Genomic DNA, 55622 nt, shown 5'->3' with positions numbered 1-55622 from the left:
GCACCTATTATTGGTATAGCTTTCATTGCTTTGTTCGCAATCGTTGGTGTGATGGTTGGTCCTGATTATGACGGTATGAATGCCCCTGCATTAGATACCTCAAAAAAGTCGGATAAAAACTGATTGCTATTTTAATTGCTTTCAATAATCAAAAAATTTTTTCAGTTAATAGGTTAATTTTATCTATTAACTGATTTTTTTTAGTTAAAAAATTCCTGGAATTATCTGACCAGTAGTTGCGTAAGCCCCTATACCCGCGACTATGCCCAACATAGCCATCAATCCATTAAAACGTTCTGCGCCTGAGTTCATGAGACTTACTTAAAAAGTAACCTTAACCAAAGCAACAAGCTAATTGAGAGCGGAATACCGAACGGACGTACCTGTAAAAAGCATTAAAAGGTCTAAAGGAAATTTAATTTGACAAAGTTGTAGAGGCAATTCCTGAAGTAATTAAAAGTACACTTTGTAAAATCAAAAGAATAGATAAAATTTCCAAGAAGAGTGATTCGTCGACAATACAACTGTACTACAAAAGAAAAGTATAGCAAGTCTCAACGGTTAGATAGCAAAAGATAAAAAAATTTTAAATTCAGGATCAAGCATCTCTTTGATTCAAATAAAAGTTGTGCAAAATCAATCTATTGATAAATTTTGAATTTGCAGCACAACTCACAGAATACTTACGAAAAAATTCATCCATTTTAATTTGACTTTATTTGAATGCCTCCGAAAAATTGACATAAAAATGAAAATTAGAAATATTCAGAAGTAAATACCTATATTACAGATACCATAAATAACTACAAGGAACAACAAGTCATGTCGCAGAGAAATGTTTTAGGTACTGAACTCAAATCTTGTAGTTGCAGTCCTATGACAGGATGGTATCGAGATGGGACATGTAGAACAGATTTATCTGATAGAGGAATGCATACGGTCTGTGCTGTGATGACTGAACGATTTCTTACATATAGCAAAGCTCAGGGAAATGATCTTTCTTCGCCTCAAGTAGGATTTCCAGGTTTAAAAGAAGGCGATCGCTGGTGTCTTTGTGCTCCTCGATGGAAGGAAGCATTTGACGATGGGATGGCTCCTTTGGTTGATCTTGAAGCAACAGAAGAAAGTACACTACAAATAATCAAAATAGAAACCTTAAAACAATTTTCATATAATTGACTGGCAAAAACATTTTCAAAGAGATTTTTGCCTAATTAATTAACCTAAAAAAATTATTCTTCAATATCTTCAAAAATAGTAGGTAGAGCCTAAAAACTTTAAATATTAGTTTTAGATCAAAAAAAGATACTAAGGCTCAATAGAAATACAAATTAATTATAAATTTGAACCAACCCAACTTGCACTATATATATTTCAAGCTAAAAAGAACAAAATAGATAATGTATCATGTTAAGCACATCTTCTCGTCTTCGCATACAAGAAATTTTAAATAGACTTGCTACGGGCGATCAAGTCACTCTTAAAGAAAGAATTTATATCAATAAATATGCGGCAAAGAATCAAAATGTATCTAATTGGCTTAAAAAAGCCTCACTTATCCAACGAAACAAACATCTATCTAATCCAATAGATAAATTACTTAATGGACTAGATCTATGTTCAGAAGAACCTCATTCAACATACGATCCAAGACATGATGATCTAGGAGAATGGTTCTCGGGAGCACCTTCATGGGTTAGAAGAAGCTGAGGCTATCATTCAAATAAAAAGACCAACTTGGATCGATGCTTAAATCTTTAGGTGAAGAGATCAAGCAACTTCTTCTTCTTTTACATTCTTTTCGAGCTTTAATAAATCTATAACATTAGAACTGATCGGTTTAAAGTCCTCCTCCTTAGCAGAAGAAATAGAATCCTTCATCAAAAGTTTTACAAGTGCAGTCATTGAAGACGTGAGCAACTTTAAGCTCTCAAAAATATTTCCCAACTCTTGCGTAATCTCCTCTTGATGCTTTCCTTTACTCATTAATGTTGAGAAAGTCCAACCAGCAAGACCTAGAAAAAGCAGAAAAACGACCGTAATCATAGTAAAAATCAAGACAAATCATATATATCTACTACTCATAAATAAAGCAAGTCAGAAATCATATATTTCAAGAAAATATGATTATTTTAAAAATCATGAGGAATAATTTCGAAATTATCGAATCATGAATAAAAAGGCTTTAAAGAAAACAGATTCAGTTAATCAATTTAGCCAATCTGATTGCACTCTTCATTGCTGTCTCTAATCCTGAAGAACTATTCAAATCAAACCAATCCCCACAAAAACCAATTTTACTTATTTGGGACCATTGTAACTGCTTAGGAAGTAGGGGATTAAGAGGTTGAGAAGCTCTCCAATCCATTTTATCAATAAGTCTTGCCTGTAAAAATAAATCTAAAAATTTTGGATGATTCTCAAAAACTGATCTCAATAAATTAAAAACACTCTCAGTATTAATATCTATTAGTCTATTAATATAGAAGCAGTGCAAAGCAAAAATCATAGAACCATCAGATTGCCTTTGAAAAATAATTCTTTCAAAATTTAAATTATCCATAATCACTTTTGAAAAGCTTAAATGTAAATATTGATTATTAAAGTTTTGAACTACTGCACAATTGGAAATATGGAAAATATAAATCTTTCGACTTATATAATTTTGTTTTCTTATTTCTCGTAATACAGAATCAACGACCTCGTCTTCACCTGGGATAAAAGCATCCCTCAGTGGTACAGAATTAATCTGTAAAATATCTAAGCACCTGGGATGTGCAATTAAAGAACTTGATAGAATAAGAGTTTTAGATTTGATAAACATTTCTTTATCAACTTCTATCTCCCATAAATTATTAATGCGTTTAATTGATTTAGTAAGTGTTTGAAATAAAAAATTTATTTTTTTAGGGCTAATAGATTGATTTAGTATTTCCTGAGAAAAATTTATCATAAAAGGTAAACTCCTATAGTATCGATAATTATTAGATTCATTCCTTATCTCACCAAATTCATTGATCATTAAAATATCATTTGATATGTCTACCAATTTTCTTGAAGTTATTAATGGTGCAATTAATTTAAGTATATCTCGTGGAATTTGTTTGCTAAAAATAATAGATGGTAACCCATGGTCAAATTCAAGAATTTGGTTTCTTCTAGATTTTCTTGTTGTAGCTCTCCCACCAATTCTCCTGCCATGTTCAATTAATAATATTGAAGCATCAGAAAATCTGTTATTTAAAAATGAAGCAAACGTACAAGCAGAAATACCTGCGCCTATAACTATAAAATCATAAACTTTATTCATGAATTTGGCAGGTATAAGTCACGATTACTGGCAATCTCTCCTTCTTCTTGAAAGAAATCTCTTAAATTAGTTTCTTCACTCTCACTTAAATAATTTCCACAATCTTTTCGAATTCTCTCTACGGTAAATTCCCATAGATCTTCAATAAATTTATCATCATCAGGAAAAGCTACAAATTTTAAGTAAGTATTATTTAATGCAAACTCACTTGAAGATTCTGCAGAAAAGCCCTTTTCCTTTGCTTCGCAAAACTTACTAGCAAATCTCTTACCTACAGAATTTTGAGCTGCTGTCAAATCAAACTCTATCGCTTGTAGAGATGATACTTGTAAGAAGTTAATGCAAAAAAATCCAATAGTTATTAATATAAATAATTTTTTTTTAGTTATATTCATAAATTGCTTCTATAAAGCCAGAAAAAGCTTAAAAAAATTCAATAGGTAATGTTATTTTCAAATCAATAACATTTCAGTTAGATTATATAGAAAAAAACAACAATGTGTCGGAAATTGTTTTAAATCAATAAACAATTAGTTTCCCTGAGTAATCATATAAATCTCTTCCACAAGCAGCTAGAAATACAGTTGATACTTTTTGTCATGAATCGAACGAAGGAGTAGCTTAGGGTAGTTATTAATACATAGATTAACTATATTAAATTAATGTTTCTACTGATACTTCTCTCAGCTTACCGGAATCATAAGTTATCTAAGAAAATTTTTTTACTCTCCCAGATCATTCGATAGTATACAAACCAATTTTTTACAAATATTCTCAAAAAGTAGAGGTACGAAAAGCATTTAATTAAATTAACTCCATCGCAAATATTATTTGTTTAAAGTTGAAGAGATTAGTGCAAATGATTAAAGCATTACTACTTTTTTTAGTCTTATATCCTCTTCTAAAAAGTCGATTACTATGATGTTAGAGATATCACAGGCGTAAACAAAGGTACTGGAACAATATTAAGGCTGTCAGACTCCTATTTTAAACGTCTACCTATTAAGAGAAATTGCTCTAATTAATTTTTTCAATTCTACCCTAACAAAGATAATGAGAGAGCTTTGACTTCATCACTCTTAATCTAGACTAAATCTAAAGAATGTTGTGGAGATTAATATCCCAGATTCAACCCATGTCGACAGAGTCTATAAATGTTCTAAGCAGAGATGCAGTCACCAATCACTTGAACTATTAGTTAGGGTCACTGCATATAAAAGGAGGAAGTCTATATTATAATTTGCTAGATTTCTCTGAATCTACTGAGAAAAATAAACTCTTTATTAAAATAACAGCTTTTGTGTAAATCAATAAATAGATCCTTTCTCAATCTTAAATGACCCAATCGTTTTACACTATAAGCTTGTTGCATTAGATTGATGATCCATTGCTGAGGAAAGTAAAAGTTCTAAAAATGAATATCAATTCCATTTTCCTTATTCTTATATTAATAGCTGTTTATTTAAATCTATATTTAACTTTAAATACAAAAAGGCAAAAGAAAAAAACAAAACTACCCATATCCTCGAAAGAGTGGAGAGAAAAAGTAGAGGATGAAAATTTTAAATCTTGGCTTTCCAATCGAGAGAGATTAAGAGATAAAAGAAAAGGAAATAGTAATCACTGATTTTATTAATTCTGAACAGTTCATTAAAACAAAATTTCCAAAGCGAACATAGTCCATTTTCTTCTCTTATGGTAATCTTAAAAAGAATAATCTTTACGCATTTATATTAATCAAGTAATTAAATGAAAGTTAACTAATTACATCAAGGAGTTATAAATTATTATTCAATTGTAACTATGTTAATTTAATCCTCACGTTAACTAGATGTTCCTGTAAAACAAAACCCATTCTTAATACAAAAATCATAGGCAAATAATTTTAACGATTCAGGCATCTCCTGCCATTGCATTTCCTCAAGTTTGTTTAATTGATCTAAACTTACACTCTCTTTAACTGCATATTCCTCCATCATATTGCCCCAGCTGGAAGAGAAGTTATCTAGATAAAACGCTTTCTGGTTCTGGTTAAAAAAATCAATTATGTCTTCTTTGGTAACTACTTCTCTGGATAGTTTCTTGTAATATTCAAACTCTGAGGACCAATCTGGCGTTAAGTTTTCAGACATCAGTTAAACTACTTATTACATCATTATAATTTATTGCGTTCATAATATTAATTGGAATGACCAAATGAACATAATGATTTAAGTGCAAAATATTTGATAGCTCGTTCTGTGATCTCCAATTCATGTTCTCCAAGAATTAGCCATAAAGACTTTGCTAGTGTTTTTGCGATTCATTTTAACGAGTAAGTCTCAAATGCAAACAGATTTCATAATTGTTGGAATGCTATTAACTGGCCAGAGTAGATGTTTTTATCTTAATTGAATAAATTTATATCTATTACAATACTAAAACCTATTGTTGATTACTCTATGCAAATGAAGAGCTTAGATGGATGCCGATTGACAATTGGCTCTTACCCACCATTTCTCTATAATGCTTATGGTGGTGGAGGTAAAGCGACATTATTTCCTAGCAAAAAAAATAATCTTCTTAATGTAAACTTCTCATCTAAAACATTTTTAATCCCTCCTCTTACTTCAAGAACAACAAAATTTCTATCTCTCCCATTACCACCAGGTTTAAAGATCGAAATGTCTATGGATCATCTAGCAGGAACTATTGATAAGAACTCTGGAGAAGTATTATTAAAATTTGAATCCCAATTTCTTTTTAGCATTGGAGCTATCATTGAATTTCCTGGGTTAATAGTTAACACCTTACTAAAAACAGGAAAAGTAAAAAGTCAATTACATGAAGGAGAAGGTCAAGTTCTTCAAAACAATGGCAAAACAAAGCTAGTAGGTATTTGCATAATCCCTAAAACTGGACATAAAATCTTAGATACCTTCCTAGGTCTTCCTAATGAAGCACTAGCAGAACTACAATGCGAAATAAAATAATACATACAACAAGCTAATAATCAAAAAGAGAATTATAAGTTTAATATCAAAACAAATGTAGCTATAAAAAAGTCAGTAAAGCAATCAATTCTATGGTTAATCTATCCTGGAACATTTACAATCTTGATTGAATTTGTTAAAAATTATCTAGTTAAACTAGAATCAATGTGTCATTATCAATCGGCGTATCACCAATTTCACGATGGTCCAAAAATTTTAGGCTATCTCAATCTAATAGCAGAATACTTATAAAGTAAAGCTGCTTTGAAGATCATATATTGCTACACCAAATGAAACCAATTAGTACATCCTCTAATCCAATACACATACGATTTAATAACGAATGACTCCTGATCTGCTAATCATTCCTTCTTCAAAATCAAAAAAGAAAAAGTTAACAGAGAATAAAGTTCCTAAATGGACTATCTTTTCTCTGTGTTTTATAACAACTCTAGTAGTCGTTAGCCTAATCAAAGCGTATCTTCCATTGCTTGTTTCTGCGCTTGCAATGCTTTTTGTCTGGAGTCAAATGACCAAACCAGTAGCAGAGATAAAAACTAAAGCTACAAATGATGACAGCAACCAATTAAACCTCTTCCATAGGCAATATAAAATTGGCAGAAAATATTCTAAGGTGAAAAAAGTATTACATGAAAAAGAAGATCCAAAAGTTGCATAATTTTAATTGCTTTAAATAAAAAATTAAAACATTTGAGATAAGTAAGCTGAAAGCAATACTATCTATAAATCAGAGCTACAATGGGATACTCACAAGAGTTGTTGTTGATTGTTTTAGACTTGACTAGATATATAGACATGTGAGAATCGATTCATATATTCAAATGTGTCAGACTCCATGGTTACTATTTTCTGTTTACTATGCCTGCAAATCATCATCATGACAGCTACTAGGATTTAACTAAATGAAAAATCTTGTAAAAGCAAGTATTGAACTAACAGAATCACAACTACTTGCCATAAAAGATCGAATTAAAACCTGGAACACAAAAGAAAAAATAATAGAAATAATGAGATATAGATATGGTCGTATAGAAGATCAAACTGCATGAAAAGCTCCTTAATCAACTTAGTACTCACTATAGGTATCTTGTTTCAGGAAAATCGATATCAATCGAGTGACCACAAAATAATTAAATCTTTTAGACCTACATAACATATAAGGAAAACAGCAAATTAGTCGTAGCCCACTTGCAATCATTGACTAATTGAGTAAAGCTTTATTTGTCTTTATCAATACTAATGTCTTTTGAGTTATACATCTTAGTTATTCCATTCTGCGTTATTCCAGTATTTCTAGTTTCACTCGATTACTTTAACAAAAGTGCTAAGCTCAAGCGTAGAAATTTGAATGTAATTGACTTTGATAAATTCGTAAAGCGTAAAGAAGAGGGAGATGCTGTAGATCATGATATTGCGAAACTATTAGATATTGATACATATGCTGCATAAATTTTGATTATAGTTTGATTCTTACTAGCTTCAAAACATACAAAATTTTTAAACACTCATTCAACTTCACTCTAAAATCTTCACTAATACCTAATTAATTGTATCCATCAAGTCTTTAAGCTCGGATTATTCAAACGGTCATAGAATTATCTATTAGTTCTTCAATATTTTATACGTACAACTTTTGTTCTTTAAATTATTTAGAGAAGTTTAACCTATGTTGTAAAAATAAATTCATTTACAAGTTGAGATGAAAACACTAATGAGAAAAATCAAGAAGAGCCTTTCCAAAAAATCCTTTATTGAAAAGTTTAGCAATTCGTAGATGTTTTAGATTTTCATAGTGGATTATAATTTTCACTTAACCAAAATATTTAGCTTAATTGAAGTTTGTTCAAATAAGTTAAAAGTGAAAAACCAAGCGAGTATCAACTGTTGCACGACAGTTTTCGGCATTGCCATCTTCGCAATTAATTATACCTTGATTAGATCCTTTAAAATCCCTAAGCATGAACGTTGCAGTTAGTGGAGTTTTGAAAGGACTCAAACTAATTCCCACCCCAGCATATTGTCCAGCATATTCGGTAAAAAAAGAGACTTTTTTATTTAAAGCTATTCCAAAAGAAAATATTGGTTCATACTTACCTAAATTTACCCAATTTGTTTCAATTTCCTCCGCTGATTTATATCTTCCATTACCAAATCCTGCATTTAGGTTCAGTAACGAAGAGGATTCACTATTTAAATGCTTACCTAAATCCCACGCTTTAGAGTATAAAAATAAGTAAGATCTACCTAGATCTGCCTGTACAATTTCTCCCACTTCAGGGTGCTTATTGTTCGGCCCACCTTTTCCGTAGGGATTGTAGAGATTATTTCCAATTATCGATAATCCCTGCGAAGAAGTTAAATTGGTTTTTAGTTGGAATCCAATAGCTTGACCAGCATCACTCCAAGTCCCATCAGAACGATTTCCTAAAAAACTTTCCTGCTGAGAGTAGTTAAGACCCAATGAGAAATATTTTGTGTTAATCGGTGTAGCTTCAAAGAAAAATTGACTGTCGGCACAAGATTTCCAAAATTCGTCCCAGGTACAATCATCCTTTGCGACTCTATTAGTTGGATTGCCCAGCAACTGGCCAGTTACTGTATAAGTAAATGTTTTTGAATGTTTAAAGGATGAAGGTATCCAAAAACTCATTTCAGGATACAAGTTTCCTTTATAGATTAAATTACGTGATACAGATCTAAATTTATTTTCTAAAGTAATATCTTTCAAATTTTCACTATTCTCTAATAGCTGATTACTTTCTTTATTAAAAATATAGTCTTCACCTTTAAAATCATTTTTCGTTTCAATCTTATCCCATATTATTATGTGTTCATATTTCCCTTCATTTGTTTCTATTTTTTGCCATTGAGGGGAATCTGCTATATCTAAATTTTCTAAAAATATATTATTTTGTCTCTTTTCTTCCCATTCTTCTGAGTTCAACTTTTGTATTGGTAAAAATTGAATAAATATAAATATAATAAATTTAATATCAAAAGTTAAATTTATTATTGTTTTTAAATACTGGTTTTGCATTTCATCCAGACTTTACAATCGTAATCTAATAGATATTTTATATTTTTCAAGATAATAGAGGTACTTTGATAAAGAATTCAAATATAATATATTTTTGCTTTGATTGATTAATTATTTCTTCAAATAATCAACTATCAACTACACACCTATAGTTATTCAAAATCAATAATTTTAAATATATAAGAAATCTAGAAAATCAACTGATCGAGTGCTATTTGATATTAATTAATTTAAAAATTAGAAAATATTAGTTACTATAGCTATTTCACACTCGAAGAAATTGAATTTGGTTAAGCCACTTTAGTGTTTTCTAAAATTTCTTAGCTCTTTTCAGTCATTCAGAAACAACTTATTGTAAAATAAGCCTCCTTTTCTGAGATATAAATGAAAATAAAACTCTCTTTACTGGAATAATTGAGCTAGTTAACAAAACATATCCTATAACATCTAAACAATGACTAAGTATCACTTATAGTCTAAGCCTTAGAAATAATATAAAAAAAAATGATAAGTTTTTTTTTAATCCGTACTTGTAGGCATATATCCTATCCTTTTCATTAAAAAAGAAGTATATATGTATTGATTGATTCTAGTCATCAAATCCAATCCCTCGTTTAACAAGTAGGAAAGAAGTCAGAACACAAAATTAGCGCACAAGAAGCTAAAAGTTTCTTATCAGAGATAAAGCGGCTCACCAAAAAAGACAAGACAAATATGTCTCCATTGATTGTAATAATAATGTCTTATATCAACAAGCTTATAAGAAGTTGAATGGACTTGAATTAATCATCTCGAACTTTCTTCAACCAATAGGGAATAAAAGTCTTTTCCTTTTTCGCTGAATCATATAAATAATCAGACGTACTCTCTAATAAAGCTGCAAGGGTTATTCGAACACTTGGAAAAGTAAGACCACAAAGAATAGCAATCAAAAAGATTATCTTCATTGCATGAGTCCCTATGCGCTTGGTTGTTTCATTACCAGAATCACCGCTTACCAGCCCAGCTATATAGTAACCAAACTATAAACCCAACCATAAAAACAGGCATAAAGCTATCAATAAAAATATAGGCTGAATAAACGATTACGGGAAATAAGATGACACGCTTAATATTGAGACGTCTACCTCTTGATGTTCTTCTCCATAATCTTAAAAGAGGCATATATACTATTCCTTTTTAGGAGATAATTTATTGATTTTAGCTTGTTGAATTTTTAGTTTTTCTCTTTCTGTCTTAGCAGCTCCATAAGTAGTTCTGACGCTATAAAATATAAAAATTGCGTTAATAGCTCCAACTAAAATAATTCCAACAATAATTGTATTAATGCCCTCAGGTGAACTCAAATATTCCAAAAGAGCATCTTGATTAAACATCTAGTGAACAATCAATCTTTCTAGGAGTAGAGCTAAAAATACTCCTTTAAAAAAGACAAGCCAAAGTAATCCATAATCCGTCAAACCAAGCTTCTTTTGATACCAAACAATTAGCTGCTTGTGCATATCTATAAGTTTCATTCTTCTACCTCAATAATTTCATAATAGGGACGGTCCCCATAATCCGCATCAGAACAACAAACATCGGAATATATTTCTTCTAATAAATCGTAAGCCTCATCATAACTGCTAAATGATCGGTCAGTAATATCATCAGATTCTTTGTCATGCCTAACGATTTTATAAATCATGACGAGGTTGATTAGCTTGATATAAGAGTCCCGAATAAACCTGCAAAAGCAGAAAGAGTAAAGAACGAAACAATTCCTATTACAATAACTTTAGATATGTGTTTCATCTGATTTGCAAGTCCTTACCTAGTTTAATCAATAAATCGATAATGCTTACGGACCGCTTTATATACATCCCATCTAAAGTCCATCCCTGCGGGGAAGACAACTGAATCACTTTCACCAAAACTTCACAGATTCTCCTCCCTCAGGCGTTACCGTTACTTCACCCTCAACCAATAAACAAGTCTCTTCTTCGTCATTTATCCAATACAAAGAGCACTCTAAACACGACTAAAGTTGACATTAACTATGCTTAATACATCATCAAAAATCATCAATCGCTGGCTTACACAATAGAAAAGAAATATAGATAAAGCTAACAAAAGGGAGACTTAAATTTATGGAGAGATATTAATCCTCAGATCCTAAGAAAAACAACTACTGACTACTCAAACAAGAATCAAAGTCAATTTCTAGTTGAGTCCAATGGCTTTGTTCTGAACTTATCCCCCACAATTCGCCTCTTTCAGAGGCTTCTAAAATAGACTCATAAAATTCTGGAATATGCTTTGACATTCTTTTAGTTAATTGTAGAAGCAGAAATTGTCTCTTCACAATCGGTATCTCCTGGTTCACAGACAACTTCAGCTTTATCAGAGTGTGAGCTGCAACCCATTGCCATAACTGGTGAAACATTGAGTACTGTGTGTAGAGTAGTTGCCGAAAAAAGAAGATAAGGAATGAATTTTTTCATGGCCAGCTTTAGGATTTCATTTATGATCTATCAGCTGATTACCAACTGTGAGGTTTCAATGTTCGGTTAACTTCTTAAATCTAATAGGAATAGAAACTATTTATAAATAAACAATTCCTAATAAAAGGAACTTATAAAATATGAGTTACTGGTTTTAGCATAACTCTCATCTGTTGATAGACATAGAAATCAATGAACATGAGTCAATTCCAATTCACTGATGAACAATTTTTAGCGATCAGAGAAATCTGGAGAGATATCAATTATCAATGCAAACTGCTGCAAGATCAAACTGTTTGTCCTGATAGCGAGATAGTCAAAATGATTGACTCTGCGAACAGTTATTGGGAAAACAAGAGTTAAAAAACTAATTATGCACTCAATTTTTTCCAGATCACTTCAGATTCTTTGATTAAGTCAATAGCCTCTTCTCTTCCAAGTATCTTTTGTGCATCGTTCATTAGCTGTATGTATCTAAGCCTTAGTTCTTGTTTATTCATGAGCTGCATTTGTATTTCATGCAGAGATTTCTCACTCAATGCAACATTATGTCTATTAGGTGCATGCGAAAAATTTAAAGAGGCGTTGTGGTGACTCATTAGAATAAACCTGATTAATTCTTGGCGAGGGAGGGAAATTGCTATGCAGAACAATTTCCCTAGCTCTAGTTGGGTTTCAAAAAGCGCTTTGCAAAACCTTTTAAAAACACTTGCAGGTGATTGACTGACCTACGCAACTTATTCAATATTTTGGCTAGGCAACTTAGCTATTGAGCTGGTTAACCATTACGGTTTTCCTTATTAAAGGTTGGTACTTTAAATAATGCAGCTTTCAGTGCTTCAGGGTAAACGTTTAATGATGATGTCCACTCACAAAATTCCTGGCTGACTGCATAACTATCTTCATACCTCTGTGAATTATCGAGGTAATTTACTCTCTGCGAAGCCCATACAATGATGAGTCGTTGACTAATATCCATTGGTTAACCTTATCCAAGCCAATAAAGCACCGTGGTTATTACTTGTTAAAACAATATGAAAAGAACACTCAAAGGAAAGCTTTTTATTCATTATTACTCACGACTAAATCACCTTTTAGGTAAAGTTGAACGTAAGCTTTAGTTCACTGTTTTATTTATAAATATATTGTGGATACGATAAATATAGTTTGGTTTAAAAAGGATCTAAGGATATACGATAATGAAGCACTAAATGAAGCTCTTAAAACTGGGAATGTAATACCAATCTTTGTTATTGAGCCAGATCTCTGGAAGCTTCCTGATCACTCTTCAAGACAATGGGAATTTGTACGGGAATGTTTAATTGATTTGAACAACTCATTAAATGAAATTGGTTTGAGATTAACTATAAGAGTTGGGAACATTCAAAATGTAATTAAAGAGTTTACGAAAAGGTTTCATGTTAAAGGTATTTATAGTCATGAAGAAACCGGCAATGAATGGACATTTAGACGTGATCAAGATCTAAGACTGTTTACAAAAAACGAAAACATAAATTGGTATGAATACAGACAATTTGGTGTTTTTAGAGGTCTCAAAACACGTAAAAATTGGTCCCAAAAATGGGAACAACATATATCACAGGAACTCATCAATAAACCCAGAAAAGTAAATTACTTTATTGATATTCCAAGTCATAATTTACCCTCATCTAAAAGTTTAAAGTTAAAATTAGATAAATGTTGTTATCGAATTCAAGGAGGAAGAAAGCAAGGGCTTAATAAACTGCATGAGTTTCTGAAATACAAAATAGATAATTATCAATATTCTCTTTCAAGTCCTTTAAAAGCATTCGATGGATGTTCTCGCTTATCGCCTTACTTAACTTGGGGTTGTCTATCAATTAGAGAGGTAGTCCAGACAATTAGAAAAACCAAGAAAAGAGGATCCAAAGCAATTGACTCAAGATTACATTGGCATTGCCATTTTATTCAAAAGCTTGAATCAGAGCCTGAATTAGAAAATCGTGAGTACCACCCAGACATGAGAGGGATCAGAAAGTCAAATCAAATTTTTTTAAGAGCATGGAGTCAAGGCCTAACTGGGATACCTTTCATAGATGCATGCATGAGATCCCTAAATAGTCATGGGTGGATTAATTTCAGAATGAGAGCAATGCTTATGTCATTTGCTAGCTACCAACTATGGCTTCCATGGCAGGAGAGTGGCCTATGCCTAGCACGCAAATTTATTGACTACGAGCCAGGAATTCACTGGACACAATGCCAGATGCAATCGGGTACGACATCGATTAATACCATTAGAATCTATAACCCAATTAAACAAGGATATGATCATGACCCAGAGGGAATGTTTATTCGAACTTGGGTAAAAGAATTACAATACCTTCCAAGCAAATTCATCCATGAACCATGGAAAATTGATCTATTTCGTCAAAATGATTCATCATCCGTTCTTGGAAAAAATTATCCATTACCTATTGTAGATCCAATTATTAGTACAAAGAAAGCACGAGCAAAGCTAAAAGAGATAAGGAATAAACCAGGCTTTTTTGACATCGCAAATAACATCCTTCAGAAACATGGTTCCAGAAAAAGAAGAAAGTCAAAATTAAAAAAGAACCAAAATAATCCCGTTCTACACAATCAATTAACCCTCAAGCTTTAAAAAACGCAGGTTTGATGAGTCTAGTGATATCACTAGGAACGGTATAAAGATCAGCCAGAAGCAATAATGTCTCTACTTATTTAGAACAAGCTAAGTTCACACTTAAAAGATGATTCTTCTAGAGTTAAGTGGTTAAGTTTTAATCAGTTGATTTAGTTCCTGAAATAACATGTCCAATTATTATTATGAGCAATCTTCATCATCAACTTCTAATCAATCAGTAAGTAGTATTTCCAATATAGAAACTAAGCTTGTAACGGTACAAGCTAAAAGCTCATCTCACCCATATTTTGGTCAAGGATCATCCAAAGGATATTTTATTGATGGTAAAGAATCCCCTTCATTAATTCTTAGACAAGAGGTTACTTATAGATTCGATCAATCTGACAGCAGTAATACCAATCATCGAATCTTATTCTTTACTGATGCATATAAAATAAATTCTTATCTAACAAACATTTCTGAAGTTGGTACTGCTGGTTCAACGGGTGCATATACCGAAATCACTTTAAACAGCGCGACACCATTAGAAATTTTCTACCAATGTCAAAATCATCCTTTAATGGGTAGCAATATAAAATCGTCAACTTCAGGTAATGACTCACTTACTAGTAGTTCAAATAATGAACTATTTGATGGAGGAGCAGGGACCGATACCGTCATATTTAACGGAAAATTTTCTAATTATACTTTCACACGTACGTCAACATCTTTAGACACAAATGATCAAAGAACAAGTATTAATGATGGAACAGATACTCTCAAAAATATCGAATACATTCAGTTCTCTGATCAAACAGTAGAAGAATCAAAAGTAGACGTAGTTAAAAATTATAGCGGTAATTTTAGTGACTATAAGTTCTATAATAAAGGTAATGGTGTCTATCAAATTAAAACTGATTCTGGTTATGAGGACGTCACCGGAGTTCCTTCATTAAATTTTACAGAGGAAGCGTCAACAAGTTCATTTAGAAACATTAGTGCCATTGTTGATATCAAAGGAACTTTTGATCAAGTAACTGGTTTAGAAACTGATGATGCAAAAATGTTCCGTCTATATAACGCTGCATTTAAACGTCTTCCTGACGCTGATGGATTAAAATATTGGATTGGTAAATACACTTCTGGAGAAAACGATGATCGAGCAGTTGCACAATCATTTCTTGTCTCTGCTGAATTTAAAGAACGCTATGGCGATAATATCTCAAATGCTAAATACGTGGAGACTCTCTATTTAAATGTCCTAGGCAGAGACTATGACCAAGAGGGGTATAACTATTGGCTAGGAAATTTAAATAACGGAATAGAAACAAGATATGAACTCCTTTTAGGCTTTGCAGAATCAGCTGAGAACAAAACTCTCTTTACTGAAATGACCGGTTTTGCATAACCAATGAAAAAACTCTTACTACTAGTTTTAAGATTAACTCCTCTTCCATACACCATTGGAACCGCACACCAATCACTTTGGTGCAGGAGAAGTTTTCCAATTATATCTTAACGATAGCGAGAGACCGTTAACACCTAAGAAATAGAGAGATCAAACGCATATTGAAGAACAGTTAATAAGAAAGAGAAATCACTCTTGATTGAATAAATCAAGCCACTTCTCCCCACTCTAACTAGGCAAAGGTATTCCAGTCATTAGTACAGTATGTATTAGGCATATCGTCACAATATGGTCGCAATTTGTTAGACGTTTATAGTCTTCTTTTGACTCTAATTTCCAAAAGTACACACCTGATCGATAACACCCAAAATCAATTTATCTCCATTGGGATCTTTCCACTCTGAATCTTGATTCTTGAACTCATTAAATTTCTTTGCTCCTAATGCAACATCTCTAAAAGAATTTTCAGAACAGTTGACATCCATCGTATACAAAATGTCTTGAGTAATGTCAGTAGTGCTTTTAGGAATAAATTTGCTGAATACTCGTATGGATCCATCTTGATTTTTTTGAACACTGTTCTTATCCCATAATTGCTCTCCATACTGACTCTTTGGAACTGCAACCCAGTCAGGCGATAGAGCATCTATTTTTGACGGATAGAAAATAAGTAGAAGTGCAAAACAACTAAGACAAATACTTTTAAGAGTTTTGAAGGTCATTGAATAAGAAACATTATTGTTATCGTTGATGGGAACTTCACATCAGTACGTCAATTTTATGAACAGACTGTTCTCTAGTGAGAGATCTAAATGGATCTTTGTAATTGGACTTGTTGCGATAGGTGCAGGATTTACAGCAAAGAATGTGATCTCATATCCAACTGAATGCACTACTCCAGATATGGTCACCTTGAGATGAAATACAACTGGAAAGACCTTTTGGTAGATGCTGCGATCGTGGCGGTTGTTCTTGGAGCAGTAGCGCTTATTGTTGGATCGTTTCCAGCAACCTTTAGCAAGTTGCTTCCATTTTTGAAATAAGGTTTGAAAAATGTATAAAACCAAATAAGAAATCGAAGATTGAATAAAAAATTCAATCCAGAACAAGTTGAAGGGTGAGAACAAGTAATTATTTGGATAACATAAACGATGACGATTTAGATGGAAATGAAAGGTTTAGAGGTGGTGGAAATTGGTCAGTAGAACTTGTTGTTCCACTAGCATTACTTGATTTACTACCAGAATGGGAAAGTAAAAATTGGTGGGAAGCAAATGTTGGTATTGATGCTGAAGGCGAAGGGTTTTTGATTCAAAGGAAGAAGCATTAGATGAATATAGGGTTATAAATAAGGTATAGAGACAATATCTCTAACTTCAAATACGTGAAAAACTGTATGTCAACTTTCTCGTTCGGGACTATGACCAAGAAGGCTAAAACTATTGGCTCAAAATTTTAATGCTGGCATTGAAAAGAAATATGAATTGCTTATTGGTTTTGCAGAAGCTGTGAGGGAAACAAAGCTCCCTTTAATGAAATGACTGGATTGTCTTGATCAGCTATATTATTCACACAGTAGGACCGGTAGTGTTCTGAAGTAAGCGTGAAGCAGTTTTAATGATTATGGATTCTACTCCAACCTATTCTATTTCTACTTCAACCAGTTCTATTAACGAGGGCGATACTGTGACAACAACTGTCACTACAACAAATGTAGCGACAGGAACAACTCTTTTCTGGAGTACATATAGCAGTTCAATGGTTACAGGCGACTTTGATGCAAGTTCATCTTTAAGTGGGTCTGGCACAATTACTAGTGATGGTACATTTAGTGTTTCTCAAACTTTAAAAAATGATTTATTAACAGAAGGCAATGAATCATTCTTTCTTAAATTCTTCTTGGACTCCGAAAAAACAATAGAAGTAGGCAATAATGTTGCTATTACCGTTCTCGATACATCAACAGATCCTCCAACCTATTCTATTTCTACTTCAACCAGTTCTATTAACGAGGGCGATACTGTGACAACAACTGTCACTACAACAAATGTAGCGACAGGAACAACTCTTTTCTGGAGTACATATAGCAGTTCAATGGTTACAGGCGACTTTGATGCAAGTTCATCTTTAAGTGGGTCTGGCACAATTACTAGTGATGGTACATTTAGTGTTTCTCAAACTTTAAAAAATGATTTATTAACAGAAGGCAATGAATCATTCTTTCTTAAATTCTTCTTGGACTCCGAAAAAACAATAGAAGTAGGCAATAATGTTGCTATTACCGTTCTCGATACATCAACAGATCCTCCAACCTATTCTATTTCTACTTCAACCAGTTCTATTAACGAGGGCGATACTGTGACAACAACTGTCACTACAACAAATGTAGCGACAGGAACAACTCTTTTCTGGAGTACATATAGCAGTTCAATGGTTACAGGCGACTTTGATGCAAGTTCATCTTTAAGTGGATCTGGCACAATTACTAGTGATGGTACATTTAGTGTTTCTCAAACTTTAAAAAATGATTTATTAACAGAAGGCAATGAATCATTCTTTCTTAAATTCTTCTTGGACTCCGAAAAAACAATAGAAGTAGGCAATAATGTTGCTATTACCGTTCTCGATACATCAACAGATACTGCCTCCGACACAATTACAACGGAGTCAGGCGAGTACTTATTAATTAAAGAAGCTAAGTCTTTTGCAGATGCAATAACAGCGAGTAAAACATATGATGGTCATCTAGCCCAGTTTGAGACAAAAAAAGAAGCAACTAATGTTTGGACTGAAATTAATAAATTAATTTCTTCCTTAACCAGCTCCTTTGATTCAACTGTTGCCAGTGACGGTGGAGGAGCCTCTTATGTATGGCTAGGTGGAACAGATGGCGATACAACATCGACTCAAAGCTCATCAACATGGAATTGGAAATGGAGTGAATCTTCTATTGAAATTGCAAAAACCAGAACAGAGTGGGGAACAGGTTACGGAGGCACAGAGCCTGACAACAGCCGTGGAACTCAGCACAGATTAGCACTGGGCTTAGAAGACTGGTCACGAGGCAATCCTGGTAAATATGGATATGCCGGTGAATGGAACGATGTTAACGCAAGCAACGAATTATGGTTTTTAGTTGAGAAACATAAAACTGCTTTCAATGTCACTAATACATCGGTTATTAATAAAATTACGTCGACCATCAGTACTGATACAAAAACTTATTCTGGCAAATCAAATGATTATAAATTTTACAACCTTGGGAAAGATCGCTATGCCATTAAATCTGGTGAAAATTATGATGAGATAACAGGAGTTTCAACTTTAGATTTTACTGATAAGGATTTAGATCTAGGAATCGATATTAAAGGAACCTTTGATCAAGTAACAGGATTAAATACAGATTCAGGAAAAATGTTCCGTTTATATAATGCAGCTTTTGCACGTTTTCCTGATGCTGATGGACTCAAGTATTGGATAGGAAATTTTAGCTCTGGTATTGATGATGAACGAGCTGTTTCATCTTCTTTTCTTGCATCTGCAGAGTTTAAAGAGCTTTATGGAGAGAACATTACACATGAGACGTATGTACAAAATTTATACTTAAACGTTTTAAATCGTGAATTAGATCAAGATGGATACGACTACTGGGTCGGTAATTTAAATAATGGAATCGAAGAACGACATGAAGTACTTTTAGGCTTCTCAGAGTCAGCAGAGAACAAAACTCTATTCACTGAAATGACAGGATTTGTATAACCAATAAAAGCTTCTTACTACTAGCTCTAACCGCCACACCTCTCTTCCCTACCCCATCACAATCAGACACCAATCACTTTGGTACAGGAGGAGTCTTCGAATTAGATCTAGGCGATAGCGAGATACCACAGTTGCAGCCAACACAGATACGAGCATAAAATATATCCAAGAGCATTACTTCCATTACGGAGCTGAAGAGTCTACTGAGATCCTTGATAAAGGTAGAAAGATCAAGCCAGAAGAGGAAAGTTTGAGGTGGATTGGTTCAAGCTAGGTTCACAATCATCAAACAATGAAAGTATCAACCCATAAGAACATCTGAAGATTTGCAAGAAGACAATTAGAGCTGGATCTCTTTAAATCAAGTCAAAGCAACAAATCCTAAACAAAAAAGAACTGATGATTAATCGCTGAGTCTATTGAAAAACAATTAATTAATACTTGACAACACCTCCTTATCATTGCTAGTACTGATGTACTGCTACAGACGCGTGGTTCTAACGTCCTCACCCTATGCCGTTTTTCGTGCATCTGATTGGAATTCAGTTGTAGCAGAACCTACTGGATTAAGCCAATGTCTTCGTATCGCACCCAAAAAGTACTACCCAAAAAACGTTACAACCCATCAGAGGAGTGAGACTATCTCGAAGAAGACACTCTTAAACACACACGTTCAACTAGCGTTTGCATGACATGTCAACATTTCAATTATTACTGCGAAAGGCATTGCAGAACAATTCTTACTTGTCATCTCCATCAACATCTTATTCCTCATGGAGATCATCTGACTTCAAAATGTCAGTGTTGGATGGAGCAACTCGAGAGAAAGATTGGATGGTGTCTAGAGGCTGCTTGATCAAATGACAAAAGAACAGCTTGCTCTAAAGATTGCTAGAGAAATCTACAAAGGGGAAGGAAGGCTAGAAAGCTTTCACTCCTTTCAATGTATTCATAGTTATTTCTTTGATCTTTCGATGAATGACCTAGAGGGCATTGCTGTACAGTATGGAATCAATATTTAGGCATCAATACATTTCTCTCTGAAGGATAGGAATCAACAACTTCTTTCGATACTTTTCTAATTATTAATACTAATTGCCTAAGAATCATGTCCATAAGAACAACTAAAAAATCGAATATTGGTTCAGATATAGTTTTCTCACTAGAAGAATACAGAGGTATTGCTGACGATGAGTCAACTTCTAATGAGAAATATTCGAAAGTTGGACATTTATATCCAGAAAAAAACACTCCTCAATTTCAATGGTTTAAAGGTAGTAGAGATAGAGGATTAAATAGAGATATGGCTGCTTGAAAAGGTTTAGATAATCCCAGAAACAATTAGCATCTGCCTTATCAGCACACCTAAAACACAAAAGAGTAGTAATCGACTAAAGAGATACAAAGGGAAGTTTTTCATTTAATTTTTAACTTCAAGAGATCTGAAAAATGGAGAGTCTAGTCAGACAAAGCAGTTGAGGTTAAGACTAGGCTACCTTTTGAGATATTCAGAGTTAATTATGGTTAGGCAACAAAAGACCGCCCCGTTATGAACAAGGCGGTTTTTGGAGCTCAACAGAAACAAGATTTTAGTCAAATCATGGAAAGAGAAGATCCTGGATTTTGTAATCTATATGACGTTAGGAGAACCAGTTCTCTCCACATAAGCCTCTTCACCATGCTCAGAAATATCTAAGCCAGCATCTTCTTCAGTTTTATCAACTCTGTAATTAAAGCCTAGTGATTTCAATAATAAAGCGATTAAAAAAGTTCCAAATGCGGCAATTCCATATGCAATTAAAACTGCTTGAAATTGTCCTAAAACCAACCCAATACGACCTTGCTCTGCAAGAACTAATCCAGCAGGATGAGATGAAATTAAATCTGCTTTAGCAAAAAACCCCGTAAGGATAGCCCCCACAGTTCCACCTACACCGTGGACAGCGAAGGTATCTAATGAGTCGTCAAAAGATAATTTAATTTTAACCTTAACTGAGATGTAGCATAAAGAAGATGTAATAGCACCAATCAACATTCCACTAGCTGGGCTTACGAAGCCAGCTGCTGGCGTGATACCTACCAAGCCCGCAACAGCTCCAGTAGCCATTCCTACCGCAGTTGCTTTCCCATCTCTTAATGTTTCAATCAACGCCCAAGCTACCAATCCAGCTGCTGCTGAAACATGAGTAGTAGTAAAGGGAAGTTCTGCACCGCCAACAGCTAGTTGACTTCCTCCATTAAACCCAAACCAGCCAAACCATAGTAAACCTGTCCCTATGAGAATCTGAGTAATGTCGTGGGGAGGCTTGATACCTCTAGGCCAATTACTACGCGAACCTACTAATCCTGCTAGTACTAAAGCCGATACTCCTGAGCTGATGTGAACAACCGTTCCTCCAGCAAAATCCAAATCTTTGCCAAGTAACCCACCACCCCAAACCATGTGAGCAAGTGGTGCGTAAACAAATAAAATCCATATGGGCGTAAATAAACACCAAAAACGAAAACTAATTCTTTCCACTAATGCTCCTGAAATCAAAGCCGGAGTAATTATTGCAAACATACCTTGGAAAAGTGCAAAACTCAGTCCTGGTATTTGAAGACCCTCCCAATTGCTTGGAAGATTTTCAAAAAATGCATACGTTAATGGATTACCTATAAAAGCATTAGAGGCTCCTCCATAGGAGAAAGCCAGACTAAAACCTACTGTTGTCCACACAAGAGTAGCTATTCCCATCATGACAAAGCTCATTGCCATTGTGTTGAGCACATTTTTAGCTTGAGTAAAGCCTCCATAAAAAAAAGCTAAGCCTGGTGTCATCAACAGAACCAACGCCGATGATGTCAAAATCAAAGTATTGTCTGCAGCTGAGAAATTAGATTCAGTTGCATGTGCAGGAAAAAATGCAGCACTTATGAGCTGAATAGCAGGAACAGCAAGTAGTGCTATTCCTAACCTTCCAATACGAGTTCGCAGCAAAATAAAAAAATGTACATTGTGATACATAATTGCTACTAATTTGAAGCAAGAAAAGTTCACTATGAACATTTTCAGCATATGTGTATAAACCAATACTTTTTGATATCGATCACTTTTTAATCACCAAAACGATAATGTTTGCGGACTGCTTTATGAATATCCCATCGACAGCCCATTCCAGCTGGAAAAACAACTAGGTAAGCTGCTCCAAGCTTCACAGGTTCTCCTCCATCAGGAGTAACTGTGACTTCACCCTCAAGCAATAAGCAAGTCTCCTAATCGTCATATATCCAATCAAAAGAGCTTGCTTCACGCGTCCAGATTGGCAAGTTTTTAATTCCTAGTTCATCACTGCTGACAAAGTCAATGTGGTCAAAACATTCAGCGGTAATTTTTGAGAAAACAAGTTCCATAACAAAGGTGATGGCAGTTATGAAATCAAAAGTTCTACTGGAACAACTGATGACATCACAAGTATGCCAAAGCTCACCTTTGATAATAAAACTGCGGATGAAAGCGTGATTGCGATTGCTGATATCAAAGGAGTCTTTGATTAAGTCACAGGCAAAGAGACTCCGAGTGGTGAGATGTACCGTCTTTACAACGCTGCTTTTGCAAGGTTACCGGACGCTTCTGGACTCGGATATTGGATCGATAAATTCAGCTCTGGAGTCGACGATGAAAGAACTGTTGCATCTTCTTGTATTGAATTAACTGAATTTGCTGAACGCTATGGAAACAACGTCTCTAACGCTAAATATGTAGAGACTCTCTATGTCAATGTTCTCGGTCGAGATTATGACCAAGATGTTACAACTATTGGCAAGGGAATTTAAATGCAGGCATTGAAACGAGATATGAACTCCTTTTAGGTTTTGCAGAGGCAGATGAAAACAAAGCTCTCTTTACTGAAATGACTGGTCTAGGCTGATCAAATGAACAAACTCTACCTCCTTCCACTTCTCACACTCATCTCCCTAACATCAATCACCCCATCACAATCAGAAACCAATCACTTTGGTGCAGGAGGAGTCTTTGAATTAGATCTAGGCGATAGCGAGACACCTTTGACACCTAAGCAAGAGAGAGAACAAAAGCTGTTAGAAGAACAACCAAAGAAGCCGATGGATAAAATATTGATCGATTAAACCTCTTCAAATCAATGACAAGCAGACACGAAATATTAGAAGAGATCATGTTCTACATTCTTGAACGAGCTAAATGCGAAGAAGACACCGACAAGTACCTTGAGCATGTTCTCGACTACTGCAAAAAGGATTACCAACAGGCGTATAAGAAAATAAACTGATCAGCACTTAACCTATGGAGATATTCAAGCCATACCGAAATACCAATCTTTTCATTCCTTACTGTGATGTTCATAGGTCTACCTAGAGTGCAAGTTTTCAAACAATTCGGATTCATTCTTCTTTTAACTCTTCCCATACCAATCATTGCGCAAGTCAATCCCGCAGCACCAGAAAGTATTGATGAGAAAAAGATCAAAGTATCAACTGCGAATGGTCAATCTGTCGTGGTCACAGCCAATCCATTAGCAAGTGATGCAGCTCTTGAAACTTTGAAGAAAGGTGGAACTGCAATGGATGCTGTGGTGGCGGCTCAAACAGTGCTTGCAGTTGTTGAACCACAAAGCTCTGGTTTAGGTGGGGGTTCCTTTCTTATGTATTGGGATGAATCGACAAGATCACTAACTGCACTTGATGGTCGAGAAACTGCCTCAGCTCAAGTCAAAGAAGATATGTGGATTGAAACTGATGGAAAAGCTGTGCCATGGCTAAAGGCAACAAAAAGTCCATCTGCAATTGGAGTCCCAGGTACAACAGCATTACTTTGGAAGGGACACCGACAATTTGGGCGTTTACCTTGGAAGGATAATTTTCAAAAAAGTATTGAGCTTGCAAAGAAAGGATTCATCCCAAGTCCTCGCTTTCTAAGATCCATCTCATTGGCAAAGAGATTAGGAATAAACCATAGTGAATCTTTTAAATCCCTATATCTCCCTAATGGCTCTCTCCCAAATAAAAAGATTCCATTTCGCAACCAAAAATTAGCATCAACACTGAGTCGTATTTCCAAAGGAGGTGTTAATGAGTTTTATCGTGGAAATATAGCGAACGAACTTATAGATGATCTAAAACTTATCAGCAATGGGAAAAATGAAATCAAATCAATAACGAATGAAGATTTAGCTAATTACAAAGTCATCAAGCGTAAGCCCCTATGTAGAAAATATAAATCATGGAACGTTTGTGCTTTCCCTCCTCCAAGTGGTGGTGGAGTTGCACTATTGCAAACTCTTGGCACCTATGAATTTCTATCAAAAAACAATGTTTCCGAAAGCTCGATCAAACATTGGCATCTTCTAGCCGAATCCTTAAGATTTGCAGATGCTGATCGCTCTCACTGGATCGGTGATCCTCTTGATTTTCCTGTCCCTATTAAGGGTTTATTAGATGACAACTATATTGAAAAAAGAGCCAGCACTATAAAAACTAACAAGGCAACATTTAGTCCTTTACCAGGCAAACCAAAAGGAAGCGAACTTTTAGATCTAGCTAGTCAACCTCGAACAGCAGACGGAGGTACAACTCATTTAGTAGTAGTGGATAAATATGGGAATGTCGCTTCATATACAAGTTCAGTAGAAACTGTCTTCGGGACAAGGAATTTATCTGGAGGCATGATCTTGAATAATCAACTAACTGACTTCTCATTTGTGTCAAACGTCAAAGGTAAGCCAATAGCTAATCGAATCAGACCCAATAAACGTCCATTGAGTTCCATGGCTCCAGTTATCGTATTTAAAGACAATCGTCCAGTATTAGCACTTGGTTCACCTGGTGGCTGGCTTATCCCTCATTACATAGCAAATGCATTAATTGGAACACTTGATTTCCAGCTATCACCAAAAGAAGTCGTAAGTCAACAATTACTGTCTGTTCAACCAAATTACACAGTGCTTGAAAAGAGTGGAGAGTGGTCATCAGAGGATAACAATATCTATCAATCACTTTCTAATCAAGGTCATCAACTTAAATACAGTGCGTTTAGCAGTGGGTTAGCTGTTATCAAATGGCATCAGGGCAGTTGGCATGGCGCGGCTGATCCAAGAAGAGAAGGAAAAGCTTTAAGTCTGCAAGGGAAGAAAAAACCCCAGGTCAAAATAAGGATGAGGGTACTCCAGTGATTTCCTATAGGCCTAAAATCCAATCAATCACTAGCAAAACATAACTTGCCATTATTATAGAGAAAGAAGCATTTAGATTATCTCGCACTCGATTGGCATCGAGAATAAAGAAATGAGTCACTGCGAATATCGAAAGAAGTAGCTCGTGATTTGGTTGGTTGAAGTCTCGAAACTGAAGACGTAAGACATCTCAGGTAATACATATAATTTTAACCCTGTTAGTTAGACGCAATTAGAACGGCGGATACACAAACCTCTCCAAAGTGAAAGATAACTTAAGAAGATAAAACACAGGATGTATAAGGCCGCGCCAACCGTCTCCTACGGTGGTGGATGAGCGATTGGAGAAACTTCCTTTTTACATCCAAGTGAATACCTATATAAACAGTGGATAAACAGGCTCTCTTCCCATTAATCCTTTACATCTACAAACAAAACACGATCAAAACATCACTCAAACCAAAGACAAATACACTCAAACTGAAGATCTCAAAGAGTAACCCCTCAATGAGGACAAGGAATCACGATTTGAGCATCTTTAACAGAGTAGTGAAAAGAACATTGAAGATTAGATGATTACTGAAGAGAAAAAGAGAAGAGAAGCATTTAAGTTCAATGCTGACTTGTCAGATAAAGACATAAGATCCATCAGAGCATCAGCTCAAGGTATGACCACAGTTCAATATGAATTGTTTCTTAGAGATATAGGCATTAGGTTTCAGTAATCCCTAGACCAATGAGGTGATTGTCTTTAAAAGCATCACATTCATTTTAAAGAAGAGAGCTTTCATGATTACTTGTAGAGGGATAGAAGCTAATAGTTTTCAATCTCCTTTGTCGTGTATATCACCTGAATAAGATTGAGTTCCTATCTCTGGTGGTGGATTATTTCCGAAGTCGTCAACTAAAGCATCTGCCTCACTAATAAAAAGTTTGGTGAACCATTACTTAATTGCAATAATTGCTGTCTAGATCTTGTCTCTTTTTCTGGTCATAGATATGCCACCAAAGTAATAAAGAGGCGAGATTTTGGTCGCCCCCTTTGAGTCCATCACTCCAGACCTAAGGAAGTGCGTTGACTCCTGAGACTGATTTATTACTACTGAATATAAATTACTATGGGTAAGAGCACCAAAGTATTTCTAGATGTGGGTTGTCATCATAGAGATTTCTAATAGATAAGAGTAGACATAAATTAAGAGCCAAAGCACTCTTCACGATCTAAGAAATAAATAAGTGCTATTGACTCTATAAACAGAGAATCACATCTTTCGTGCGGTCTCTACATTGTCGGAACACCCTAGACCCTGATTAAACCCCAGGGTCCCACTATTGAGGAGGAGCCATCATGTCTTGCGGAAATCCTTTTGTCCACATGCTTAAGAGCGCACGCGATTCATTATTTGATTTACCCAAGTATCAACACGAATACATCGATAATATTGAGATTGAGTGTTTGCAATTTGGGTTCTGCTCTAAACCTGAGACTTCTACGCGCTCTTTAAAAGAAATTCCCTATTTTCATTTCTAAGAGGACTAAGTCAATGGCATATCAATGTCCCGATTGTCGTTATGTATACAACGAAGAAGCTGGTGATCCTGATAACGGAATCGCACCAGGCACCAAGTTTGAAGATTTGCCAGCCAGCTGGGTTTATCCTATCTGTGGAGCAGAGTAAACAGGTTTCGAACAACAAGAACGACCTAAGCCTACAAGGTTAGATCACAAGCTCACTACAAATTATTTACTTTAAGGTCTGAAATAGAGATTGCTTTTGTCTCTCTCTGAGACCTTAAAAAATTACCAGAAATGTCTGAGAGGTGATTACGTATAGAGCGAGGACTCGCTTCCCCCCATGGGGTGCCATAAGGTAGAGAGATAGGCTTAGATATGTCGTTTAGCATGATCACCAATCTTTTTTTGCCCCTATAAATTATTACTATTACTAGCTTTTTAGTCTAAATTGTGTAATCAAGAGCATTACTTCCGTTACAGAGCTGATGAGTCTACTGAGATCCTTGGTAAAGGACGAAAGATCAAGCCAGCAGAGGAGAGTTTGATGTGGATTGGATCTAATTAGGTTCACAATCGTCAACTATCTAAGTGCCATATTAGACATTCCTAGGAATCCAAATACCTGAATTATATTTTCTATACTTTCTAGTGGCCGTCTACTAATTTTGTGTAGTGGTAAAAAATTGTTTCTTAAGTTATTTATGTAGTATTCGCTAATAAACGATTATGGATTTAACAAGATTTTATTCTTTGAACTTTCTTGGGCGATTGTTGCTAAGTGCAATTTTTATAAATGCAATACCAGGCAAAATAACAAACTTTGCTGCTCAAGCTGAATACATAACAAACAGAGGATTTCCCGAGCCAGTTTCAATGATAATGATGGTAGGTGCAATAGCTTTACTTGTTGGTGGTACTGTCCTTTTGATCTTCACAGAACGGATCAAACTCGCTTGTTCACTCCTGTTGATTTTCTTGGTGCCAGCCACAATAATTTTTCATTTGATACCATTTCAACTTGCAGCAGTCGCACGAAACCTTTCTTTAATTGGAGGATTATTAGTTGCCATAGAAAAATCCAAATAACTAATATCGATTAACTATTCAAAATCTTATGGGCTGACTTGAGTCAGTCCTTTTTTTAATGAAAAAACTCCACTTAATTATTGTATGTTTTTGGTTCTTTCAGCCCATCATCACTAAAGCTAAGCCTGTAAAAGGGATTAGCGACTTTGATGGAAGCTTCAAAGGTGTTGAGAGAATCACTTTTGAATGTCCCGTCAACAATGAGAGAAATATACAAAGAACTAATGACGAATTTGACGATCAACAACCAAAAGGAAAATGTTGGGTTGATTTTTACCCAACTTATTTGAATGTTATGAACAAACAGGTGATAAATAAAAAAGATGTCATTAGTTTTTGGCAATCCCCTCCTCAATCAGGCAAGTGTTGTGCAAGTTGGAATTTAATTTATAGGGATGATGAAGGAAAGAATAAAATCTTATCTATGAGAAAAAAAGAATTTCCTTTCCCACTCACAAAGAGAAAATTAAAAATACTTGGTACACCATCAAATATCATCAATCGCTGGCTTACACAATAGAAAAGAAATATAGATAAAGCTAACAAAAGGGAGACTTAAATTTATGGAGAGATATTAATCCTCAGATCCTAAGAAAAACAACTACTGACTACTCAAACAAGAATCAAAGTCAATTTCTAGTTGAGTCCAATGGCTTTGTTCTGAACTTATCCCCCACAATTCGCCTCTTTCAGAGGCTTCTAAAATAGACTCATAAAATTCTGGAATATGCTTTGACATTCTTTTAGTTAATTGTAGAAGCAGAAATTGTCTCTTCACAATCGGTATCTCCTGGTTCACAGACAACTTCAGCTTTATCAGAGTGTGAGCTGCAACCCATTGCCATAACTGGTGAAACATTGAGTACTGTGTGTAGAGTAGTTGCCGAAAAAAGAAGATAAGGAATGAATTTTTTCATGGCCAGCTTTAGGATTTCATTTATGATCTATCAGCTGATTACCAACTGTGAGGTTTCAATGTTCGGTTAACTTCTTAAATCTAAGAAGTTACTGCTACAGACAAGAGCTCAAAAACATAGTGAACTTCTTTTTTAGCTTCTAATAGAAACAGTTGTCTAATAGCCACTCAAATTCTTGATGCCATAGCAACGAAACATAAAAAATGATAAGTTTTTTTAATCTATACTTGTTGACCTATAACTCATTCGTTTTATTGGCATAGAACAATACATTAGTTAATGGATTCAGCTAATCAAATCCAAGCCCTCGTTGAAGAAGTAGAAAAGAACCCAGAATACAAAATTAACGAACAAGAAGCTAAGGGTTTCTTGTCAGAGATGAATCGAATCGCAAAAGAAGATAAAACAAATATGCCACCTTTGGTTGTGATAATTATGGCTTATATCAACATGCTTTTTCCAGAACTAGATGAAGTGAAGATCTGAGGAAAAAATATAAAAAATAAAATAAATTTCTCTTCATTGTTAACGTACAACCAGAATCCTATTTACCCCTTATACCCAATAGTAAGTCAGTACACAGAACCACAGGATATGTCTTTTACTACTGTTACCTTAGTGTTACCCTTCTGCTCTGAAACCTCGAGATCCATTGCTATAGATGCCTTAATACACTAAGTTATATAATCGATATGGATATGCATCTTCTGAATTCAGACTATTAATTTTTCTATAATCTCCCATTAACATTTAAATCTTTTAAAAAGATTTGGGTTACAAGTTAATCGCAACTTGTTTTTTTAGTCGCGGTTTTTAAATTAGGTCTTAAACTCGCTTCCCAAACTCACCAAGTAAAGGGATTTCAGTCATTAGTACAGTATGTATTAGGCATATCGTCACAATATGGTCGCAATTTGTTAGACGTTTATAGTCTTCTTTTGACTCTAATTTCCAAAAGTACACACCTGATCGATAACACCCAAAATCAATTTATCTCCATTGGGATCTTTCCACTCTGAATCTTGATTCTTGAACTCATTAAATTTCTTTGCTCCTAATGCAACATCTCTAAAAGAATTTTCAGAACAGTTGACATCCATCGTATACAAAATGTCTTGAGTAATGTCAGTAGTGCTTTTAGGAATAAATTTGCTGAATACTCGTATGGATCCATCTTGATTTTTTTGAACACTGTTCTTATCCCATAATTGCTCTCCATACTGACTCTTTGGAACTGCAACCCAGTCAGGCGATAGAGCATCTATTTTTGACGGATAGAAAATAAGTAGAAGTGCAAAACAACTAAGACAAATACTTTTAAGAGTTTTGAAGGTCATTGAATAAGAAACATTATTGTTATCGTTGATGGGAACTTCACATCAGTACGTCAATTTTATGAACAGACTGTTCTCTAGTGAGAGATCTAAATGGATCTTTGTAATTGGACTTGTTGCGATAGGTGCAGGATTTACAGCAAAGAATGTGATCTCATATCCAACTGAATGCACTACTCCAGATATGGTCACCTTGAGATGATCTATGGAGAAATTTTAAAGTGGCAAACCCATCTTTATCAGGAGTAACGAGCGTTCTGATCAGTCAGATTCTTTTCGACAGACTTCCAAAGGAACAGAAAGTAACGTTTGAAAAATACAAGGATGTCTACAAAAAAGATTATTTGGGATTTGATGATGACGACGGGAGATATTTTGAAGATTTAGCAAAAGATTTAAATGGAAAACATGTCAGTTTTGAGTTATTAGATCTTGAAGAATACGGTATTCTCTATTAGTGGAAAAAGGATTGAGGATTTAATTAATTGATTGGACGATCGATAACCCAAATGTCTTCCTCTCTGGTGTCTCCATGAATCCATTCTTTAAACTCTTGATAAATTGCAATTTGATCTCTCTTATCAAGGGTCATTGATCTTTTTAAAATCTTTGTCAGAGAAGAACTAATTAAATCTTCAACATGCTCTTTCTTTCTCATTAAATTGAAGTCACTTACTTTTAATGAATTGACAAGAAAAGGGACAGCATTTGCCGACTGTCCCTAACTCTGGAATAAAGGACAATCCGCATTGCCCGATTTTCGTATGGAAATTTTAAAAACAAGTTCTCTAAAATGAGGGTCAGTTGAGGTAGTGCTTTCCTGCAAATTCTCATGAAGAAGGGGGCGAGATTTTGGTCGCCCCCTTTGTGTCCATCACTCCAGACCTATTGAAGTGGGTTGACTCCTGAATCTTTTTACCCATTAAAATGATAAAAACTAGGCGTTAAAGCACCAAGTATTATTACTAAATAATGGATATAAATTATCACTTAGTTATAGATATTATTCTCGTTTCAGGAGCAGTATCTTTTGTCTTAATCGCAAGGAAAATGAAAAACAAAAACCCCTGAAATGAATCAGGGGTTGGGTGTTCCGACCATTGCAGAGACCGCACGAAAGGTGTTCTCTGTCCACTAAGGAGGGGTGAGATGCCTCCTTGGAGTCAATGCACATTTCCCTTTTTTAATAACTTCGAGAGTGCTATGACTCTTGATTTAGTTCTACTCCTACTACATGAAAATATCTATGGTATTTACCACACTTAAGCAGCATCATTAATTTGATGTTCCATTAGTTCCCAACCTTGAGTTAAGAGTTCATGCCAAGTTTCAATAGCAGATTCGAGATCAATTCTTCTTGTATTTCTTAATTTGGTTGGAGTGCCATCTTCAAGGCAATACCAGAGTTGTGTATACACTCTAGGGAATGCCATTTCGGATTTTGGATCACGAATAAAGAACATACAGAATTCTCTAGTAGGTGATACCAACCATCCTGCTGGAGTTGGGATTGCTTCTCTGATTGGTTGATTCATATAACCGATGTCTGATGATAGGTTCATCTATAAGAAGAGACAAAAAGCACCTGCTCACTGGTGCATCCTCTGCGGTTTGCTATGGGGATTAAAATAATACAAATATACTACTTTTGTCTATATGGTCAACAAATAATTTTCCATTAAAGAAGGGGGCGAGTTTTGATCGTCCCCTTTAAGTTCAGCACTTGTTTGTCTCTACTGAACAATCCACACCTTGAACTAACAACTTTTGACCTAAAGAAACGAAGTGCTAGAACTCCAATCCATTTCTAATCAAACCTCATTATCAGAACATGAAAAAAACTCCTGATTAAGGATAAGAAATAAAAGTTTCACAGTAATATTTAAAAAATTCTTATTGGTTAAGAAGAACAATGTTTAAGTCAATTACTGCTTCTTCAGCAAGATTTAATTTGCGTTCTTCAATGGAAAGATTAAGAGCAAAAATGGGATCAAAAACTTTTCTTGAAATTGGGCAACGATAAGTGCAGTATTTCTGAGTTCCATCTAGCAGATCCAATTCGACTAATTGTAGAGAGAAGTTTTATAAGTTCAACTAATCAATTGCTACTTGCATAAGGAAAGGACACTGCTGCTTCAGCGTCCTTGTGTCCTTTCCTCTGTTGCACAGAACTAATTTTTGTTGCGAGAGTTCTGCTTTTTCTTTTCTAATCAAATCCACTAAGGGGAAGCATCAGAAATTATTCCTAATCAAAGATCGTCTTAACTATTACCGAACGGGTTATACCTGATGTCAAAGACCAAAGTCACGGCAATGCTTGTAAGCAACAGTCCAAAAACAACTTGTGGAGGCGGAAATATCATTAGTCCACTCTAGAAAAGGCACAAAAAAACCGCCCTGTTCTGTTGGGGCGGATTATTGCAGAGACCTGATACAAGTGTTTCCTTGTTTCCACTGCGGAGGGTCTCTAACTCCTCACAACTGGAATTTATCGGAGCAGGTTTAGTAATAAACCCTTGGCAGGTGGGTTTATCGACTGGCACAGGCACTAAAAAAGCACCCAAATGGATGCTCTTTCGGCACAGAACTATGTGTGAGGAGTTGTTCTGTATTTCTATTTTGATATACCCAAGACCAAGATGGCAAGAACAAAAACAATCTCTTCAATATTGGGAAATATAGGAAAATATTGGTGTTCCAAAAAGGGGGCTATAATCAAACGCTAGGGTGGTGCAAATTAAAATATTAAAAATTCCATTCAACTTGGATTTTATTGTTCCAATAACACTGTTTTGTTGGTAAAATAATGACATAAAAAATTCAATAAGAAACACCATAGTTTCTGGAACAGATGAAAATAGAGACCAAGTTCACCAGAGAAAAACCACTTTTCAGAGATAGACCTGAATACAAGTGCATTGGATATGCTCGCCAAAGTACGAATAAGCAGATCTCTATTAGTGCTCAAATTGAAGAGTTGAAGAAAGCAGGTTGTGTTGTTGTTTTCCAAGAAACGGTTTCAAGTGCAGACAAAGCAAGACCACAATTCGATGCAGCATTAGGAACACTTGAAGAAGGTGATGAAATTGTTTTTACCAAGTTGGATAGAGGTTTTAGAAATCGGAGGCAATGCATCAATACTCTTCATGACCTCCAAGAGCGTGGAATCCATGTTCGTACTACCGATGGCATGATCAATACTCGTGCTCTTGGTAAGTTTGCTCCAATCGTTATTGGTCTTTTATCTGGACTAGGAGAAGTAGAGCGTCAGATGGTTATAGAAAGAACTCAAGAGAGCATTAACCACAGAAGAGAAACAGGAGGAAATCTTGGTGGGAGACCAAAAACCAATAACGAAAAAGAGGCATTGGTTTTGCGTTTAAGAGAGGAAGGATGTTCTTACAGATCAATCAGGAAACAAACTGGACTTGCCTTATCAACCATTAGAAGAATTATTGTTGAGCAAGATGTGGTGTTAGAAGTATGAGCAAGGAGAAAGAAATAATTAGGGCAATGGATGAGTGTGGGGTAAATGCTTGCGAGCAAATGAAATCCCTCAACTCTGAAGAGAGGTTTCACCTTTTGTGTGAAATGGGCGAGTGGATATATAACCTTTTTTCAGAAGAGATCGAAGACGTATTGATGGTTCCTAATTTTGGAGAGAAGGAAACAGCATGACTGACAAAAATATAGAAGGACTATCTGATTACATTTTCTTGAAGAAAGAGAAAGAAGTTTTTTTTTATTTGCATAATCCTTGTCCAGATTGCTTGGAAATTCCAGCAATAATGAAGCAAAGATTCCCTGATGACTACAAATCAATAGTTACCAGTTCATTAGATGAGTTAAAGAAATACAGAGGTCAAGTGTGATGAGTCTCCCTCCGCACTTCATTGATGAAAAGAAGAAAGAGGTTGTCTTTCATCTCAAAGGCACTTTTCCTGTTCAGTTGGCAATTTCGACTTGGATGAAATCTTTCCCAGAAGGTTTCAAGGGGGTTACTTGTCGATGTGAAGAAACTTTCTACAAGTTGAGGGCAAAGATCAATGACTGAAGACATCAACTGGAAGGAAGAACTACTTGATTCAGCACTCTTCAACAAGAAGCAAGCGAACCTATTAAGGAACGGACCAAAATCATTACCTGAGAGTTGGTTAACGGGTGTCCTCTATACCAGATGGAAAAAACTGAAAGGAATTAGACCAGACCCAGAACCACCTGATTGCAGTTCTTCCTTTAAGGAATGGAATAAGAAAGTTGAGGAGGGAAAAAATAGGTGAGGCACGAAACCCCAGCATCAAATTCATTAGTTCTAACCATCGTAGATGGCTTAGGGACTATATCAATGATGATAAAAAGCAAATCCATAAGCTCAAACGTAATGCCTTCTTGAACTACGAAACATGGAGAAAGGAAAGAGCAATTGAATTTAAAAAAGAGATTCCACAACAAACGACTATCAATCAAGAGATGTCGTGTCTGATAAGAGTCTTTTCAGAGGTTGCTGTGACTCACGGATTCATCAGTTAAGATACTGTCCCAGATATACCATCCATACGATTACCTAAAGATCACTAAAAACAACAGTTCGATTTGGACCTTTCGAATTATCACAATCATATCTCTTCCTGTCATTAAATTTCTACCCTGTCGCTGAGAGATGACTAGACTTGGTTAACATCAGAAAGCGGTCATATCAATAATTTTTTATCTATTCAACTAAGTACTTATTGTGATAGCAAAGCGTGAGGCTTTAGCAGCAAAATCTAATATTATCTAATCCCTTTAGAACTCAGATTATTTTATACGGTCATTTTTTGTGCCAATTCGGAATAAATTAAGTCTTAATTTTAATTTAACTCTACATTTGTTTATTACGTCTATAAATAAATTATTTATAATTAATGAATCTAAAGATTTTTAGTTTAACAGTATTAATTCCTCTTATTAGTATCTCAAGTAATAATTTTGCCAAAGCGGCACAACGTCTAAGTGGTGCTGGTGCTTCACTTCCTGCAATGTTATATTCAAGACTTTTCTCTGATCTACGAAATCATGGTGGACCCAAAATCAACTATCAAGCTGTTGGATCAGGCTTTGCATTAAAAGCACTTATTGATGAAACTGTAGATTTCGCAGCATCTGATTATCCAATAAATATAACTAATAAGAGTCAAATAAAAAGAGGTGTTGTTCAAATTCCTATTGTTGCAGGAAATATTGCTATTGGGTATAACAAACCTCATTGCAATTTGACGCTTTCTCAAGAGCAATTAGTAAAAATTGCTATGGGTCTTATCAAAGATTGGAGTGAAATTAATTGTTCTCAAGGAAAAATTACATGGGTACATCGATCAGATGCCTCAGGTTCAACTTTAGCTTTTTCAAATTCCATGAATTCTTTTTCTAATAAATGGACGTTAGGAAGTGCAAAAATAGTGCAATGGCCGACTGGTATTGGGGCTAAAGGAACATCAGGAGTAGCAGGTAGGATCAAAAATACCCCTGGCTCAATTGGTTATCTTAGTAGTGCCTATGTCAATGAGAGTATTCAAACTGCAGCTATAGAAAATTTATCTGGCGAATTTCTGCTGCCTACTGTTAAAAGCGGAAGTATAGCTTTGAAAAATTTAGGCATTCAAAAACAATTGCCAATAATAAACCCAAACCCAAAAGAAAGAGGCGCGTACCCAATTTCCACTTTGACATGGATATGGGTCTATAAAAATGGCTATGGTGAAAAACTGGACGAAATCAAAACAACATTAAATTTTTTAGTATCTCAAGAAGCAAAGAACAAAGCACTTAAAATGGGATTTATACCTCTCAATGAAAAATTGCAAGATCACGCAATTAAATCAATCAAAGATATTGGAATTTAGAAGCCCAATATTTAAAAATTAACCATTTAAAATCCTTTCGAAAAATGAAAAGCACTTTTCAAGAAAATGATTCCTCAACAACTAAAGTAGTCAAAGACTATTACGGAAAAACCTTAAAATCTTCGTCAGACTTAAAAACATCAGCTTGCTGTGACTCTGATGATATTCCAGAGCAATTTAAAGAGCCATTAAGCAACATTCATCAAGACGTATTGTCTAGATATTACGGTTGCGGGCTAGTTGCACCAATGTTGCTCGATGGACTTCGTATCCTAGATATTGGTTGTGGTAGCGGACGAGATGTTTATTTGTTGTCCCAATTAGTTGGAGAGTCTGGAGAGGTAATTGGAATTGATATGACTTTAGAACAATTAGACATAGCTAAAAGTTATTCAGAATATCATGCGACAAAATTTGGCTTTAGAAATTTTAATTTTTACCAAGGTTATATTGAAAAATTAGAGATATTAAATTTTGAGCCAAGAAGCTTTGATTTAATTGTGTCTAATTGTGTGCTGAATCTATGTTCCGATAAACAATCTGTTTTGTTAGGTATCAAAAAACTTCTAAAGCCAGGAGGTGAGTTTTACTTCTCAGATATATATTCTGATCGTCGAATTCCTAATGATCTTAAAAATGATCCAATCCTTTATGGCGAATGTCTCAGTGGATCGCTCTATTGGAATGATTTCCTAAGAATATCAAAGGACGTTGGCTTTAAAGACCCACGACTTGTTAGTGATCGTCCATTGACCATTGGCGACAAAAATCTTTTAAAACGTCTCGGATCAATCAATTTTCATTCGGCTACTTATCGCTTATTCAATATTGATGAATTAGAAGATGCATGTGAGGATTATGGTCAAGCTGTTATATATAAAGGAACAATTGCAAACAATCAGAATAGATTTTTATTAGATAAACATCATACGATTGAATCTAAAAAAGTTTTTCCCGTATGTGGAAACACTTATCGCATGTTAAGTCAATCGAGATTTTCTTCACATTTTGATTATTTAGGTGAGTTTGATAAACATTTTGGTATTTTTGAAAATTGTGGAGTAAATATTCCATTTGAAAAATCAAATGAAAAAGCCATTAAAAATGACAGCTGTTGTTGATGTTTTAAAATTTGTTTACTTGAAAAAAATATCACAAGGCAAGAAAGAATTAATAGCTTCATAGTGCCAGCCCTTATAGCCACACTCCTCTTACCTACCCCATCACAATCGGACACCAATTACTTTGGTGCAGAAGGAGTTTTTCAATTAGATCTAGGCAATAGTGAGATACCTTGAACACCGAAACATGGAGAAAAAAAGAGCTATTGAATTTAAAAAAGAGATTCCACAACAAACGACTATCAATCAAGAGATGTCTTGCTTGAGAAGAGTCTTTTCAGAGGTGGCTGTAACTCATGGATTTATTAGTAAAGATACTGTTCCTGATATACCATCCATCCGATTACCAAAAGATCAGAAGCACAGAAGAGATGATCTCACAGCTAAAGAATGGGAAGAACTTGAAAGAGTTGCCAGGCTGTATTGGATCAAAGGATTAACAAGAATCCTCGATGAGAATTACACAATCACCAAAGATAAGAATGGAAAGTATCAGACAAGATCAAACCAAGCCTTTGGAGGAAAGAGAGGTAAGAAGCAATTAGTCCATCGAGAGCTTGCTTACTTAGCCATGAGAGTGGCTATGGATACTGGGATAAGACCAGGTAGCTTACGGAAATTGAAATGGAGAGATATCGGTGAGAACACCGCAATACCAAAAGAAGAAAGAAAGATCTGGGTCAACATTGATGTGCCAGCTGAGAAGACCAAGACAGGTAGGTCTTACAGAGTTGCAGCTCCAATTGCCAAGTTCTTAGAACGCATAAGAGTGATCACTAAATACAAAAAGATGGATGACTATATCTTCACTAATCAGGATTCAGGGAAACAAATCAGTGAGAGAATTTGGCAAGATTCAATTGCTGATCTGTTAGTCGAAGCAAGACTTGCTGACTGGAGAGAAGATGCAAATAGTCAAGTCAAGAAGGTAGTCATTCACTCAGGGAAGAACATCACTTGGTATGGCTTCAGGCATACATACATCACCATGCGTTTATCAGCTGGCGTACCTCTTCCAACAGTTGCTGCCAACACAGATACCTCAATGAAATATATCCAAGAGCATTACTTCCATTACAGAGCTGATGAGTCCACTGAGATCCTTGGTAAAGGTCGAAAGATCAAGCCAGCAGAGGAAAGTCTCAGGTGGATTGGGTCGAGCTAGGTTCATAATCAATCCTTATCTAGGCAAAAACGTTCTATTCAACAAAAATCAATCTAAAGATATAAATATAGAGCTATATATACAAAAACTGAGCATAGAAAAACTATACGATATAGCTATTATATGATATTGTTAGTTAATGGCTGCATAATATTCAAGAGAAACCTTAATGGCAAAAATATCTTTCAAAAGCGAAAGTCCAAATAATAAAAAAAATAATTCATTTGCATCACTAGAAAAAGGTGCTATTTTCAGCCCTAATAACTATTTCATCAGTAACACAATAGAAAATATTCAGGATAATTTAGATGTTTTTTACAATCATTATAAAGATGGAAAATTTTATAGCTATGAATTAACTGAATCTACAAATTCCAACTCGATATCTTTTCGTACTAATTACAATAATTCAGATGATCTTGAATTTTCTTTAGAAATAGGCGAAGAATATTTTGAAATTATTGGCAATTCACTTCAATTAAATTATTCAACAAGTCTTAAATTAAGTGGTTATGAGGAGATAATTAATGGAGAGAAATGGGATGAAATCAAAACTGGAATCATTAGCTTTAGTCAAATAGATTTTGAGTTCAAATCTCTTAATGAAATATATACTGTAGAAATAGTAGGTGACTTCTCAGCGAACAAATTATACAATATTGATAATAGTCCAATAGAGATTATATGGAAAACATCTAAAATCACAATAAATCATGACAAATATGATATTGATGATTTTTCTGAATTCAAGTATGAAGGATATCTTGAATTCAACTCCATCACAACTCAAGGGGATTCATTCGATAAAGATTATTTTGCATACATAACAAATAATATAGATGAATTAATAGGTACTAAACATGATGATTATTTAAATAGTGGAAGTGGAAATGATTTAATTAATGGCTATGGGGGTTCAGATACTCTTGAGGGGGGTCTTGGTTCAGATACAGCAATTTACTCAGGCAATTTTAACAATTATTCGTTCGTTCGTGATCAGAAAAATTTAATAATATCGGATCAAAGAACAGGTACTAATGATGGAACAGATACTCTCTCAAATATTGAATACATTCAATTCACAGATCAAACAGTAGAAGAATCAAAAGTAGACGTTGTTAAAACATATAGCGGTAAATTTAGTGATTATAAATTTTACAATAAAGGCAATGGTGTCTATCAGATCAAAACAGATTCTGGCTATGACGATATTACTGGCTTTCCCTTATTAACCTTTACAGGAGAAGCTACGACAAGTTCTTTTAGAGACATTAGTGCCATTGCTGATATCAAAGGCACCTTTGATCAAGTCACTGGTTTGAATACAGATTCAGGGCGTATGTTCCGTTTATACAACGCATCATTTAAACGATTACCTGATTCAGATGGACTTGCTTATTGGATTGATAATTTCAGCTCAGGACGCAATACTATTAGAGTCGTTGCATCATCATTTTTAAGTTCAGCTGAATTTGCTGAACGTTATGGAGACAATGTTTCTGATTCAACCTATGTGAATACTCTCTATAAAAATGTTCTTGGACGTGATGCTGATGCTGGAGGCTTGAACTACTGGTTGGGTCAATTAAATAGTGGGGCTGAAACACGATACGAAGTTCTTCTAGGATTCTCTGAATCAGCTGAGAACAAAGCTCTCTTTACGGAAATGACTGGGTTGGAGTAAGCAACCAATCTTTTATGAACAATTTTATTATTAAATTAAACCGATCAATCATTTTTCTTCTATCGTCCTTATTAATAATAAATAGCTATAATGTAGGGGCTGAGCCAAGACTAAAAATAAAAGGAATTAATATTGGCGTATATGAGAAAGGTCCTTATTTTGGAATATTTACAGATCTAGGGGGAAAAGACCAATTAGAACTTGGTTTGAATTACTTAGATATACCAATAGGAAAATATGACGCAGGTTTCTCCAATGATATACAAACCAATCTTTCATTCACTGGTTTAAAGTTTATTTTCCGAAGGTATTTAAAAAATACTGAAAAGGATGGGTTCTATACTCAATTTGGATTAGAAGCTAATTATATGGCAGCCACCTCCAAAATAGAACTATCTGAGATGTCATATAAAACAAAAAATATCTCTATTTTTTGTCCATCTTGTGATTCAATGGATTTATCAATAAAGCCTAAAATATTTCCTTTTATACCAAGCCTCTCATTGGGTTGGCAATCAAAGATTTCATCTAGAGCTAAATTCCAAACAAGTTTAGGAGTGCAATATAAGAAAATCGGCAATGCTAGTTGGGAATATAATTCAGACAGAAATTTACCTTTTTTTGTTAGAAACGAAATTAATAATTCTATGAATGAAGTTAATAATTATCTAAACAATTTACCAACTATTTTTCCTACTCTAACAATTTCAATATCTTACTTGATTTGATAGTTTTTAAATAAGATCTGACTAAATACAAAAAGATGGAGGATTACATCTTTTTTAATCAAGACTCAGGCAAACAAATTAGTGAACGGATATGGCAAAACAATCTTTGTGAATTATTAGTTGAAGCAAGACTTGCAGACTTGAAAAAGGATGCGAATAGTCAAGTGAAAAAGATAGTTATCCACTAAGGTAAAAACATCACCTGATATAGCTTCAGGTATACATACGTCACAATGCGTCTTTCAGCAGGCGTTCCTCTTCCAACAGTTGCAACCAACACCGATACGAGCATGAAATATATCCAAGAGCATTTCTTCCATTACAGAGCTGATGAGTCCACGGAGATCCTTGATAAAGGTAGAAAAATCAAGCCAGCAGAGGAAAGTTTGAGGTGGATAGGGTCAAGTTAGCTTACCTCATTCACTTCTTATATGAGACAAATCACACATTCAACTGACAACAGATACTTTACAAACTAGATAAAATAGTAAGATTAAAAAAACCATGAATCATAACTTTTTCATGAGAAACTATTATCACCAAATCATTTGTTAAAAAATAAAAGTACCGTTCTTTTCTTAACTCATAAATTAACAACTTCTCCTTCTAGGATAAATGGCTAACTCAACTTATTCATTAACAACCTCTGCTTCTAGTTTTAATGAAGGTGATACTCTAACAACTACCGTAAACACAACTAACGTTGCCGCAGGAACAACGCTTTACTGGGCAACCTATAGCTCAGAGATAACCGCTAATGACATTGATATTAATTCGCCTCTCAATGGCTCAGGGACAGTAGGTAATAATGGTACTTTCAGCTTCTCTCAAACACTCTCCAACGATCAATCAACAGAAGGTTCAGAAAAATACTATCTGAGGCTTTTTTCTGATTCAGCAAGAACAAACCAATTAGGTGATGATCTTGCCATTACCATCATTGATACTTCCAGGGCTCCACAAGAGACAATTACAACGGAGTCAGGCGAGTACTTATTAATTAAAGAAGCTAAGTCTTTTGCGGATGCAATAACAGCGAGTAAAACATATGATGGTGGACATCTAGCCCAGTTTGAGACAAAAAAAGAAGCAACTAATGTTTGGACTGAAATTAATAAATTAATTTCTTCCTTAACCAGCTCCTTTGATTCAACTGTTGCCAGTGACGGTGGAGGAGCCTCTTATGTATGGCTAGGTGGAACAGATGGCGATACAACATCGACTCAAAGCTCATCAACATGGAATTGGAAATGGAGTGAATCTTCTATTGAAATTGCAAAAACCAGAACAGAGTGGGGAACAGGTTACGGAGGCACAGAGCCTGACAACAGCCGTGGAACTCAGCACAGATTAGCACTGGGCTTAGAAGACTGGTCACGAGGCAATCCTGGTAAATATGGATATGCCGGTGAATGGAACGATGTTAACGCAAGCAACGAATTATGGTTTTTAGTTGAGAAACATAAAACTGCTTTCAATGTCACTAATACATCGGTTATTAATAAAATTACGTCGACCATCAGTACTGATACAAAAACTTATTCTGGCAAATCAAATGATTATAAATTTTACAACCTTGGGAAAGATCGCTATGCCATTAAATCTGGTGAAAATTATGATGAGATAACAGGAGTTTCAACTTTAGATTTTACTGATAAGGATTTAGATCTAGGAATCGATATTAAAGGAACCTTTGATCAAGTAACAGGATTAAATACAGATTCAGGAAAAATGTTCCGTTTATATAATGCAGCTTTTGCACGTTTTCCTGATGCTGATGGACTCAAGTATTGGATAGGAAATTTTAGCTCTGGTATTGATGATGAACGAGCTGTTTCATCTTCTTTTCTTGCATCTGCAGAGTTTAAAGAGCTTTATGGAGAGAACATTACACATGAGACGTATGTACAAAATTTATACTTAAACGTTTTAAATCGTGAATTAGATCAAGATGGATACGACTACTGGGTCGGTAATTTAAATAATGGAATCGAAGAACGACATGAAGTACTTTTAGGCTTCTCAGAGTCAGCAGAGAACAAAACTCTATTCACTGAAATGACTGGGTTGAGTTAAGCGTTACAGTCCCTGTGATTACAGCCAACACAGATACCTCGATGAAATATATCCAAGACCATTACTTCCATTACAGAGCTGATGAGGCTACTGAAATCCTTGGTAAAGGTAGAAAGATCAAGCCTGCAGAAGAAAGTCTGAGATGGATTGGGTCGAGCTAGGTTCACAAACGACCATAAGTCTTTGACACAATTGTTCTCCAGTAAAAATCTTTGCCTCTTAAGAATCTAGCTAAAGTAGTTCAAGTAGTACAATCAAGTCTAGCTACTAAATAATTTGCCTTTTCATAATGAAGGGAATCCTAAAACATTAGTGAGTATCTGCAACTAAAATTATGACCGGAAGAGTTATTACAGTTACACAAAGTCAATATAATATGGTTAGAGGAAATACATCTAACCCTCTAGATATTGAAATCAGACCTGGGGAACAAACTGTTGAAGGTGATATCTACATAATTCCTTTTATTTCCGAAAATCAATACTTGCTAGGAGACGTTAGTTGGATATTTACGATGGATGAACTAGACTATGAAGATATCATTTTAATTGATTATCCAATAGGAAGTTTTAATAGTGATGAATTAGAGACCTTACTTGATGGAGATATAAACAATGATCAATTATGGGACGTTAATAAAATCTTCGAAGCTGCGAATTGTATATGGTTTGATCCTTATTACATAGGTCGCCCTCTTTCAAGTAATGGATATAATTATAGTCATTTATTTTCAGACGGAAACACCAGTTTTGGAGGTCACCCTAAGTCTATAGAACTTACCCAAATATTTGGAGGCTCAATCAATACGATCAATCCTTTACAATTTGGTTTAATTGATCTCTCAGAACTCAATCTAGATGAGATTAATAATATGTCGGCTAGTGACTTCAGAAGTAGCTATGAACATTTAATAACTACTAGAGCGACGGTAGTGTCGCAACCACAAATCACTGGTCCATCAGGTAGTGCAAGTGATGGGACAAGTAATATATCAATCAATGAAAATAGCACTGCTATTCATAGCTTTACAGCGAATGAACCTGTTGTATGGTCTTTAACTGATGGCCCTGATGTTTCTAAATTCTCAATCAATAGTTCAACAGGAGCTCTAAGTTTTATTGCCGCTCCAGACTATGAATCTCCTGAAGATATCGATTCTAGTAATGATTATACCGGCGTGGTTCGAGCAACTGATTCAGCAAGAAATACTTCTGATCAAACAATTACGATTTACATTACTGATCTCAATGAAATTCAAACATCATCAAATAACGATAATTTATCAAGCACTTGGAGTAATGACTTCATCGATGGTGGTGCAGGCAATGATACCGTTCTCTTCAGTGGGACATTCTCTGATTACTCATTTATAAGAACAACAAGTTCACTAACCGTTTCTGATCAACGAACAGGGACAAACGATGGAACAGATACTCTCTCCAATATTGAATACATCCAATTTACAGATCAAACCGTAGAAGAATCTAAAGTAGACGTTTCTAAAACTTACGCGGGTAATTTTAGAGATTATAAGTTTTATAATAATGGGAATGGTGTCTATCAGATTAAAACAGATTCTGGATATGACGACATCACTGGACTTCCTTTATTGACCTTTACAGGAGAAGCAATAACAAGTTCATTTAGAGAAGTCAGTGCAATCGCTGATATAAAAGGTGTCTTTGATCAAGTCACTGGACTCAATACAGATTCTGGTGAAATGTTTAGACTTTATAATGCTGCATTTGCTCGTTTCCCTGATGCTGATGGACTCGAGTACTGGATTGAAGAGTTTAGTTCTGGACGCAACACAAGACGTGTCGTTGCAGAATCATTTCTATTATCCGAGGAATTTGGTGAACGATATGGAACCAATGTTTCTAATGCTCAATATGTAGAAACTCTTTATATCAATATTCTTGGTCGCGAGTATGACCAAGAGGGGTATAACTATTGGCTCGGAAACTTAAATAGTGGTTTAGAAACGAGATATGAATTGCTTTTAGGTTTTGCTGAAAATGATGAAAACTTAAATCTCTTTACTGAAATGACTGGGCTTAGCTAAAGGTTCCTGTTCCTGAGATTGCAGCCAACACCGACACAAGCATGAAATATATCCAAGAGCATTACTTCCATTACAGAGCTGATGAGTCCACTCAGATCCTTGGTAAAGGTAGAAAGATCAAGCCAGCAGAGGAGAGTCTGAGGTGGATTGGATCAAGTTAGGTTCACAATCAATCCTTATTTAGGCACAAACGTTTTGTTCAACAAAAAATCAATCTAAAGATATAAGATATAGAGCATCTATACGAAAACTGAAGGCTTTTCTGAAGCTTCAATATGAGTAATCCTGCAGCAACAATTTCTCCTAGTCAAACTACTTTCAACGAAGGTGAAACTCTTTCTGCATCAATTTCAACTACTGATTTAGGAGGCTGGGCTAATTACTACTACTCAATTACAGGCGATGGATTAACTAATTCTGATTTCAATTCTGGGCTAACTGGACAGGTCTATATCAACGGTGCAGGAGAAGGATCTATTTCCAATGGCATTAGTAATGATGCTCTTACAGAAGGAGATGAATCTTTGACAATTCATTTTTTTACTGATTCAGCACGCACAAATCAAATAGGGCAATCTTCTTCAATTCTCATCAAAGATACATCGAATAATCCTGCAGCAACAATTTCTCCTAGTCAAACTACTTTCAACGAAGGTGAAACTCTTTCTGCATCAATTTCAACTACTGATTTAGGAGGCTGGGCTAATTACTACTACTCAATTACAGGCGATGGATTAACTAATTCTGATTTCAATTCTGGGCTAACTGGACAGGTCTATATCAACGGTGCAGGAGAAGGATCTATTTCCAATGGCATTAGTAATGATGCTCTTACAGAAGGAGATGAATCTTTGACAATTCATTTTTTTACTGATTCAGCACGCACAAATCAAATAGGGCAATCTTCTTCAATTCTCATCAAAGATACATCGAATAATCCTGCAGCAACAATTTCTCCTAGTCAAACTACTTTCAACGAAGGTGAAACTCTTTCTGCATCAATTTCAACTACTGATTTAGGAGGCTGGGCTAATTACTACTACTCAATTACAGGCGATGGATTAACTAATTCTGATTTCAATTCTGGGCTAACTGGACAGGTCTATATCAACGGTGCAGGAGAAGGATCTATTTCCAATGGCATTAGTAATGATGCTCTTACAGAAGGAGATGAATCTTTGACAATTCATTTTTTTACTGATTCAGCACGCACAAATCAAATAGGGCAATCTTCTTCAATTCTCATCAAAGATACATCGAATACACCTGATTTCACAGATCCTTCTCTCAGCAGTTCCTCACCAACAGATAACGCAACAGCCGTTGCAGTTAGTAGCAACATCGTCCTCACCTTCTCAGAAGCGGTGGATGTTGAAACTGGCAACATCCTCATTAAAAAATCATCTGATAATTCAACCGTTGAATCCATTGATGTCACCAGTAATCAAGTCACAGGTTCTGGTACAACGCAAATCACAATCAACCCTAGTAGTGATCTTGCCTCTGCAACCCAGTACTACATTCAAATTCCTGCTACAGCCTTTGACGACTCATCGAGCAACTCTTATGCAGGAATCACAGATACAACATCTCTTTCCTTCACGACAGCTGATGTTATTTCTCCATCATTAAGCAGTGCATCACCTGCTGATAATGCAACAGCTGTTGGCATTAGTAGCAACATCGTCCTCACTTTCTCAGAAGCAGTTGATATTGAAACTGGCAACATCCTCATTAAAAAATCATCTGATAATTCAACTGTTGAATCCATTGATGTCACAAGTAATCAAGTCACAGGCTCTGGCACCACGCAAATCACCATTAATCCTAGTTCCAATCTCGACTCTGCCACCCAGTACTACATTCAAATTCCTGCTACTGCTTTTGACGACTCATCGAGTAATTCATATGCCGGCATCACAGATACAACATCCCTTTCTTTTACGACAGCTGATGTTATTTCTCCATCATTAAGCAGTGCATCACCTGCTGATAATGCAACTTCTGTTGGCATGAGTAGCAACATCATCCTCACTTTCTCAGAAGCCGTTGATGTTGAAACTGGCAACATCCTTATTAAAAGATCATCTGATAATTCAACCGTCGAATCCATTGATGTCACTGGTAATCAAGTCACAGGTTCTGGTACAACCCAAATCACAATCAACCCTAGTAGTGATCTAGCCTCGTCTACCCAGTACTACGTTCAAATCCCAACTACAGCTTTTGACGATTCATCGAGTAATTCATATGCCGGTATCACAGATACAACATCGCTTTCATTCACTACTGCTGATGAAGGGGTACCAACCTTAGCCAATACGACCCCTTCCTATGGTGCGACAAATACTACTCTTGATAGCAACATCGTCCTCACCTTCTCAGAAGCTGTAGATGTTAAAAGTGGAAATATCCTCATTAAAAAATCATCTGATAATTCAACCGTTGAATCAATCGATGTAACTAGTAATCAAGTAACTGGCTCTGGTACCACACAAATCACAATTAACCCTAGTTCCAATTTTGCCTCTGCAACCCAGTACTACGTTCAAATTCCAGGCACTGTCTTTGATGATGCGGCTGGAAACTCTTATGCCGGCATCACGGATACAACATCTCTTGTTTTTACAACAGCTGATAGAAACGATCCGATTATCACTGGTCCTTCTGGAGAAACATCGAGTTCTAGCAGCGTCTCAATCACAGAAAATACAACCTCAGTTCATATCTTTAGCGCTAATGAAACCGTCACTTGGTCCATTAGAAGCGGTGCTGATCGATCTTTATTTAGCATTGATCCAACAACTGGAGCTCTAGTCTTTCTGGCAGCACCAGACTTTGACAACCCCACTGATACTGACCAAAACAATTCCTATGAAGTGACCGTCTCGGCAAAAGACAGTTCTAATAATATTGTCGACCAAACCGTCACGATTGCAGTTCTTGAGGCTTCCGCAGCAATAGATCTTACAGGAACTAATACAAGCGACACATTAACCAGCACAGCAGCCAATGAAAATATCGATGGTGGTGCAGGTAATGATACCGTCGTCTTCACGGGGACATTCTCTGATTACTCCTTTACCAGAAGAACGAGCTCTATCACAATCGTAGACCAAAGAACAGGGACAAATGATGGAACAGATACTCTCTCCAATATTGAATACATCCAGTTCTCAGATCAAACTGTAGATGAAGCGAAGGTAGACGTAGTTAAAACTTATAGCGGAAATTTTAGAGATTATAAGTTCTACAACAAAGGAAATGGCAGTTATGAGATTAAGAAAAGTTCTACAGGAACCACTGATGACATCACAGGATATCCATCCTTACAATTCACAGAAGAAGCAACAACAAGTTCTTTTAGAGATGTCAGTGGCATAGCTGATATCAAAGGTGTCTTTGATCAAGTCACTGGACTCAATACAGATTCTGGTGAAATGTTCCGCTTATATAACGCTGCTTTTGCTCGTTTCCCTGATGCTGATGGACTCGAGTACTGGATTGAAGAGTTTAGTTCTGGACGCAACACAAGACGTGTCGTTGCAGAATCATTTCTATTATCCGAAGAATTTGGTGAACGCTATGGAACGAATGTCTCTAATGCTAAATTTGTAGAAACTCTCTATATCAATATTCTCGGTCGAGAGTATGACCAAGAGGGGTATAATTATTGGCTAGGTAATTTAAATAGTGGTTTAGAGACTCGATATGAACTGCTTTTAGGCTTTGCAGAAAATGATGAGAACTTAAATCTCTTTACTGAAATGACTGGGCTTAGCTAAAGGTTCCTGTTCCTGAGATTGCAGCCAACACCGACACGAGCATGAAATATATCCAGGAGCATTACTTCCACTACAGAGCTGATGAGTCCACTGAGATTCTTGGTAAAGGGAGGAAGATTAAGCCAGCAGAAGAAAATTTGAGGTGGATTGGATCAAGTTAGGTTGAAAAAAGATTTTTAATAGGAATCTAGATAAAGTAGATTAGGGGACTACATACCTTTATTCATTTGACAACTGCTCTAAATACGAGTTGGTCTAAATTAATTGGAACCTCTTTAGATGAGAGATCCAATGCAATTGCTATTAGTGGTGATGGCTCTATCTATGTAGGTGGGTACACATACGGGAATCTTGACGGTGTAAATAATAATGGGAATCAGGATGCTTTCTTTAGCAAATATGACTCAAATGGAGATTTAATATGGACAAAATTATTTGGCAATTCTTCCGATAGTAGGCTGTATTCAATAGACACTTCAAGTGATGGATCAGTCTACATAACAGGTAAAATTTCAGGAGATATCAATGGTCAAACAAATAATGGTTCATCTGATATTTTCTTAGCAAAGTATGATTCTAATGGTAATATTCAGTGGACTAATCTTATAGGGACACAAGCAAGTGACCAAGGTAGAGATGTAGTAATAGGTAATGATGGTTCTATCTATATTACTGGTTTTACTGGAGGTAATCTTAATAGCGAAACCAACAGTGGAGGCGTTGATGTCTTTCTTAGTAAGTACAACTCAGATGGAGCACAACAATGGACTCAACTTTTAGGTGAAAGTTGGTCTGAAATTTCAAACTGTATAGATATCGATACTGATGGGAATATATACATAGCCGGTGAAACATTCCTGGCGAAATACAATTCAAATGGTATAAAACAATTCGCAACTAATATCCCAATTTCGAATACTGGTTATGCAAATGATGTTTTAGTAAGTAGTGATGGAAAAATATATATTGTAGGAAGAGCGAACGGAACAATAGATGATCAAACAAGTTCAAATAACGATGCATATATTGCTCAATACGACTCTAATGGGACAAGGAATTGGACAAGGTTTATAGGATCAAGTGCAAACGATACAGCATTTAGTCTCGCCCAAGGTCCTAATAATACTGTTTATATCACTGCTCAAGCATTAGGTGAAATAGATGGTCACTCAGCATCTGGCTACGGAGAAGTGCTAATTGCCAGTTACTCATCCGATGGCACCAAGAATTGGTCTGACTTTTATGGTGGATCTGGAGATGAAAATCCCCGTGGTATAGAAACAGATTCTTCAGGAAATATATTTTTAACCGGGTTTACTAATGGAGATCTATCAGGACAAACAAATAATGGAAAACTCGATGCATTTATTTCTAAATTATCAATTGCTACAGATACTGGAGATGCAAGTTTTGCTATATCAGGTACTGGACTTGCTGGAGAAACTCTAAGCATCTCTGAAACGTCTACTGATCCTGAAGGAAGAGGAGCTCTAACTTATATATGGCAATCATCATCAGACAATACAAACTGGAGTCAAGTTAGTACAAGTGCAAGTTATACACTTACATCCTCTGATGAAAACAAAAAAATAAGAGCCATTATCTCTTATACAGATAATCAAGGATTTTCAGAATCAGTTACAACAACAGCTCTTCAAGTTAATCAAAAGACCTATACCATTACCCCTTCAACATCCTCAATCAATGAAGGTTCAACTTTAACGACATCAATCTCGACAACAAACGTTGCGGCAGATACGACACTCTATTGGTCTCTCAGTGGAACAGGTATTACCAGTTCTGACTTTTCTTCTGGTGCATTAACAGGTTCTGGAACTGTTGATAGTAATGGTGACTTCTCTTTTGCTCATACCCTTGCAGATGACACCACAACAGAAGGAAATGAAACTCTCAATATCAAACTCTTTTCTGATTCAGACCGTACGACACAAGTTGGAACAACCTCAGTCGTCACAATCACCGATACATCAAAAACTCCGACATATACCATCAGTCCTTCTACAACATCAATCAATGAAGGAGAGACACTAACCACATCCATCTCTACAACAAACGTTGCTACCAATACCACTCTTTATTACTCACTATCTGGAACAGGAATTACCAGTGATGATTTTTCTTCTGGTTCATTAACTGGCTCTGGCACAGTTGATAGCAATGGCGACTTCTCTTTCTCTCATACCCTGGCTAATGACAGTGCTACAGAAGGAAATGAAACATTAAATATCAAACTCTTCTCTGATTCATCTCGTTCTACTTCTACTCAAGTTGGTACAACTTCTGTTGTCACAATCACCGATACTTCCAAAACTCCTACCTACACAATCAGTCCATCAACTCTATCAATCAATGAAGGAGAGACACTAACCACATCCATCTCTACAACAAACGTTGCTACCAATACCACTCTTTATTACTCACTATCTGGAACAGGAATTACCAGTGATGATTTTTCTTCTGGTTCATTAACTGGCTCTGGCACAGTTGATAGTAATGGTGACTTTTCTTTCTCTCATACCCTTGCAAAAGATCTACTCAATGAAGGTGATGAAATTCTAGAAATTAAACTTTTTTCTGATAGTGCGCGTAGCACGCAAGTTGGAGAGACCAAATCCATTACCATTGCTGGTGGTAGCACCATTTACACCTTGAGTGTTGATAGTCCATCAGTCATTGAAGCTGATACAAATACAAAAGTTCTGACCTACAGACTGACACTTGATCAAGAGGCAACAGAAAGAACAAATATCAACTATGAGACATTAACAACTGGAACGGCAACCTCTGGAGAAGATTTTATCTCTGCAGCAGGTGTAGTAATATTCCTAGAGGGTCAAAAGGTAGCCACTCTCAATATCACGATCAATGGTGATGTCCTTTTAGAGGACGACGAAACCGTAAAAGTGAAGTTCAGTAGTAGTAAATTAAAAGAAGATTTGATTGCGACAGGAACGATCACGAATAATGATATCGCAGCTTCTTCCTATAGTGCTTCTGTTGATGAACCATCAATTTTAGAAACAGATTCAGGAACAAAAACGCTTGCTTTTACAATCACGCTCGATCAAGAAGTCAGTGAGACGACCAATATTAACTATCAAACGCTTACATCTGGAACTGCAACAACAGGAGAAGACTTTGTTACATCTGCAGGTGTCGTCACTTTTGTTAAAGGACAAAAAGTTGCCACACTTAATATCTCCGTTAATGGTGATGCAGATGTTGAAAGCGATGAAACCATTCAAGTCAAGTTCTCTGGTGCAGCCTTAAGCAGTGAAGTCATTGCAACTGGAACAATCAAAGACAACGATATTGCAGGCACAAATGCCAACGACAACCTCAATGGCTCCACAGGTAATGACAACCTCAAAGGTGGTGGTGGTTCTGATGTGATCGATGGTGGAGCTGGAATAGATACCGCCACCTACACAGGTAAGTTCAACGATTACACCATCACGAAGACCACAACAACTATTCAAATTACAGATATCAGAATCACATCACCAGATGGTGTTGATACGGTTCAAAATATTGAATATGTCCAGTTCACTGATCAACTTGTTGCTTCTGACAAAATCAATGTTGTCAAAACATTCAGCGGTAATTTTAGAGATTACAAGTTCTATAACAAAGGTGATGGAACATATGAGATCAAAGACAGTAGTGGAACAACAGATGACATCACAGGCATCCCCAAGCTCACCTTTGAAGATAAAACTGGAAATGAAAGTGTAAGTGCCATCGCCGATATCAAAGCAGTCTTTGATCAAGTCACAGGCAAAGAGACTCCTAGCGGCGAGATGTTCCGTCTTTATAACGCTGCCTTTGCAAGATTCCCTGATGCTTCTGGACTCGAGTATTGGATCGATAAATTCAGTTCAGGAACAGATGATGCGAGAGCTGTGGCATCATCCTTCTTAGTCTCAGATGAATTCTCTGAACGCTACGGTTCCAACGTCACAAACGCTAAATACGTCGAGACCCTTTATGTCAATGTTCTTGGTCGAGAGTATGACCAAGAGGGCTATAACTATTGGCTAGGGAATTTAAATAGTGGTTTAGAAACGAGATATGAACTCCTTTTAGGTTTTGCAGAAGCAGATGAAAACAAAGCTCTCTTTACTGAAATGACTGGGTTGGGGTAATTAATGAGAAAGATTCAATGACTTATAACTATTCAATAACTGCTACTCATCGAAACACAGAATCAACTATTAGTGAAGGTAATGAAGGTGATTATCTAGGTATAATAGTAACAACTACTAATACAGAAAACACTCATAGACCTTATTTAAAATTGACAGGTGGAGGCGGATTTAACTCCTCTGATACAGACATACAATTACCTTTAAACAGATCAATTGATTTTTATAGATATCATTATGGTCTTAGAGAAATGGTATATCTCACCTCATGGTTAATAGAGTTATATATTTTCGATGATATCTTAGAAGAAGAGAATGAAACTTTATACGCCCAACTTTTTACAGACTCGACTCAATCTACGCAGATTGGTGATACTTTCATTCTTCCAATTCTTGACAATGATCTTTCCATCTATGAATACAAGATAACAACTTCATATCCAGATTTTTCAGGTAGATTAATTCAATTAGATTCTGTCGGGGAAGGCATTCAATTCACCACAACAATAAATACAAATGGCATTGAAATTGGAACACAACTCTTTTGGTCTTTAAGTGGAACAGGAATAAATATTTCAGACTTCTCTTCTGGTGACTTATCAGGATCAGGAGTTACAAATCAAGACGGTGAATTTTCCTTCACTCACACTTTAAAAGAGGACGAAGAATTAGAGGGTAATGAAACACTAGAAATAACTCTATTTTCAGATGTAAACAGAACACAAAAAGTTGGTAACACTCACAATCTTCTTATACACGACAACTCTATTCCTGTTATTACTACTTCTGATCAGAGCATCAATGAAGGTGAAACATTCACAACAACTTTTAGACTTCCATCAAGATTCAATTACGATACATATTATTGGCTTATTTATGGCAATAATATAACATCCACTGATTTCGAAAGTGCATCTCAATCAGAAGCATTAAATGCCCGTCCAATTGCTAATTATTTAACAAATAATATACCTTTACAACCTTATTCAGAGGCAGGTCCTAATTCATTCGCAAGTCTTTCGCATACAACTACTAATGATTTCAAAACAGAAGGGATTGAGACTTTATATATAAAGCTCTTTTCAGATGCTGAACATACGACTCAAGTAGGTAATACCGCAACTATTACTATCAATGATATGTCGAAAACTCTTTCTCCAACATACACTATTAGTCCTTCTGCAACTTCAATCAATGAAGGCGAGACATTAACAACCACAATCTCTACAACTAATCTTGCTATAGGCACGACAATCTATTGGTCATTTAGTGGAAACGGAATCACCACTGCTGACTTAAGTAATGTATCTGGTGGAATAGGCTTCGACATAGATGGTGGTGCATTAACTGGTTCTGCTATTCCTGATAGCAATGGAAACATATCCTTTACTCATACGTTTAAAAATGAAGATCTCCTTAATGAGGGTGATGAGACCTTATACATCAAGCTCTTTTCTGATTCATCTAGATCTAATCAAGTTGGAGAAACTGCAACCGTAACGATTGTAGACATGTCTCAAGTCAAGACCTATACCATCAATTCGGTTAGTGGAAACTACTTAGAAACACCTGGAGGATCCATTAATGAAGGCGATGTTTTAACCACTAATGTCTCAACCACCAACGTTTCTGCTGGCACGACACTCTACTGGTCTCTCAGTGGAACAGGAATTACTAGTGCAGATTTTTCTTCTGGTGCTTTAACAGGTGCTGGAACAGTTGATAATAATGGTGACTTCTCTTTCTCTCACTCCCTTACCAATGATCTAACGACAGAAGGTACTGAAACTCTCAATATCAAACTCTTTTCTGATTCATCTCGGTCGACGCAAGTAGGTAGTACTTCAATCATGATGTTTGATACGTCGCAAACTCTTTCTCCAACATACACTATTAGTCCTTCTGCAACTTCAATCAATGAAGGCAGCACCCTAACCACTTCGATTTCTACAACAAGCGTTGCTGCTGGTACAACTCTCTACTGGTCTCTTAGTGGAACAGGAATAACTAGTAATGACTTTTCATCAGGTGCATTAACTGGTTCAGGCAGCGTTGGCAGTGATAGATCCCTTTCCTTCTCTCATACACTTGCCAATGATGTCACCACAGAAGGGAGTGAAACGCTCAATATCAAGCTCTTTTCTGATTCAGCTAGATCTACTCAAGTAGGTAATACTTCTTCTGTTTCAATTGTAGATACATCTATAACTACGCCTTCTACTTTTCATGGAACACTGCTAGATGACACATTTATTAGTAGTTCTGAGAATGATCTAATTATTGGAAGCTT

At 35.6% G+C, this 55622-nt stretch carries 71 protein-coding genes and 1 pseudogene (2 of these 72 running past the window's edge); 46 read left to right on the top strand and 26 right to left on the bottom strand.

Going from position 1 to position 55622, the window contains the following annotated elements:
* A protein-coding gene (locus tag AC6EIY_RS08410) for a hypothetical protein (protein WP_498506485.1) crosses the window boundary here: on the top strand, window positions 1–123 show its 3' portion. 48 nt of this gene lie to the left of the window's left edge; 123 of the gene's 171 nt are visible here — the last part of the coding sequence; its start codon lies beyond the left edge, outside the window; it ends in the stop codon at window positions 121–123.
* A gap of 81 nt (window positions 124–204) precedes the next feature.
* Here the strand turns inward: AC6EIY_RS08410 and AC6EIY_RS08405 are convergent, their stop codons facing one another.
* Complete coding sequence (locus tag AC6EIY_RS08405; protein ID WP_498490915.1) at window positions 205–312, bottom strand: high light inducible protein; 108 nt, start codon at window positions 310–312, stop codon at window positions 205–207.
* A gap of 510 nt (window positions 313–822) precedes the next feature.
* Here AC6EIY_RS08405 and AC6EIY_RS08400 point away from each other — a divergent pair.
* Both AC6EIY_RS08400 and AC6EIY_RS08395 read left to right on the top strand, forming a co-directional pair.
* Window positions 823–1179: a DUF2237 family protein gene (locus AC6EIY_RS08400; protein ID WP_498506484.1), complete on the top strand. Its 357-nt coding sequence runs from the start codon at window positions 823–825 to the stop codon at window positions 1177–1179.
* A gap of 228 nt (window positions 1180–1407) precedes the next feature.
* Window positions 1408–1710 carry a DUF8638 family protein gene (locus tag AC6EIY_RS08395; protein WP_498506483.1) on the top strand — a complete coding sequence of 101 codons (303 nt, stop codon included), beginning with the start codon at window positions 1408–1410 and terminating at the stop codon, window positions 1708–1710.
* A gap of 60 nt (window positions 1711–1770) precedes the next feature.
* Here the strand turns inward: AC6EIY_RS08395 and AC6EIY_RS08390 are convergent, their stop codons facing one another.
* The 3 genes from AC6EIY_RS08390 to AC6EIY_RS08380 form a co-directional block, all read right to left on the bottom strand.
* On the bottom strand, window positions 1771–2046 hold the full coding sequence (locus AC6EIY_RS08390) for a hypothetical protein (protein ID WP_498506482.1): 276 nt from the start codon (window positions 2044–2046) through the stop codon (window positions 1771–1773).
* Between the two features lie 154 nt (window positions 2047–2200).
* Entirely contained in the window at window positions 2201–3310 is a 1110-nt protein-coding gene (locus AC6EIY_RS08385; protein ID WP_498506481.1) for an NAD(P)-binding protein, read from the bottom strand.
* Window positions 3307–3705, bottom strand: coding sequence for a hypothetical protein (locus tag AC6EIY_RS08380; RefSeq protein WP_498506480.1), 399 nt, complete (start codon window positions 3703–3705; stop codon window positions 3307–3309). Before AC6EIY_RS08380 ends, AC6EIY_RS08385 begins: the two co-directional genes overlap by 4 nt.
* A gap of 1019 nt (window positions 3706–4724) precedes the next feature.
* Here AC6EIY_RS08380 and AC6EIY_RS08375 point away from each other — a divergent pair.
* On the top strand, window positions 4725–4937 hold the full coding sequence (locus tag AC6EIY_RS08375) for a hypothetical protein (RefSeq protein ID WP_498506479.1): 213 nt from the start codon (window positions 4725–4727) through the stop codon (window positions 4935–4937).
* A 196-nt stretch (window positions 4938–5133) separates the two neighbouring features.
* Here the strand turns inward: AC6EIY_RS08375 and AC6EIY_RS08370 are convergent, their stop codons facing one another.
* Entirely contained in the window at window positions 5134–5442 is a 309-nt protein-coding gene (locus AC6EIY_RS08370; protein ID WP_498506478.1) for a hypothetical protein, read from the bottom strand.
* A 315-nt stretch (window positions 5443–5757) separates the two neighbouring features.
* Between AC6EIY_RS08370 and AC6EIY_RS08365 the strand changes: the two genes are divergently transcribed.
* The 4 genes from AC6EIY_RS08365 to AC6EIY_RS08350 all read left to right on the top strand — a co-directional run bounded on the left by AC6EIY_RS08365 (window position 5758) and on the right by AC6EIY_RS08350 (window position 7752).
* Window positions 5758–6282, top strand: coding sequence for a hypothetical protein (locus AC6EIY_RS08365; protein ID WP_498506477.1), 525 nt, complete (start codon window positions 5758–5760; stop codon window positions 6280–6282).
* A gap of 343 nt (window positions 6283–6625) precedes the next feature.
* On the top strand, window positions 6626–6961 hold the full coding sequence (locus AC6EIY_RS08360; RefSeq protein ID WP_498506476.1) for a hypothetical protein: 336 nt from the start codon (window positions 6626–6628) through the stop codon (window positions 6959–6961).
* Window positions 6962–7205: 244 nt separating this feature from the next.
* Entirely contained in the window at window positions 7206–7352 is a 147-nt protein-coding gene (locus AC6EIY_RS08355) for a hypothetical protein (protein WP_498506475.1), read from the top strand.
* 190 nt (window positions 7353–7542) lie between these two features.
* Window positions 7543–7752, top strand: coding sequence for a hypothetical protein (locus tag AC6EIY_RS08350; RefSeq protein ID WP_498506474.1), 210 nt, complete (start codon window positions 7543–7545; stop codon window positions 7750–7752).
* Window positions 7753–8155: 403 nt separating this feature from the next.
* On the opposite strand, the gene AC6EIY_RS08345 is transcribed toward AC6EIY_RS08350, so the two are convergent.
* The 12 genes from AC6EIY_RS08345 to AC6EIY_RS08290 form a co-directional block, all read right to left on the bottom strand.
* Window positions 8156–9247 carry a hypothetical protein gene (locus AC6EIY_RS08345; protein WP_498506473.1) on the bottom strand — a complete coding sequence of 364 codons (1092 nt, stop codon included), beginning with the start codon at window positions 9245–9247 and terminating at the stop codon, window positions 8156–8158.
* An 875-nt stretch (window positions 9248–10122) separates the two neighbouring features.
* Window positions 10123–10287, bottom strand: coding sequence for a hypothetical protein (locus AC6EIY_RS08340; protein ID WP_498506472.1), 165 nt, complete (start codon window positions 10285–10287; stop codon window positions 10123–10125).
* A gap of 40 nt (window positions 10288–10327) precedes the next feature.
* The gene (locus AC6EIY_RS08335) at window positions 10328–10504 is read right to left on the bottom strand and encodes a hypothetical protein (protein ID WP_498506471.1); all 177 of its coding nucleotides are present in this window, start codon (window positions 10502–10504) and stop codon (window positions 10328–10330) included.
* A 5-nt stretch (window positions 10505–10509) separates the two neighbouring features.
* Window positions 10510–10716, bottom strand: coding sequence for a hypothetical protein (locus AC6EIY_RS08330; RefSeq protein ID WP_498506470.1), 207 nt, complete (start codon window positions 10714–10716; stop codon window positions 10510–10512).
* A complete protein-coding gene (locus AC6EIY_RS08325) occupies window positions 10717–10857 on the bottom strand; it encodes a hypothetical protein (RefSeq protein ID WP_498506469.1) in 141 nt (46 codons plus the stop codon).
* Window positions 10854–11027: a hypothetical protein gene (locus AC6EIY_RS08320; protein WP_498506468.1), complete on the bottom strand. Its 174-nt coding sequence runs from the start codon at window positions 11025–11027 to the stop codon at window positions 10854–10856. Before AC6EIY_RS08320 ends, AC6EIY_RS08325 begins: the two co-directional genes overlap by 4 nt.
* A 131-nt stretch (window positions 11028–11158) precedes the next feature.
* A complete protein-coding gene (locus AC6EIY_RS08315; protein WP_498508193.1) occupies window positions 11159–11218 on the bottom strand; it encodes a hypothetical protein in 60 nt (19 codons plus the stop codon).
* A gap of 28 nt (window positions 11219–11246) precedes the next feature.
* Window positions 11247–11306 carry a hypothetical protein gene (locus AC6EIY_RS08310; RefSeq protein WP_498508191.1) on the bottom strand — a complete coding sequence of 20 codons (60 nt, stop codon included), beginning with the start codon at window positions 11304–11306 and terminating at the stop codon, window positions 11247–11249.
* Window positions 11307–11507: 201 nt separating this feature from the next.
* On the bottom strand, window positions 11508–11645 hold the full coding sequence (locus AC6EIY_RS08305; protein ID WP_498506448.1) for a hypothetical protein: 138 nt from the start codon (window positions 11643–11645) through the stop codon (window positions 11508–11510).
* A gap of 4 nt (window positions 11646–11649) precedes the next feature.
* Complete coding sequence (locus AC6EIY_RS08300) at window positions 11650–11823, bottom strand: hypothetical protein (protein WP_498506447.1); 174 nt, start codon at window positions 11821–11823, stop codon at window positions 11650–11652.
* A 371-nt stretch (window positions 11824–12194) separates the two neighbouring features.
* Window positions 12195–12422, bottom strand: coding sequence for a hypothetical protein (locus tag AC6EIY_RS08295; protein ID WP_498506467.1), 228 nt, complete (start codon window positions 12420–12422; stop codon window positions 12195–12197).
* Window positions 12423–12601: 179 nt separating this feature from the next.
* Window positions 12602–12802, bottom strand: coding sequence for a DUF8673 family protein (locus AC6EIY_RS08290; protein ID WP_498506466.1), 201 nt, complete (start codon window positions 12800–12802; stop codon window positions 12602–12604).
* A 168-nt stretch (window positions 12803–12970) separates the two neighbouring features.
* Between AC6EIY_RS08290 and AC6EIY_RS08285 the strand changes: the two genes are divergently transcribed.
* Together AC6EIY_RS08285 and AC6EIY_RS08280 are read left to right on the top strand one after the other, a co-directional pair.
* Window positions 12971–14470 (top strand): FAD-binding domain-containing protein, encoded by a 1500-nt coding sequence (locus AC6EIY_RS08285; RefSeq protein WP_498506465.1) that lies wholly within the window; start codon window positions 12971–12973, stop codon window positions 14468–14470.
* Window positions 14471–14639: 169 nt separating this feature from the next.
* Complete coding sequence (locus AC6EIY_RS08280; protein WP_498506464.1) at window positions 14640–15860, top strand: DUF4214 domain-containing protein; 1221 nt, start codon at window positions 14640–14642, stop codon at window positions 15858–15860.
* Window positions 15861–16189: 329 nt separating this feature from the next.
* Here the strand turns inward: AC6EIY_RS08280 and AC6EIY_RS08275 are convergent, their stop codons facing one another.
* Window positions 16190–16582 carry a hypothetical protein gene (locus AC6EIY_RS08275; protein WP_498506445.1) on the bottom strand — a complete coding sequence of 131 codons (393 nt, stop codon included), beginning with the start codon at window positions 16580–16582 and terminating at the stop codon, window positions 16190–16192.
* Window positions 16583–16640: 58 nt separating this feature from the next.
* Between AC6EIY_RS08275 and AC6EIY_RS08270 the strand changes: the two genes are divergently transcribed.
* From AC6EIY_RS08270 to AC6EIY_RS08240, 7 genes are all read left to right on the top strand, one after another.
* A complete protein-coding gene (locus AC6EIY_RS08270; RefSeq protein ID WP_498506444.1) occupies window positions 16641–16781 on the top strand; it encodes a hypothetical protein in 141 nt (46 codons plus the stop codon).
* Window positions 16778–16903, top strand: a complete 126-nt coding sequence (locus tag AC6EIY_RS08265; protein WP_498506463.1) for a hypothetical protein — start codon at window positions 16778–16780, stop codon at window positions 16901–16903. The genes AC6EIY_RS08270 and AC6EIY_RS08265 overlap by 4 nt, the downstream gene beginning before the upstream one ends.
* A gap of 74 nt (window positions 16904–16977) precedes the next feature.
* A complete protein-coding gene (locus tag AC6EIY_RS08260; RefSeq protein WP_498506462.1) occupies window positions 16978–17190 on the top strand; it encodes a hypothetical protein in 213 nt (70 codons plus the stop codon).
* Window positions 17191–17483: 293 nt separating this feature from the next.
* Window positions 17484–19619 (top strand): DUF4214 domain-containing protein, encoded by a 2136-nt coding sequence (locus AC6EIY_RS08255; protein WP_498506461.1) that lies wholly within the window; start codon window positions 17484–17486, stop codon window positions 19617–19619.
* 688 nt (window positions 19620–20307) lie between these two features.
* Complete coding sequence (locus tag AC6EIY_RS08250) at window positions 20308–20475, top strand: galactose oxidase (protein ID WP_498506460.1); 168 nt, start codon at window positions 20308–20310, stop codon at window positions 20473–20475.
* Between the two features lie 4 nt (window positions 20476–20479).
* Entirely contained in the window at window positions 20480–20641 is a 162-nt protein-coding gene (locus tag AC6EIY_RS08245; RefSeq protein WP_498506459.1) for a hypothetical protein, read from the top strand.
* Between the two features lie 86 nt (window positions 20642–20727).
* Window positions 20728–20934 (top strand): hypothetical protein, encoded by a 207-nt coding sequence (locus tag AC6EIY_RS08240; RefSeq protein WP_498506458.1) that lies wholly within the window; start codon window positions 20728–20730, stop codon window positions 20932–20934.
* Between the two features lie 315 nt (window positions 20935–21249).
* Here the strand turns inward: AC6EIY_RS08240 and AC6EIY_RS08235 are convergent, their stop codons facing one another.
* Window positions 21250–22626: an ammonium transporter gene (locus AC6EIY_RS08235; RefSeq protein ID WP_498506457.1), complete on the bottom strand. Its 1377-nt coding sequence runs from the start codon at window positions 22624–22626 to the stop codon at window positions 21250–21252.
* Between the two features lie 89 nt (window positions 22627–22715).
* Window positions 22716–23012: pseudogene (locus tag AC6EIY_RS08230) on the bottom strand (cupin domain-containing protein).
* Window positions 23013–23186: 174 nt separating this feature from the next.
* Here AC6EIY_RS08230 and AC6EIY_RS08225 point away from each other — a divergent pair.
* The 6 genes from AC6EIY_RS08225 to AC6EIY_RS08200 all read left to right on the top strand — a co-directional run bounded on the left by AC6EIY_RS08225 (window position 23187) and on the right by AC6EIY_RS08200 (window position 27486).
* Window positions 23187–23435: a DUF4214 domain-containing protein gene (locus AC6EIY_RS08225; RefSeq protein WP_498506456.1), complete on the top strand. Its 249-nt coding sequence runs from the start codon at window positions 23187–23189 to the stop codon at window positions 23433–23435.
* An 8-nt stretch (window positions 23436–23443) separates the two neighbouring features.
* Window positions 23444–23530 carry a hypothetical protein gene (locus AC6EIY_RS08220; protein ID WP_498508190.1) on the top strand — a complete coding sequence of 29 codons (87 nt, stop codon included), beginning with the start codon at window positions 23444–23446 and terminating at the stop codon, window positions 23528–23530.
* 4 nt (window positions 23531–23534) lie between these two features.
* Window positions 23535–23747: a hypothetical protein gene (locus AC6EIY_RS08215; protein WP_498506455.1), complete on the top strand. Its 213-nt coding sequence runs from the start codon at window positions 23535–23537 to the stop codon at window positions 23745–23747.
* Window positions 23748–23974: 227 nt separating this feature from the next.
* Window positions 23975–25807, top strand: a complete 1833-nt coding sequence (ggt, locus tag AC6EIY_RS08210) for a gamma-glutamyltransferase (RefSeq protein WP_498506454.1) — start codon at window positions 23975–23977, stop codon at window positions 25805–25807.
* A 572-nt stretch (window positions 25808–26379) separates the two neighbouring features.
* Complete coding sequence (locus tag AC6EIY_RS08205) at window positions 26380–26532, top strand: hypothetical protein (protein ID WP_498506453.1); 153 nt, start codon at window positions 26380–26382, stop codon at window positions 26530–26532.
* An 819-nt stretch (window positions 26533–27351) separates the two neighbouring features.
* Window positions 27352–27486 (top strand): rubredoxin, encoded by a 135-nt coding sequence (locus AC6EIY_RS08200; RefSeq protein WP_498506452.1) that lies wholly within the window; start codon window positions 27352–27354, stop codon window positions 27484–27486.
* A gap of 55 nt (window positions 27487–27541) precedes the next feature.
* Here AC6EIY_RS08200 and AC6EIY_RS08195 read toward each other — a convergent pair whose 3' ends face one another.
* Window positions 27542–27712: a hypothetical protein gene (locus AC6EIY_RS08195; RefSeq protein WP_498506451.1), complete on the bottom strand. Its 171-nt coding sequence runs from the start codon at window positions 27710–27712 to the stop codon at window positions 27542–27544.
* A 337-nt stretch (window positions 27713–28049) separates the two neighbouring features.
* Between AC6EIY_RS08195 and AC6EIY_RS08190 the strand changes: the two genes are divergently transcribed.
* Together AC6EIY_RS08190 and AC6EIY_RS08185 are read left to right on the top strand one after the other, a co-directional pair.
* On the top strand, window positions 28050–28409 hold the full coding sequence (locus AC6EIY_RS08190; protein ID WP_498506450.1) for a DoxX family protein: 360 nt from the start codon (window positions 28050–28052) through the stop codon (window positions 28407–28409).
* Window positions 28410–28467: 58 nt separating this feature from the next.
* Window positions 28468–28929 (top strand): hypothetical protein, encoded by a 462-nt coding sequence (locus AC6EIY_RS08185; protein WP_498506449.1) that lies wholly within the window; start codon window positions 28468–28470, stop codon window positions 28927–28929.
* A gap of 81 nt (window positions 28930–29010) precedes the next feature.
* On the opposite strand, the gene AC6EIY_RS08180 is transcribed toward AC6EIY_RS08185, so the two are convergent.
* A complete protein-coding gene (locus AC6EIY_RS08180; protein WP_498506448.1) occupies window positions 29011–29148 on the bottom strand; it encodes a hypothetical protein in 138 nt (45 codons plus the stop codon).
* A gap of 4 nt (window positions 29149–29152) precedes the next feature.
* Window positions 29153–29326, bottom strand: coding sequence for a hypothetical protein (locus AC6EIY_RS08175; protein ID WP_498506447.1), 174 nt, complete (start codon window positions 29324–29326; stop codon window positions 29153–29155).
* A 279-nt stretch (window positions 29327–29605) separates the two neighbouring features.
* Between AC6EIY_RS08175 and AC6EIY_RS08170 the strand changes: the two genes are divergently transcribed.
* Window positions 29606–29812, top strand: a complete 207-nt coding sequence (locus AC6EIY_RS08170) for a hypothetical protein (protein WP_498506446.1) — start codon at window positions 29606–29608, stop codon at window positions 29810–29812.
* A gap of 458 nt (window positions 29813–30270) precedes the next feature.
* Here AC6EIY_RS08170 and AC6EIY_RS08165 read toward each other — a convergent pair whose 3' ends face one another.
* Complete coding sequence (locus tag AC6EIY_RS08165; RefSeq protein ID WP_498506445.1) at window positions 30271–30663, bottom strand: hypothetical protein; 393 nt, start codon at window positions 30661–30663, stop codon at window positions 30271–30273.
* A 58-nt stretch (window positions 30664–30721) separates the two neighbouring features.
* On the opposite strand from AC6EIY_RS08165, the gene AC6EIY_RS08160 reads away from it, so the two are divergent.
* Together AC6EIY_RS08160 and AC6EIY_RS08155 are read left to right on the top strand one after the other, a co-directional pair.
* Entirely contained in the window at window positions 30722–30862 is a 141-nt protein-coding gene (locus AC6EIY_RS08160) for a hypothetical protein (RefSeq protein WP_498506444.1), read from the top strand.
* A gap of 19 nt (window positions 30863–30881) precedes the next feature.
* Entirely contained in the window at window positions 30882–31118 is a 237-nt protein-coding gene (locus AC6EIY_RS08155; protein ID WP_498506443.1) for a hypothetical protein, read from the top strand.
* Window positions 31119–31141: 23 nt separating this feature from the next.
* Here the strand turns inward: AC6EIY_RS08155 and AC6EIY_RS08150 are convergent, their stop codons facing one another.
* Window positions 31142–31318 carry a hypothetical protein gene (locus tag AC6EIY_RS08150; RefSeq protein ID WP_498506442.1) on the bottom strand — a complete coding sequence of 59 codons (177 nt, stop codon included), beginning with the start codon at window positions 31316–31318 and terminating at the stop codon, window positions 31142–31144.
* A 604-nt stretch (window positions 31319–31922) separates the two neighbouring features.
* Complete coding sequence (locus tag AC6EIY_RS08145) at window positions 31923–32222, bottom strand: DUF1651 domain-containing protein (RefSeq protein WP_498506441.1); 300 nt, start codon at window positions 32220–32222, stop codon at window positions 31923–31925.
* Window positions 32223–33511: 1289 nt separating this feature from the next.
* Between AC6EIY_RS08145 and AC6EIY_RS08140 the strand changes: the two genes are divergently transcribed.
* The 18 genes from AC6EIY_RS08140 to AC6EIY_RS08055 all read left to right on the top strand — a co-directional run.
* On the top strand, window positions 33512–34147 hold the full coding sequence (locus tag AC6EIY_RS08140) for a recombinase family protein (RefSeq protein ID WP_498506440.1): 636 nt from the start codon (window positions 33512–33514) through the stop codon (window positions 34145–34147).
* Window positions 34144–34338, top strand: coding sequence for a hypothetical protein (locus AC6EIY_RS08135; RefSeq protein WP_498506439.1), 195 nt, complete (start codon window positions 34144–34146; stop codon window positions 34336–34338). The genes AC6EIY_RS08140 and AC6EIY_RS08135 overlap by 4 nt, the downstream gene beginning before the upstream one ends.
* Window positions 34335–34532, top strand: coding sequence for a hypothetical protein (locus AC6EIY_RS08130; RefSeq protein WP_498506438.1), 198 nt, complete (start codon window positions 34335–34337; stop codon window positions 34530–34532). Before AC6EIY_RS08135 ends, AC6EIY_RS08130 begins: the two co-directional genes overlap by 4 nt.
* On the top strand, window positions 34532–34714 hold the full coding sequence (locus AC6EIY_RS08125; protein ID WP_498506437.1) for a hypothetical protein: 183 nt from the start codon (window positions 34532–34534) through the stop codon (window positions 34712–34714). Before AC6EIY_RS08130 ends, AC6EIY_RS08125 begins: the two co-directional genes overlap by 1 nt.
* Window positions 34707–34940 (top strand): hypothetical protein, encoded by a 234-nt coding sequence (locus AC6EIY_RS08120; protein ID WP_498506436.1) that lies wholly within the window; start codon window positions 34707–34709, stop codon window positions 34938–34940. The genes AC6EIY_RS08125 and AC6EIY_RS08120 overlap by 8 nt, the downstream gene beginning before the upstream one ends.
* A 624-nt stretch (window positions 34941–35564) precedes the next feature.
* Window positions 35565–36542 carry a phosphate ABC transporter substrate-binding protein PstS gene (locus AC6EIY_RS08115; protein ID WP_498506435.1) on the top strand — a complete coding sequence of 326 codons (978 nt, stop codon included), beginning with the start codon at window positions 35565–35567 and terminating at the stop codon, window positions 36540–36542.
* Window positions 36543–36586: 44 nt separating this feature from the next.
* Window positions 36587–37663 (top strand): methyltransferase domain-containing protein, encoded by a 1077-nt coding sequence (locus tag AC6EIY_RS08110; protein ID WP_498506434.1) that lies wholly within the window; start codon window positions 36587–36589, stop codon window positions 37661–37663.
* Between the two features lie 187 nt (window positions 37664–37850).
* Entirely contained in the window at window positions 37851–38828 is a 978-nt protein-coding gene (locus AC6EIY_RS08105) for a tyrosine-type recombinase/integrase (RefSeq protein WP_498506433.1), read from the top strand.
* Between the two features lie 169 nt (window positions 38829–38997).
* Entirely contained in the window at window positions 38998–40512 is a 1515-nt protein-coding gene (locus tag AC6EIY_RS08100) for a DUF4214 domain-containing protein (protein WP_498506432.1), read from the top strand.
* Window positions 40513–40526: 14 nt separating this feature from the next.
* On the top strand, window positions 40527–41240 hold the full coding sequence (locus tag AC6EIY_RS08095) for a hypothetical protein (RefSeq protein WP_498506431.1): 714 nt from the start codon (window positions 40527–40529) through the stop codon (window positions 41238–41240).
* 35 nt (window positions 41241–41275) lie between these two features.
* Window positions 41276–41428 (top strand): hypothetical protein, encoded by a 153-nt coding sequence (locus AC6EIY_RS08090; protein ID WP_498506430.1) that lies wholly within the window; start codon window positions 41276–41278, stop codon window positions 41426–41428.
* Between the two features lie 45 nt (window positions 41429–41473).
* Window positions 41474–41650 carry a hypothetical protein gene (locus AC6EIY_RS08085; RefSeq protein ID WP_498506429.1) on the top strand — a complete coding sequence of 59 codons (177 nt, stop codon included), beginning with the start codon at window positions 41474–41476 and terminating at the stop codon, window positions 41648–41650.
* Between the two features lie 205 nt (window positions 41651–41855).
* Window positions 41856–43316: a DUF4214 domain-containing protein gene (locus AC6EIY_RS08080; protein WP_498506428.1), complete on the top strand. Its 1461-nt coding sequence runs from the start codon at window positions 41856–41858 to the stop codon at window positions 43314–43316.
* A 14-nt stretch (window positions 43317–43330) separates the two neighbouring features.
* Entirely contained in the window at window positions 43331–43477 is a 147-nt protein-coding gene (locus AC6EIY_RS08075) for a hypothetical protein (RefSeq protein ID WP_498506427.1), read from the top strand.
* Window positions 43478–43650: 173 nt separating this feature from the next.
* The gene (locus AC6EIY_RS08070) at window positions 43651–45381 is read left to right on the top strand and encodes a DUF4214 domain-containing protein (RefSeq protein ID WP_498506426.1); all 1731 of its coding nucleotides are present in this window, start codon (window positions 43651–43653) and stop codon (window positions 45379–45381) included.
* A 275-nt stretch (window positions 45382–45656) separates the two neighbouring features.
* Window positions 45657–49166 (top strand): Ig-like domain-containing protein, encoded by a 3510-nt coding sequence (locus AC6EIY_RS08065; protein ID WP_498506425.1) that lies wholly within the window; start codon window positions 45657–45659, stop codon window positions 49164–49166.
* 227 nt (window positions 49167–49393) lie between these two features.
* Window positions 49394–53332, top strand: a complete 3939-nt coding sequence (locus tag AC6EIY_RS08060; protein WP_498506424.1) for a DUF4214 domain-containing protein — start codon at window positions 49394–49396, stop codon at window positions 53330–53332.
* 17 nt (window positions 53333–53349) lie between these two features.
* Window positions 53350–55622: the 5' portion of a DUF4214 domain-containing protein gene (locus AC6EIY_RS08055; protein ID WP_498506423.1), read on the top strand. 751 nt of this gene lie beyond the right edge of the window; the window shows 2273 of its 3024 coding nt (coding positions 1–2273); its start codon is at window positions 53350–53352; its stop codon lies beyond the right edge, outside the window.

Source organism: Prochlorococcus sp. MIT2304 (assembly GCF_059772405.1).
This window is presented reverse-complemented; position numbering and strand designations above follow the sequence as displayed.

Excerpts from the sequence above, each read along its gene's own strand:
- AC6EIY_RS08405 (WP_498490915.1), bottom strand. The coding sequence starts at position 312 with ATGAACTCAGGCGCAGAACGTTTTAATGGATTGATGGCTATGTTGGGC.
- AC6EIY_RS08400 (WP_498506484.1), top strand. The coding sequence starts at position 823 with ATGTCGCAGAGAAATGTTTTAGGTACTGAACTCAAATCTTGTAGTTGC.
- AC6EIY_RS08395 (WP_498506483.1), top strand. The coding sequence starts at position 1,408 with ATGTTAAGCACATCTTCTCGTCTTCGCATACAAGAAATTTTAAATAGA.
- AC6EIY_RS08390 (WP_498506482.1), bottom strand. The coding sequence starts at position 2,046 with ATGATTACGGTCGTTTTTCTGCTTTTTCTAGGTCTTGCTGGTTGGACT.
- AC6EIY_RS08385 (WP_498506481.1), bottom strand. The coding sequence starts at position 3,310 with ATGAATAAAGTTTATGATTTTATAGTTATAGGCGCAGGTATTTCTGCT.
- AC6EIY_RS08380 (WP_498506480.1), bottom strand. The coding sequence starts at position 3,705 with ATGAATATAACTAAAAAAAAATTATTTATATTAATAACTATTGGATTT.
- AC6EIY_RS08375 (WP_498506479.1), top strand. The coding sequence starts at position 4,725 with ATGAATATCAATTCCATTTTCCTTATTCTTATATTAATAGCTGTTTAT.
- AC6EIY_RS08370 (WP_498506478.1), bottom strand. The coding sequence starts at position 5,442 with ATGTCTGAAAACTTAACGCCAGATTGGTCCTCAGAGTTTGAATATTAC.
- AC6EIY_RS08365 (WP_498506477.1), top strand. The coding sequence starts at position 5,758 with ATGAAGAGCTTAGATGGATGCCGATTGACAATTGGCTCTTACCCACCA.
- AC6EIY_RS08360 (WP_498506476.1), top strand. The coding sequence starts at position 6,626 with ATGACTCCTGATCTGCTAATCATTCCTTCTTCAAAATCAAAAAAGAAA.
- AC6EIY_RS08355 (WP_498506475.1), top strand. The coding sequence starts at position 7,206 with ATGAAAAATCTTGTAAAAGCAAGTATTGAACTAACAGAATCACAACTA.
- AC6EIY_RS08350 (WP_498506474.1), top strand. The coding sequence starts at position 7,543 with ATGTCTTTTGAGTTATACATCTTAGTTATTCCATTCTGCGTTATTCCA.
- AC6EIY_RS08340 (WP_498506472.1), bottom strand. The coding sequence starts at position 10,287 with ATGAAGATAATCTTTTTGATTGCTATTCTTTGTGGTCTTACTTTTCCA.
- AC6EIY_RS08335 (WP_498506471.1), bottom strand. The coding sequence starts at position 10,504 with ATGCCTCTTTTAAGATTATGGAGAAGAACATCAAGAGGTAGACGTCTC.
- AC6EIY_RS08330 (WP_498506470.1), bottom strand. The coding sequence starts at position 10,716 with ATGTTTAATCAAGATGCTCTTTTGGAATATTTGAGTTCACCTGAGGGC.
- AC6EIY_RS08325 (WP_498506469.1), bottom strand. The coding sequence starts at position 10,857 with ATGAAACTTATAGATATGCACAAGCAGCTAATTGTTTGGTATCAAAAG.
- AC6EIY_RS08320 (WP_498506468.1), bottom strand. The coding sequence starts at position 11,027 with ATGATTTATAAAATCGTTAGGCATGACAAAGAATCTGATGATATTACT.
- AC6EIY_RS08305 (WP_498506448.1), bottom strand. The coding sequence starts at position 11,645 with ATGTCAAAGCATATTCCAGAATTTTATGAGTCTATTTTAGAAGCCTCT.
- AC6EIY_RS08300 (WP_498506447.1), bottom strand. The coding sequence starts at position 11,823 with ATGAAAAAATTCATTCCTTATCTTCTTTTTTCGGCAACTACTCTACAC.
- AC6EIY_RS08295 (WP_498506467.1), bottom strand. The coding sequence starts at position 12,422 with ATGAGTCACCACAACGCCTCTTTAAATTTTTCGCATGCACCTAATAGA.
- AC6EIY_RS08290 (WP_498506466.1), bottom strand. The coding sequence starts at position 12,802 with ATGGATATTAGTCAACGACTCATCATTGTATGGGCTTCGCAGAGAGTA.
- AC6EIY_RS08280 (WP_498506464.1), top strand. The coding sequence starts at position 14,640 with ATGTCCAATTATTATTATGAGCAATCTTCATCATCAACTTCTAATCAA.
- AC6EIY_RS08275 (WP_498506445.1), bottom strand. The coding sequence starts at position 16,582 with ATGACCTTCAAAACTCTTAAAAGTATTTGTCTTAGTTGTTTTGCACTT.
- AC6EIY_RS08270 (WP_498506444.1), top strand. The coding sequence starts at position 16,641 with ATGAACAGACTGTTCTCTAGTGAGAGATCTAAATGGATCTTTGTAATT.
- AC6EIY_RS08265 (WP_498506463.1), top strand. The coding sequence starts at position 16,778 with ATGAAATACAACTGGAAAGACCTTTTGGTAGATGCTGCGATCGTGGCG.
- AC6EIY_RS08255 (WP_498506461.1), top strand. The coding sequence starts at position 17,484 with ATGGATTCTACTCCAACCTATTCTATTTCTACTTCAACCAGTTCTATT.
- AC6EIY_RS08250 (WP_498506460.1), top strand. The coding sequence starts at position 20,308 with ATGACATGTCAACATTTCAATTATTACTGCGAAAGGCATTGCAGAACA.
- AC6EIY_RS08245 (WP_498506459.1), top strand. The coding sequence starts at position 20,480 with ATGACAAAAGAACAGCTTGCTCTAAAGATTGCTAGAGAAATCTACAAA.
- AC6EIY_RS08240 (WP_498506458.1), top strand. The coding sequence starts at position 20,728 with ATGTCCATAAGAACAACTAAAAAATCGAATATTGGTTCAGATATAGTT.
- AC6EIY_RS08235 (WP_498506457.1), bottom strand. The coding sequence starts at position 22,626 with ATGTATCACAATGTACATTTTTTTATTTTGCTGCGAACTCGTATTGGA.
- AC6EIY_RS08225 (WP_498506456.1), top strand. The coding sequence starts at position 23,187 with ATGTACCGTCTTTACAACGCTGCTTTTGCAAGGTTACCGGACGCTTCT.
- AC6EIY_RS08215 (WP_498506455.1), top strand. The coding sequence starts at position 23,535 with ATGAACAAACTCTACCTCCTTCCACTTCTCACACTCATCTCCCTAACA.
- ggt (WP_498506454.1), top strand. The coding sequence starts at position 23,975 with ATGTTCATAGGTCTACCTAGAGTGCAAGTTTTCAAACAATTCGGATTC.
- AC6EIY_RS08205 (WP_498506453.1), top strand. The coding sequence starts at position 26,380 with ATGATTACTGAAGAGAAAAAGAGAAGAGAAGCATTTAAGTTCAATGCT.
- AC6EIY_RS08200 (WP_498506452.1), top strand. The coding sequence starts at position 27,352 with ATGGCATATCAATGTCCCGATTGTCGTTATGTATACAACGAAGAAGCT.
- AC6EIY_RS08195 (WP_498506451.1), bottom strand. The coding sequence starts at position 27,712 with ATGCTAAACGACATATCTAAGCCTATCTCTCTACCTTATGGCACCCCA.
- AC6EIY_RS08190 (WP_498506450.1), top strand. The coding sequence starts at position 28,050 with ATGGATTTAACAAGATTTTATTCTTTGAACTTTCTTGGGCGATTGTTG.
- AC6EIY_RS08185 (WP_498506449.1), top strand. The coding sequence starts at position 28,468 with ATGAAAAAACTCCACTTAATTATTGTATGTTTTTGGTTCTTTCAGCCC.
- AC6EIY_RS08180 (WP_498506448.1), bottom strand. The coding sequence starts at position 29,148 with ATGTCAAAGCATATTCCAGAATTTTATGAGTCTATTTTAGAAGCCTCT.
- AC6EIY_RS08175 (WP_498506447.1), bottom strand. The coding sequence starts at position 29,326 with ATGAAAAAATTCATTCCTTATCTTCTTTTTTCGGCAACTACTCTACAC.
- AC6EIY_RS08170 (WP_498506446.1), top strand. The coding sequence starts at position 29,606 with ATGGATTCAGCTAATCAAATCCAAGCCCTCGTTGAAGAAGTAGAAAAG.
- AC6EIY_RS08165 (WP_498506445.1), bottom strand. The coding sequence starts at position 30,663 with ATGACCTTCAAAACTCTTAAAAGTATTTGTCTTAGTTGTTTTGCACTT.
- AC6EIY_RS08160 (WP_498506444.1), top strand. The coding sequence starts at position 30,722 with ATGAACAGACTGTTCTCTAGTGAGAGATCTAAATGGATCTTTGTAATT.
- AC6EIY_RS08150 (WP_498506442.1), bottom strand. The coding sequence starts at position 31,318 with ATGAGAAAGAAAGAGCATGTTGAAGATTTAATTAGTTCTTCTCTGACA.
- AC6EIY_RS08145 (WP_498506441.1), bottom strand. The coding sequence starts at position 32,222 with ATGAACCTATCATCAGACATCGGTTATATGAATCAACCAATCAGAGAA.
- AC6EIY_RS08140 (WP_498506440.1), top strand. The coding sequence starts at position 33,512 with ATGAAAATAGAGACCAAGTTCACCAGAGAAAAACCACTTTTCAGAGAT.
- AC6EIY_RS08135 (WP_498506439.1), top strand. The coding sequence starts at position 34,144 with ATGAGCAAGGAGAAAGAAATAATTAGGGCAATGGATGAGTGTGGGGTA.
- AC6EIY_RS08130 (WP_498506438.1), top strand. The coding sequence starts at position 34,335 with ATGACTGACAAAAATATAGAAGGACTATCTGATTACATTTTCTTGAAG.
- AC6EIY_RS08125 (WP_498506437.1), top strand. The coding sequence starts at position 34,532 with ATGAGTCTCCCTCCGCACTTCATTGATGAAAAGAAGAAAGAGGTTGTC.
- AC6EIY_RS08120 (WP_498506436.1), top strand. The coding sequence starts at position 34,707 with ATGACTGAAGACATCAACTGGAAGGAAGAACTACTTGATTCAGCACTC.
- AC6EIY_RS08115 (WP_498506435.1), top strand. The coding sequence starts at position 35,565 with ATGAATCTAAAGATTTTTAGTTTAACAGTATTAATTCCTCTTATTAGT.
- AC6EIY_RS08110 (WP_498506434.1), top strand. The coding sequence starts at position 36,587 with ATGAAAAGCACTTTTCAAGAAAATGATTCCTCAACAACTAAAGTAGTC.
- AC6EIY_RS08105 (WP_498506433.1), top strand. The coding sequence starts at position 37,851 with ATGGAGAAAAAAAGAGCTATTGAATTTAAAAAAGAGATTCCACAACAA.
- AC6EIY_RS08100 (WP_498506432.1), top strand. The coding sequence starts at position 38,998 with ATGGCAAAAATATCTTTCAAAAGCGAAAGTCCAAATAATAAAAAAAAT.
- AC6EIY_RS08095 (WP_498506431.1), top strand. The coding sequence starts at position 40,527 with ATGAACAATTTTATTATTAAATTAAACCGATCAATCATTTTTCTTCTA.
- AC6EIY_RS08090 (WP_498506430.1), top strand. The coding sequence starts at position 41,276 with ATGGAGGATTACATCTTTTTTAATCAAGACTCAGGCAAACAAATTAGT.
- AC6EIY_RS08085 (WP_498506429.1), top strand. The coding sequence starts at position 41,474 with ATGCGTCTTTCAGCAGGCGTTCCTCTTCCAACAGTTGCAACCAACACC.
- AC6EIY_RS08080 (WP_498506428.1), top strand. The coding sequence starts at position 41,856 with ATGGCTAACTCAACTTATTCATTAACAACCTCTGCTTCTAGTTTTAAT.
- AC6EIY_RS08070 (WP_498506426.1), top strand. The coding sequence starts at position 43,651 with ATGACCGGAAGAGTTATTACAGTTACACAAAGTCAATATAATATGGTT.
- AC6EIY_RS08065 (WP_498506425.1), top strand. The coding sequence starts at position 45,657 with ATGAGTAATCCTGCAGCAACAATTTCTCCTAGTCAAACTACTTTCAAC.